The 57671-nt window shown below is 44.3% G+C and carries 33 protein-coding genes (1 of these 33 running past the window's edge); 12 read left to right on the top strand and 21 right to left on the bottom strand.

The genetic code is table 11. From position 1 onward, the window contains the following. The 11 genes from B4N43_RS11155 to B4N43_RS11105 form a co-directional block, all read right to left on the bottom strand. Nucleotides 1-209 carry the 5' portion of an MFS transporter gene (locus B4N43_RS11155; protein WP_248932070.1) on the bottom strand. The gene continues 1204 nt to the left of window position 1, outside the view, so only the first 209 of its 1413 coding nucleotides appear in the window; its start codon is at nt 207-209; its stop codon lies off the left edge, out of view. A 170-nt stretch (nt 210-379) separates the two neighbouring features. Further along, entirely contained in the window at nt 380-2479 is a 2100-nt protein-coding gene (locus tag B4N43_RS11150; protein ID WP_208734209.1) for a hypothetical protein, read from the bottom strand. Nucleotides 2480-2560: 81 nt separating this feature from the next. Further along, the gene (locus tag B4N43_RS11145; protein ID WP_286734680.1) at nt 2561-4465 is read right to left on the bottom strand and encodes a sialate O-acetylesterase; all 1905 of its coding nucleotides are present in this window, start codon (nt 4463-4465) and stop codon (nt 2561-2563) included. 11 nt (nt 4466-4476) lie between these two features. Further along, on the bottom strand, nt 4477-5853 hold the full coding sequence (locus tag B4N43_RS11140) for a glycoside hydrolase family 43 protein (protein ID WP_286734679.1): 1377 nt from the start codon (nt 5851-5853) through the stop codon (nt 4477-4479). 6 nt (nt 5854-5859) lie between these two features. Then, nucleotides 5860-7419 carry a glycoside hydrolase 43 family protein gene (locus B4N43_RS11135; protein ID WP_286734678.1) on the bottom strand — a complete coding sequence of 520 codons (1560 nt, stop codon included), beginning with the start codon at nt 7417-7419 and terminating at the stop codon, nt 5860-5862. 28 nt (nt 7420-7447) lie between these two features. Continuing rightward, entirely contained in the window at nt 7448-9904 is a 2457-nt protein-coding gene (locus tag B4N43_RS11130) for a glycoside hydrolase family 95 protein (protein ID WP_286734677.1), read from the bottom strand. A 120-nt stretch (nt 9905-10024) separates the two neighbouring features. Further along, nucleotides 10025-10858 (bottom strand): alpha/beta hydrolase, encoded by an 834-nt coding sequence (locus B4N43_RS11125; protein WP_286734676.1) that lies wholly within the window; start codon nt 10856-10858, stop codon nt 10025-10027. Between the two features lie 70 nt (nt 10859-10928). Then, nucleotides 10929-11891, bottom strand: coding sequence for a transketolase family protein (locus B4N43_RS11120; RefSeq protein ID WP_075993559.1), 963 nt, complete (start codon nt 11889-11891; stop codon nt 10929-10931). Nucleotides 11892-11919: 28 nt separating this feature from the next. Further along, nucleotides 11920-12777, bottom strand: coding sequence for a transketolase (locus tag B4N43_RS11115; RefSeq protein ID WP_198385951.1), 858 nt, complete (start codon nt 12775-12777; stop codon nt 11920-11922). Between the two features lie 7 nt (nt 12778-12784). Next, nucleotides 12785-13453: a fructose-6-phosphate aldolase gene (fsa, locus tag B4N43_RS11110; protein WP_075993561.1), complete on the bottom strand. Its 669-nt coding sequence runs from the start codon at nt 13451-13453 to the stop codon at nt 12785-12787. 180 nt (nt 13454-13633) lie between these two features. Beyond that, entirely contained in the window at nt 13634-17713 is a 4080-nt protein-coding gene (locus B4N43_RS11105; RefSeq protein ID WP_286734675.1) for a hybrid sensor histidine kinase/response regulator transcription factor, read from the bottom strand. A 440-nt stretch (nt 17714-18153) separates the two neighbouring features. Here B4N43_RS11105 and B4N43_RS11100 point away from each other — a divergent pair, with 440 nt between their 5' ends. From B4N43_RS11100 to B4N43_RS11065, 8 genes are all read left to right on the top strand, one after another. Further along, the gene (locus B4N43_RS11100) at nt 18154-21336 is read left to right on the top strand and encodes a SusC/RagA family TonB-linked outer membrane protein (protein ID WP_232475573.1); all 3183 of its coding nucleotides are present in this window, start codon (nt 18154-18156) and stop codon (nt 21334-21336) included. Nucleotides 21337-21346: 10 nt separating this feature from the next. Continuing rightward, nucleotides 21347-23242: a RagB/SusD family nutrient uptake outer membrane protein gene (locus B4N43_RS11095; protein ID WP_075993563.1), complete on the top strand. Its 1896-nt coding sequence runs from the start codon at nt 21347-21349 to the stop codon at nt 23240-23242. Between the two features lie 27 nt (nt 23243-23269). Next, nucleotides 23270-26149 (top strand): SusC/RagA family TonB-linked outer membrane protein, encoded by a 2880-nt coding sequence (locus B4N43_RS11090; protein ID WP_075993564.1) that lies wholly within the window; start codon nt 23270-23272, stop codon nt 26147-26149. 21 nt (nt 26150-26170) lie between these two features. Beyond that, nucleotides 26171-27934: a RagB/SusD family nutrient uptake outer membrane protein gene (locus B4N43_RS11085; protein ID WP_232475574.1), complete on the top strand. Its 1764-nt coding sequence runs from the start codon at nt 26171-26173 to the stop codon at nt 27932-27934. Between the two features lie 16 nt (nt 27935-27950). Continuing rightward, nucleotides 27951-28976 (top strand): DUF5627 domain-containing protein, encoded by a 1026-nt coding sequence (locus B4N43_RS11080; protein WP_145327914.1) that lies wholly within the window; start codon nt 27951-27953, stop codon nt 28974-28976. 23 nt (nt 28977-28999) lie between these two features. Beyond that, nucleotides 29000-30685, top strand: a complete 1686-nt coding sequence (locus tag B4N43_RS11075) for an endo-1,4-beta-xylanase (protein ID WP_075993566.1) — start codon at nt 29000-29002, stop codon at nt 30683-30685. A 30-nt stretch (nt 30686-30715) separates the two neighbouring features. Next, nucleotides 30716-32446 carry an RICIN domain-containing protein gene (locus B4N43_RS11070; protein ID WP_075993567.1) on the top strand — a complete coding sequence of 577 codons (1731 nt, stop codon included), beginning with the start codon at nt 30716-30718 and terminating at the stop codon, nt 32444-32446. Nucleotides 32447-32517: 71 nt separating this feature from the next. Then, complete coding sequence (locus tag B4N43_RS11065) at nt 32518-33363, top strand: sialate O-acetylesterase (protein WP_075993568.1); 846 nt, start codon at nt 32518-32520, stop codon at nt 33361-33363. 84 nt (nt 33364-33447) lie between these two features. Here B4N43_RS11065 and B4N43_RS11060 read toward each other — a convergent pair whose 3' ends face one another. From B4N43_RS11060 to B4N43_RS11050, 3 genes are all read right to left on the bottom strand, one after another. Further along, on the bottom strand, nt 33448-35082 hold the full coding sequence (locus tag B4N43_RS11060) for an alpha-L-fucosidase (RefSeq protein WP_286734671.1): 1635 nt from the start codon (nt 35080-35082) through the stop codon (nt 33448-33450). 252 nt (nt 35083-35334) lie between these two features. Next, a complete protein-coding gene (locus B4N43_RS11055) occupies nt 35335-36939 on the bottom strand; it encodes a RagB/SusD family nutrient uptake outer membrane protein (protein ID WP_075993570.1) in 1605 nt (534 codons plus the stop codon). 15 nt (nt 36940-36954) lie between these two features. Next, nucleotides 36955-40062, bottom strand: coding sequence for a SusC/RagA family TonB-linked outer membrane protein (locus B4N43_RS11050; protein ID WP_286734667.1), 3108 nt, complete (start codon nt 40060-40062; stop codon nt 36955-36957). 595 nt (nt 40063-40657) lie between these two features. Between B4N43_RS11050 and B4N43_RS11045 the strand changes: the two genes are divergently transcribed. Further along, entirely contained in the window at nt 40658-40870 is a 213-nt protein-coding gene (locus B4N43_RS11045; RefSeq protein ID WP_075993573.1) for a hypothetical protein, read from the top strand. 89 nt (nt 40871-40959) lie between these two features. Here B4N43_RS11045 and B4N43_RS11040 read toward each other — a convergent pair whose 3' ends face one another. Further along, nucleotides 40960-41883, bottom strand: coding sequence for a hypothetical protein (locus B4N43_RS11040; protein WP_248932091.1), 924 nt, complete (start codon nt 41881-41883; stop codon nt 40960-40962). Nucleotides 41884-42117: 234 nt separating this feature from the next. Between B4N43_RS11040 and B4N43_RS11035 the strand changes: the two genes are divergently transcribed. Beyond that, nucleotides 42118-42597 carry a hypothetical protein gene (locus B4N43_RS11035; protein ID WP_248932092.1) on the top strand — a complete coding sequence of 160 codons (480 nt, stop codon included), beginning with the start codon at nt 42118-42120 and terminating at the stop codon, nt 42595-42597. A gap of 75 nt (nt 42598-42672) precedes the next feature. Here the strand turns inward: B4N43_RS11035 and B4N43_RS11030 are convergent, their stop codons facing one another. Then, on the bottom strand, nt 42673-46074 hold the full coding sequence (locus B4N43_RS11030; RefSeq protein WP_075993576.1) for a family 43 glycosylhydrolase: 3402 nt from the start codon (nt 46072-46074) through the stop codon (nt 42673-42675). Nucleotides 46075-46328: 254 nt separating this feature from the next. Between B4N43_RS11030 and B4N43_RS11025 the strand changes: the two genes are divergently transcribed. Beyond that, the gene (locus tag B4N43_RS11025; protein ID WP_286734663.1) at nt 46329-49058 is read left to right on the top strand and encodes a DUF5695 domain-containing protein; all 2730 of its coding nucleotides are present in this window, start codon (nt 46329-46331) and stop codon (nt 49056-49058) included. Between the two features lie 152 nt (nt 49059-49210). On the opposite strand, the gene B4N43_RS11020 is transcribed toward B4N43_RS11025, so the two are convergent. The 5 genes from B4N43_RS11020 to B4N43_RS11000 form a co-directional block, all read right to left on the bottom strand. Then, complete coding sequence (locus B4N43_RS11020; RefSeq protein ID WP_248932096.1) at nt 49211-49867, bottom strand: response regulator transcription factor; 657 nt, start codon at nt 49865-49867, stop codon at nt 49211-49213. 84 nt (nt 49868-49951) lie between these two features. After that, the gene (locus tag B4N43_RS11015) at nt 49952-50740 is read right to left on the bottom strand and encodes a CheR family methyltransferase (protein WP_286734658.1); all 789 of its coding nucleotides are present in this window, start codon (nt 50738-50740) and stop codon (nt 49952-49954) included. Between the two features lie 35 nt (nt 50741-50775). Continuing rightward, complete coding sequence (locus B4N43_RS11010; RefSeq protein WP_286734656.1) at nt 50776-51150, bottom strand: response regulator; 375 nt, start codon at nt 51148-51150, stop codon at nt 50776-50778. A gap of 20 nt (nt 51151-51170) precedes the next feature. Continuing rightward, nucleotides 51171-54791, bottom strand: a complete 3621-nt coding sequence (locus tag B4N43_RS11005; RefSeq protein ID WP_286734654.1) for a response regulator — start codon at nt 54789-54791, stop codon at nt 51171-51173. Nucleotides 54792-54928: 137 nt separating this feature from the next. Continuing rightward, on the bottom strand, nt 54929-56644 hold the full coding sequence (locus B4N43_RS11000) for an FAD/NAD(P)-binding protein (protein WP_286734653.1): 1716 nt from the start codon (nt 56642-56644) through the stop codon (nt 54929-54931). Between the two features lie 207 nt (nt 56645-56851). Here B4N43_RS11000 and B4N43_RS10995 point away from each other — a divergent pair, with 207 nt between their 5' ends. After that, complete coding sequence (locus tag B4N43_RS10995; RefSeq protein ID WP_075994905.1) at nt 56852-57319, top strand: PA2169 family four-helix-bundle protein; 468 nt, start codon at nt 56852-56854, stop codon at nt 57317-57319. Nucleotides 57320-57671 lie beyond the last annotated feature (352 nt).

Genomic DNA, 57671 nt, shown 5'->3' with positions numbered 1-57671 from the left:
ACATCCACAATTCGAACAATGAGAAACATGACTCCTGCCGAAGCAGCAGAAATTCCATAAACATTGGTATAAAAAATCAGGAGGTACATCGAAACAGTCTGGTAAATAAGATTCTGTGCAAGATCACCAGCGCCAAACCCCACCCGTTGTTTCATTGAAAGTTTGTAAAAACCTTTAATAGGCTTTACCTCTGTTATACTTTGATCCATATAATTGGTTATTCGATTAGTTGAATTACAAGGGTAAAACTACAAGTAGCTTTCTACCGAGAACCAATACAAATGTTTTATATTCCAATAAAAATGTTTAAAAAAGGCTGTCCATTTCCATTGGACAGCCTTTTTCCACATGTTTGTAAAACCGCTTACCGGCTAACGGTTCAATTCTTTACATACTTTACAAGATAGCTTTTGGTTTGTCCTTTGTAAACACAATCGACCTGTGCGTAACCAGTCACCGAGCTGCCTTGTTTAACTTTGATTTCAACTTCAGGGTTATTTGCCATAGCCTTCACCACAGGAATCTTCTTGTCGTTGGTTTCCATTGGAAAAGTAACTTCATAATGGTTGTAACCAACGATGCCGTTCTCATCGGTAGATCGCACAGGAATCGAAGGCAACATTAGTTTTTTTCCATTCACTGTAATCGTAACCGAAGGCGGTACCGGACGTTCAATTTTTTTGTCTTTCGAACTAAATCCCAATCCTATAAAATCAAAAAGTGGCTTGCCCTCTTCACCCTCAGCGACCAGAAACAAGGCATGTTTGCCATCCAAGTGATCGACATAATTAGAAACATCGACCGTAAATTGCTTTACTGTTGTCGCGGTATTTGCAGGAACTGTTATTTGAGCAATACGCTTTCCTTTCCAGGTTTCGTTATCCCAAGGGCCATCCAGCCACACGTTAACTTTAAATGAAGCTTGTGTTTTTGGTGTAATAAACAGATTGAAGGTCGTACGATTTCCTTTTTTTGTTCCCTCAAACGCCTTTAATCCAAATTTATCCTGTTTTAGGCCTCCAAAACCAAAATATTTAAAACCTGCGATAGTTCCATTTTTCATATTTGTCACAGGCATATGGTTATCCCATACGTCCCATGAATCCTGTTGTAAACTGATATCTGAAAGATAACAGGCATATCCAGCCGAGTAATACCGATAGGGGTCTAATCCATAGAAATGGAATCCTTCCGATGTCACCTCTGCGCCTTTATATTCTTTTCCCTGCTTATCTTTGATGGTTAAATTTTCTTGAAATGGGTCAAAAGCACGGATAGAAACCATCCCACCATCTTTTACGCTTTTTTCATCCCACGAAACTTTGATAGGTTCCACTACCGCCTGCCGTGCAAAGCCAAATCCGCGTGGCGGTCTATGGTAAAATACGTACCATTGTCCATTGATCAGTTCGATACTGCCATGGGTATTATGCCCCGCATTGCTGGTTTCGATAGCCGATCCGTCTTTATTTAATACTGGAGCACGCGAATCGACCAAAACACCACCACTCTTCCAGGGCCCCAATGGTGAATCCGCCACCGCATACCGCAAGGTTGAATTTGAGCTTCCTACCCCATATTCAGGACCCGAATAGCCGCTGTATACCGAAACATACTTGTTGCCGACTTTACGAATTGATGAAGCTTCAAAAAAATTAAAAGTTCCTAAATCCTCCCCCTCAAAAATATTAGGATACGCGGTACCTTTTGGATCACGCAATTCACCATATCGTGCACTTGCTGGCAATAGATAATTAATAATTTCGGTACCTGGTCGTAGCGAATACATCGTTTTCTGATCTAACTGTGCCGCCATCGAGCGTTGAAACCCCCAAAAACCGTATGCCCGGAATCCAATTTCATAATCAGGATCTTTGGGATCCGTCACATATTCAATGTAAACAGCCGGGTCAAACCCTAAGATACTTCCGGGCAAAGTACGTTTGCCGTCTTCCGTGAGGTTTATAGGTTTAAAGGGGCCATTCGGTCGATCGCCTTTGACTACCATTGCTTCACGTTTATCTCCTCTGCTGTGCGGAAACAAGTAGTATTCTTTTTTTCCATCTTTACGTTTGACCTCTACAAGATCTGGGGCATACATCACATCCCATTTTCCATCAATCGGATAGCTAAAAATAGCACCCTCGTCTCGCCAGCTCGTTAAGTTTTCAATCGGCGCTGACCACATCCGAATGTCAGGTCCACAATAACTCGTAAAACGTAAATCATGGGAACCAATGATATATGCGCGATATTTCCCTGGCTGGTCAGGATCTTCAAAAACACGGGGTTCACCATCAGGGAGATGCTCCCAAAGTGGTAGGTATGGATTACCTATAGACTGGTGCACAAACCCCTTACTGAGATCCTTCACCATATTTTGCTGCTGCCCCAACGCCCGTGTTGTTGATAAAATTCCCGTAACGGATAATAACAATACCATTGTCCGTTTTTTTAAGACAATATTTAGTCCCTTCATAAATTGATTATATTAATTACTTAAATTGCTGAATTATATTTTATACTTTTCAATTGATTTTTTTGCTTCGAACTACTCATGCTACCAATTATCGGTACGAAATGGCACAGCTAGCATTCCTTCCTTATTGACTAGATTTGCATCTTCGGGATTATTGCTCCATGCATAGCGGACTGCCTGTGGATTGCTGATCTTTGGATGACTCAATACAACCTCATTCCCACGTATAATTGCATTCGCCCATACAAATTTTCGGTCTGAACCTGCAATCGCAAAATGTTGCAATTTTTTACCATGACGGATAGCCAGTCCCTTTCCAATTTCGTTGAATGAAACGACAACTTGATTTCCATCGGTCCGCATATGTTTAAACCGTGGGCCGGAGGCGACTACCTGTTCACCATACAACATCTTACGCGCGCATAGAAATAATCGCTTTGCCATATCCTTCTTATTTAGCGGATGTATATCATTCCACTCACCAAGATCATAAGTCACGGCGAGCGCTGTTAAAGGAACCTCTTTGCTAACCTCAAATTGAGCCTCCCTGATCCTTGCCCAGTTAGACTCCGCCGGTACCGTATCTTTGGCCATAAAATTGGGCAGCTGCACCATCAAAAAAGGAAGCTGAGGCTGACCAAATTGCGCGCGCCAATTACTGATCAAACGAGTAAGATAGCTTTGATAATAGGATGGATCAACCGCATTTGCTTCCCCTTGATACCAGAGAACACCTTTTATTCCATAGCCGCGCAATGGATAGATCATTCCGTTATACAGGCCCGAACCAACCTGCCCCAAATGCCGCAGGCGGCTTTTATACTTTTCAACTTCTTCCTGGTCGATCGCAATTTGCCAACGCCATTCGCCTGCAAGATCAATACATACATCGTCCAATCTAATCTTATAGGATTTATCGGGTGTAAATCCGCCATCCCCTCCATCCGATCGCAGGCGCACGGTTAAATTATTTCTTCCTGCATGAAGTATCCCTGCAGGAATATCGTAAATCCGTGGCGGGTAACGGTAGGCAGTAGAACCTACAAAATGACCATTGACATACACCGAATCGCTATCGATCAAAGTCCCCAAATACAACTTAGCATGCCGCCCTTCTTTAGCTTCCGGAACAGTGAAATTCTTACGGTAATAACGTACCCCTTTAGTAGTTCGCTGCGCTTTTTCCCAGTATCCAGGCACCAGCACCGTTGGCCAATCCGAATCGTTATATTCTTCTTCCGTCCAATAATCCGCTCCCAGATCTCTTTCGGCCAACCGAAGGCTATCGACAGCATGTTGGTCTAGCAACAATTCAGGAAACTTTTTCAGATATTTCTGATCAATCCAGCGCTCTATTCCTGATCCGCCGAGACTAGATACGATCATTCCGACAGGAATACCATTATGCCGATAGGACTCCATAGCATAAAAATAGGCCAATGCCGTCCAATTCATAACATCAGAGGCGATTCCCGAATGCCATCGTTCACCAGAAGGTATATCTTCCTGCCTATCCACTAGACTATTTTGTGTCGGCACCTTGAAATAACGGATCATATGATTATTCGACTCATTTATTTCAGGAAAACGTTCCACAAGCCGCTTAATCGGTGTCTCCATATTCGACTGCCCCGAACAGAGCCAGACATCGCCAATTAACACATCCCGAATAACAATGTCATTGATCTCCATGAGATAAGGACCACCGTAATGCTGTGGCGGGATATGCACAGACCACTTACCATCCCGCCCTGCTTCTGTATAATAGTATGCACCTCTAAAACGAAGAGTAATCTTTTCGCCTTTCGCTGCCCATCCCCAAATATTGAGATCGATATCCCGCTGTAGAACCATCTGGTCCCCCAGGACTGCTGGCAAGCGTACACTGGCAGCACATGGTAGTAGTCCGAGAAGCCAAACAGTAACCAGCGTTAGACGACTAAAAAAAGATGAAAACCAAAAGACATTTTCTATTCTAAAAAACATATTCTACCACATTACCTTCCAAATTTCCAACAATCGAAAAACAGAATATTCGACGGAGCCTTGCCTTTAAAAACAAAGTATAAATCGTGTATTCCTTTCACTTTATCGGCTAGTACGGTCTCCACTGTAGTCCACCGGTCATCGCCCCCTGTCATAGGAACTTGTATGGTAGCTAATAAAGCCCCGTCGATCGCTCCCGAACGAACCTCCATGCTGACTCCACCGTTATGTGTTGTTCCCACCCGTGCAAAAAAAGTGCGGGCACCTTTCTCACCAAAGTCAACATTTTTCACACAGGTATAAGCTCCATCTTTCCTTGCCTTTATAAAAACACCTACTTTTTCACGCTGATAGGATTTAACATGCTCGGACCAAGCCATCATTTCGGCCTGATGAAGTTCGTAAGGGTTTACGTTTGCTAGCCCCTGAGTAATTCCTGCAGTCATTTTCATCGGCGGGATACTGCCGTCTGGATTAAAGTTTAATTCCTGCACAGCAACAGAGCGCGTGAAACCTCCCCCACCGGGTAAAGCTCCATTGTGATAAAAGAAATAAGTCTTCCCTTTAAAATCGACAACACCAGGATGGTTTGTAAATGCTTTTCCTTCGGCTGACATAACTACACCACCATACTTCCAGGGTCCTTCGGCTTTTTTGCTGGTCGAATACCCAATAAATTCAGGTAAAGGGCCTCCCGGCCAAAAAAGATAATACAAGCTGTTTCTTTTGTACAACCAGGGACCTTCCTCGTAGGTTGTAGGTCGTTTCGGATCTCCCGCTCTTTTTCCAAATGATGCTGCTGTCATCGGAACCTCAACGATATCACCCGCATAAGAGATCATATCTTCATTCAGCCTAACATATTTCAGCTGAGGATTCCCCCAGTACATATGTGCCTCACCATCGTCATCAATAAACACAGTCGGATCGATATCGCCCCATTCACTCTGTAGTAATGGTTTTCCCAAGGGATCATGAAAAGGTCCCAACGGACTATCAGCAACTGCAACACCGATCGCACCACGATTGTTGAGTTTAGAAATAACAGGCACATATAGATAAAATTTACCATTCTTTTCAACACATTGCGCCGCCCAAGCATCCCCTTTTGCCCATTCAAAATCTGTATAAGAGAGAATCGCACCATGGTCGGTCCAGTTCACCATGTCATTGGTTGAATACACCCGCCAATTGTTCATATTAAACCAGGTGGATTCTTCTTCATCCTGCGTGGTATAAAGATAAAGACGGTTATTATACACTAATGGTGCCGGATCCGCCGTATAGGATGTCTGTACGATCGGATTTTGTGCTTTTAACGTATTTATTGAAGGCAAAAACAGGAATTGGAATCCAAACAGCAATAACGTAAAAAATTGTTTCCTCATATCATCTTAATTTATGGTTAAATGGAAGTAATCAAAATCTACGTAACCACCAGCCTCTTTACTCGCATAGTTAAAAAGTCCGAACCGATACCCCATAAAATGAGGGATGGTGTAACTCATTTTTAGCACGTTACCTATCATCTTCCAATGGTGTCCATCGGTACTATAAAAAAATTGGGCCGTATCTTTTTTGTTTGAAAAATCGCAGTTTGCTTTAAGAAATATACGCTGCTGTTTGAGATTGATCTTCGCCAGTTCTTGTGGCGCCCCCGTCATCGCATTAATCATTACCAACGATTTTGTATTTCCTTCCATCCGGACTCCTACTAAACCATAGTCTTTCTGCAATAGCGATAATCCTGCAAAATCACCATCTTTCATGTTAGAAACCTCTACAGCAATAGCGGCGCTGCAGCTCGGGCCGATGGTCCGTTGCGTCAATGTATTTTTAGCTGAAAGAAAGTCATCAGTAAGGTCGCCGGTTCGCAGTCTTAAAAAGCCACTGCGTTCGGTCACTGACCAAAGATCAACAACTGGGTTATGGTTCCATTGCCATGCCAGGGGAAGGGCGGCTTGTCCGGCTTTCCGGTCAAAATCATCCGAGTCAACAATTCCGGGGCTTAAGCTTTTATTTGCGGGAAGATCCAATGTGGCCGGGACTTTTCCGTCAATACCAAGCACTGGCCATCCATCTTCCCATTTGACAGGAACCAAAAACGGAATTCGGCCTACAGCACCATAATCCTGAAAAAGATAAGCATACCATTTTCCGTTGGGCATATCAATCAGACCTCCCTGTGCCACACCCTGATCCTGCAAAACCACTTTCCCCTCATACGGACCTTCCAATTGGCTCGCCCGATGTACAATCACCGTGCGCATTCCTCCCGCTGGCCATGAAATATTAAAAAGATAATACATACCATTGATCTTAAACATTTGGGATCCTTCAGCAGGTAAACCGGCTTTGCCTTCTTTAGGCTTGGAAGGTAAAGAGGCATCGTCTATCAATACGCGTTGTGTTCCGGCTTTAACACCTGAAAAATCAGGCAATAATTCAGCAATATAGATACGTCCCCCACCCCAGATCATATATATTTTCCCTCCGTCAAAGAATAAGCTATGATCGTGCATCATCGGCTGAAATTCTTTCGAAACCCAGGGGCCATGTTCAATATCTGCTGTGTGGTAGACATGCGTTTTTCCAGTATTGGCCGAAAATGTACTGACATAGTACCGCCCCTCATGAAAGCGCAAACTGCTTGCCCAGGAGCCGTGCCCATACGCATTTTTATGGTTTGACAGATTGAGTTCATCCTGATCGCCAAGACGATCGTACGCATAATTAATCAACGTCCAATTGACCAGGTCTTTGGACTTCATAATCGGGACACCGGGGTTCATGTGCATGGTCGTACTGCTCATATAATAGGTATCACCGACGCGTATCATGGACATATCGGGCACGTCAGCAAAGATGATTGGATTATGGGCTTGCTGCGCCAATGCTCCCAAAAACGGGATCATTAAGGAGAAGACAAAAGCGCCGATTTTCATTCTTAACATATTGACAGGATTTATTAGTCGCATTAATTTAGTAAGCCTTAAAAGTATAATGTTTTCCAGGCAAGGTTTGTACATCGTATTCATAATAGCTTGGTAATTCAATTCCTTTCAGCTGTGAATCTGCAGATTGAATACTTACTGGTGTTATTACAGGAGCTAAAAGGGTATTAGTCTGATCGCCTTTTGCGATTTGAAGTTCAGATCCTTTCAATGGCGAAGCTGTCCGTAGCCGCAAATTACCGCCTAAAGGTGAAAAGACCATTACCTCCTTTATCTTCCCTTTTTTCCATTGCATTTCAATTTCAAATCCACCGCGCGCCTTGATACCCTTTACCCAACCCTCTTTCCATTGATCGGGAATCGCTGGCAGCAGATGCACAGCGCCATCGTGGCTTTGGACCAGCATCTCCGCAATACCCGCTGTTAAGCCAAAATTACCGTCAATCTGAAATGGAGGATGTGCCGTAAAAAGATTTGGATAGGTACGTCCATCGGGATGGTTTTCATCGGAAATGCTCAGCATTTTCTTTATAATTTCGTAGGCATGGTTTCCATCCAATAAACGGGCCCATAAATTTATTTTCCATCCAATTGACCATCCCGTCGCAAAATCACCTCGATATATCAATGAATTACGCGCAGCCTCAAACAATTTAGGCGTACGGAACGGTGAAATTTGACTACCTGGAAACAATCCGTATAAATGGGATACATGCCGGTGTTGATTTTGAGGATCATCCACATCTTCCAGCCATTCTTGTAACTGATTAAATCGACCGATATGCATTGGTGGAATCCGCCGTGCCGTTGCCAGCAATGTATCCCTATACATTGTATCAATATCGAGCGCTTCCGCCGCCAAAGCGGTACGGGTAAGCATGTCGTAGCATAGCTGATTATCCATGGTCACGCCTGCCGCAAGTGGCCCTTGCTCGGGCGAAATTGAGGGACTCAGGACGAGCCATTTTTCAGCTGGATAACCACGATGCACGACAAGCGCAGACAAAAGAAAGTCGCAAGCTCCCTTCATAACCGGGTAAAGTTGCCTCAAAAACTCTTTATCTCCCGTAAAAAGATAATGCTCCCAAAGATGTTGGGACAACCACAGCCCCCCACTTGGCCACATTCCGGCAGCCGCAAAATCAATCGGACTCGTCACGCGCCAGATATCGGTATTGTGATGGGCCACCCAGCCACGGGCATGGTACAATGTCTTCGCGGTTTCTTCACCACGTTCACTGAGTTCTTTGATCATGGAAAATAACGGCTGAAGCGTACTGGAAAGGTTGGTGACCTCTGCAGGCCAATAGTTCATTTCGGTATTTATATTGATTGTATATTTACTGTCCCATGCTGGTTGCATGGATCGGTTCCAGATTCCTTGTAGATTAGCAGGCTGGCCACCCGCTTGTGATGAGCAGATGAGCAAATAGCGCCCAAATTGAGCCAACAAGGTCACTAAGGCCGGATCCTGTGTACGGGCAAAGTCTGCAATACGCGCGGACAGCGGCAACTGTTGTTCGCTATTGGCATCCCCCAAATGCAGCTGGAATCGATTAAACTGTCTGCTGTAAGCAAGGGTATGTTGGTGTGAAGCCTGCTGATAGTCTTTGTCCATTGCCTTTTGCAATCTTTCTGCAGCCAGCTTATAGGGATCAGCTCCCAGTTGTTTATAATTTTGAAAATTACTCGCAATTGAAATATAAAGACAAACGGAACTTGCATCTTTTATATCAATCGATTCCTCTTTCACAACAAGCTGTCCATCGGTATGCTTTACTCCCGTATGAATCTGATAAACAACCTGCCCTTTAATACCCTCGTGATCGGATCCTCGTCCTTCTAAAATAAGCTTATCACCGTTTTTGTAAATAGTATGCTTCGACTCATTCTCATAAGTTAATGTGAAATTGAGTTTCCCCTTCTTGCTCGACTTTATTTTCATAACAATGGCATCATCAGCAAACGAAGTGAAAACTTCTCTAGTAAATGTTACCCCATCTACTGTATAACGCGACAACGCAACTGCCCGTTCAATATCCAGTTCGCGATAATAGTGCCGGTACCGTTCATGCCCAGGGAATCGCAGCAGAATATTTCCTGCCGTTTGATAGGGCATGCCATGTGTCTTAGTGAAGAAGGTTTCATTTGCAAGCTTATCGGCTTCAGCTGGTTTCCCATCGAATATATAATTCTGAATAGTTTTTAATGCCGCGCCGCCTTTCTTATTATCGTTGCGATAAGGACCTCCCGCCCAAATTGTTTCCTCATTAAGCTGCATACGCTCACAAGATGGAATTCCATAAACCATCGCGCCCAACCGACCATTTCCAAGCGGTAAAGCTTGTTCCCATACCTTTTCGTCTGCAGGCCGATCATACCATAGGGTCAATGCCGATCGCTTTTGGGCAAACAACAATGTAGTATGCAGTGACAAGATCGCAATGAATAGGCTTATGTACTTCCAAATAAATTTTTCAATCATTTTTCTTGATAGTATTTTTTGCAGTTTCGGAATTAATCATCAGGACTAACAAACTCATTTTAAGAACGGCCAAGGCAAACCGTCGAATTGTTTATTGCTATTATCAAATTAGTAAGGCCCTTATTTCTTATCATTAAATAGCAATTGCGAAACATTATAGAGATCATTCCTCCATACATTGAAATCATGCCCGCCCGACTCCAGATAGTAAATATGAGGCACCCCATGTTCCGAAAGGTACTCATGTGTGCGCCTACTGATATTGAGCAAACCATCCTGGTCACCACAGGAGATCCACAGCAGTTTTAATTTATCTTTAGCTTCTTTCGGAACAGGCAGTAATTCCTGTGGCATCTTGGTATTGGGCGCGGAGGAAAAGCCCCCCACCCAGGCAAAAGTATCGATATGGCCAAGTCCAAAATTCAGGGCCTGTCCACCGCCCATAGACAATCCAAAAATCGCGCGGTGCTCGCGATCCTTGATAACGGGAAACTGCTTTTCAACAAATGGAATCAGGTCATCGAGCAGATCTTTTTCAAAAGTTGAAAACGCAGCTACCCGATCCGGTGCCATCACATTTCCACCAGCACGGTCATCTTCCATGGCGCGGCCATTGGGCATAATCACCAACATAGGTTCCATTTTTCCTTCTGCATACAGGTTATCGAAAATAACCTGAGGACTTCCATGTCTGAACCATTCCCGTTCATCACCGCCAATTCCGTGCAAGAGATATAATACGGGGTATTTTTTTGCTGCACTGTATCCCGGCGGGGTATATATCAGCGCTTTCCTCTTAACTCCTACAGTTTTTGAAGGATAAACAAGGGAATCTATTTTCCCAGTTGATGTCAATTTTCGTTCAACATCAAATCCCTGTGGGGCAGTCTGCTGCGCCTGGGCCACTAGGCTGGCGGAAAAAACGCACAACATGGTGCAGATCATCTTTTTCATATTATAATTGGTTTAATAGCAAATAGATAGCGAGGCTATCACCCATGACGGGACAACAGCCCAATTTCAACTAAATCACCACTTTCCTTTTGAGTACTCTTAATACCGCAGCTACAATAGCATCGGCGTTTAAGCCATATTTATCCATCAGCGCACTTGGCGGTCCCGATTCACCGAAGCTGTCGTTTACAGCCACATATTCCTGCGGAGTAGGCAATTGTTTTGCCAACAGTTGCGCTACACTATCTCCTAGTCCACCGATACGATTATGCTCTTCGGCTGTAACAACACAGCCCGTTTTAGCGACAGAAGTCAGTACGGCTTTCTCATCTAGAGGTTTGATGGTATGGATATTAATGATTTCGGCATCAATACCTAATGTTTCCAATTCTTCGCCGGCACATATGGCTTCCCAGACGAGATGTCCAGTTGCCAAAATAGTCACAGTTGTACCCGGATTGAGCATCACGGCTTCGCCGATCACAAATTCCTGATCTTCCGGGGTGAAAACCGGCACCACGGGTCGTCCAAACCGCAGGTAGACTGGCCCCTTGTGTTTGGCAGCAGCTAGCGTTGCAGCCTTCGTCTGATTATAATCGCAAGGATTGATAACCGTCATCCCTGGAAGCATTTTCATCAATCCAATATCTTCCAATATCTGATGGGTCGCCCCATCTTCACCCAACGTAAGGCCGGCATGCGAAGCCGCTATTTTCACATTTTTATCCGAATAGGCAATAGATTGACGAATCTGATCGTATACCCGTCCTGTGGAAAAATTAGCAAATGTACCTGTAAAAGGTATTTTTCCACCGATGGTAAGTCCAGCTGCAATACCCATCATATTTGCTTCGGCAATGCCGATCTGAAAAAAACGTTCCGGAAAGGCCTTGATGAAATCGTTCATTTTGAGCGAACCGATCAGGTCTGCACAGAGTGCAACCACATTTTCATCATCCTTTCCTGCTTCCAGCAAACCGGCACCAAATCCAGAACGTGTGTCTTTTGATTCTGTATATGTATATTTTTTCATGTTAATCTATTTCAAAATCGTCCTACGATTAGGCGATATAATCACCCAATGTTTCTGCATTCTGGTTTAAGGCCACAGCTAGTTGTTCATCACTGGGCGCTATGCCATGCCATTTATGTGAGCCCATCATAAAATCAACTCCATTTCCCATTTCGGTATGTAGCAACACCATTACAGGCATTTTAGTTCCGGTCGAAGCTTGCGCCTTTCGAAGTCCTGAAATCACAGAACCAATGTCATTACCGCGCATAACCTCTATAACCTTCCAGCCAAATGCCATCCATTTGCGGGGTAGGTCGCCCAGCGAAAGGACATCATTGGTAGCCCCATCAATCTGCGCACCATTGTAATCTACAATAGCAATCAAATTGTCCATTTCGTTGTGAGCTGCATACATGGCCGCTTCCCATACCTGCCCTTCCTGCAATTCGCCATCGCCCATAAGCACATAAACCATGCGGTTATCTTGATTTAATTTTTTGGCTTGAGCAGCACCAATAGCGACAGAAAGACCTTGCCCCAAGGATCCCGAAGCGACACGGATACCTGGCAGTCCTTCATGCGTAGTCGGATGTCCCTGCAGTCTTGAATTGAGTTTTCTGAAGGTGGCAAGTTCATCGATTGGAAAATAACCTGCTCGCGCCAACACACTATAAAATACCGGAGAGATATGACCATTGGAAAGGAAAAACAGGTCTTCCCCGAGGCCATTCAAATCAAACTGATCGTTTCGCTGCATCAATTCAAAGTATAAGCAGACCAACAATTCGGTGCAGCCCAACGATCCTCCCGGATGCCCCGACTGGCAACCATGCACCATACGGAGTATATCCCTTCGGACTTGCTTAACAATCGCTTCTAAATTATGGATACTATGTCTTGTCATGACCATCTCAATTGTTACTTTGTGCGGCAACGCGTTTATGATCAGCTAAAAATTGAGCAAGGCCACTGTCCGTCAACGGATGTTTTAAGAGGGAAAATATCGCCTGTAAAGGTCCAGTCATCACATCCGCACCGATCTTGGCGCAGCCAAGGATATGCGCACTATGACGTACCGAAGCCGCAAGAATCTGGGTAGGGAAAGCATAATTATCGTAGATCGTCCGAATTTCGCGGATCAAGGCCAGCCCATCGACAGAGATATCATCGAGCCTACCGACAAAGGGCGATACATAGGTTGCCCCGGCTTTGGCGGCCAAAAGTGCCTGCCCGGCAGAAAAGACCAGCGTGCAATTGGTTTTAATTTGTTTTGCACTAAAATATTTAATTGCTTTAATGCCGTCTTCAGTCATCGGAACTTTAACAACAATCTTATTGTCTAAGGCCGCCAAGAGCAAACCTTCCTCAATCATCGCGTTAAAATCAGTTGAAATCACTTCAGCACTTACATCGCCGTCTACAATAGCACAGATAGCTTTATAGTGCGCATGTACAGGAGCAGTTCCTGTAATCCCCTCTTTGGCCATCAGCGAAGGATTGGTCGTTACACCATCCAGCACACCTAAATTTTGAGCCATACGAATCTCACTGAGACTTGCCGTGTCGATAAAAAATTTCATTTTTTTTAGTTGATTAGTTTTGTATTCGCTAGAACTCCAGCGATTGGTTATAAGACAAAACTATAGCTTTCAACAAGATAGGATTGCAACAAATAAAAAAAAGAAGGGTAAAAATGTTTAAAACAGATTACCCTCCTAAAAAACTGACCTAAAACGACCTTTTAAATAACAATATTATGCTTAGTGCACGGATGTACTTTTATGCGATTGGATATATTCACTTGGCGTCATTTGATATTTTGCTTTAAAGACTTTTGTAAAATAGTTTGGATTGGCAAATCCCGTCTCATAAGCAATTTCAGAAATAGACTTATCGCTTTTTTCCAGCAAACCTGCCGCCTTTTCTAGTTTCACAGAGCGTATAAAATCTACGGGAGACATGCCCGTCAGTTCCAGCAGCTTATTATAAAGGGAGGCACGGCTCATGGAGGTGTGGGCACTTAGCGCTTCGACCGATAACTGCGGATTATCGATATTATCGTGTACATAATTGAGTACTTTTTGTAAAAATTTATCTTTTTCGGACCTGATCGTCATTTCAGGAGCTACAATAGACACTTGTTTACTATAGACTTCCTTGAATGCTTGGTTCAGCTGGAGCAAACTGTTAACCTTCGCGACCAATACATCCATATCAAAAGGTTTGGTCAGGTAACCCACCGCACCCGACTCAAGTCCGCAAACAAGACCATTATCGACCTGTGAAGCCGTCAGCAATACAACAGGAATATGTTTTGTCCGTTTATCCTGCGCCAGCTTCTGTGAAAATTCCATACCATTCATATACGGCATCTGAACATCGCTCACCACAAGGTCAGGGTGATGAAAAAGTGCTTTTTGCCAGCCATCCTTTCCGTTAGTAGCCTCGATAATCTGATAATACTCCTTTAAAGACTCGCTAAGGTAGTACCTAAAATCTTCATCATCTTCAATAATCAACACAAGCGGGCACTGTCTAAGCTCCACAGGTTGTGTCTCCGTGATTACTTCCGGTTCAGCCCCTTCCTCGTATACCGACTCAGCTTGATCCAGCCATAGATCAAATTTAAAGGTACTTCCGCTGTCGGGTTGACTGCTAACCGAAATCTCACCATGGTACATCTGAACAAATGACTGGGCAATTGACAGTCCAATACCCGAACCCTGACTTGCCACCTTGCCCTCAGTATCATGCTGAAAAAAACTCTCAAATATCGATTGTTGCAATTGCTCGGGAATTCCGATACCAGTATCGCGCACTTCAAAGGAAACTTGCAGTTTCTTGTCGACAAGGCTTATAGAGGATATACTTACAGCGATATCCCCACCCTTTTTGGTAAATTTAAAAGCGTTATAGATTAAATTAAATAGAATGCGCTCAACCTTATTTCGGTCAAAACGACAATACAATTTTTCCTGGCATGGAAAAAAAGAATAATCTATACCCTTTTGCAGCGCCATATCCTGAAATGAACGGTAAACTTCCTGTACAAAAGATACCAAGTCACCATCTTCATCCTGCACTTTCAATTCATGGTATTCCATTTTACGAAAATCCAGTAATTGGTTGACCAGATTTAGAAGCCGCCGCGCGTTACGGCTTACCAAATTTAGTTGATCGCCCAGTTTACTGTCTTTATTCTTGGCAATCAAAGCGTCTACGGGTCCCGTAATCAAAGAGATCGGGGTACGGAATTCATGACTTAAATTTGTTAAGAATCGGATTTTCATTGCATCTATTTGATGCTTTGTCTCGGCATCTCTCTTTTGTTGTTCAATGAGCTGCCTCGCCTGGATACGCTCTTGTTCTATCGCAAATTTTTGTTTTAACTTTTGAATCCCTCGGTGTCTGATCCACAGCAGACTGCCCAATACTGCCAACACATAAAATAGATAAGCATAAATGGTGCGCCAGAACGGTGGAGCAACATGTATGGCAATCGATTTGATTTCCTTGTTCCAAATACCGTCGTTGTTGCTTGCGCGCACCTCAAAGACATAATCTCCGGGATCCAAATTTGTATAATAAGCACTATTATCCTTTCCATTTCGAATCCAATTTTTGTCAAAACCAACGAGTCGGTACTCATATTGGTTATCCTCAGGAACAGTTAGATTTAGCGCGGCAAAAGAAATTGAAAAATTTTGCTTGTATTTCAGATTGATACGATCGGCAGTCAATAGAGACTGCTGAATTGGCCCTTTTTCCGTTGGCTGAACGATCACATTGTCAATTTTTAGATCCGTGAGTGCTACCTTGGCAGGATTACCATTTGTTTTTAAATGGGCCGGATAAAAATGGTTAAAACCTTTCTGACCACCAAAGTAAATTTCTCCATCGTCCGTTTTTAACGCGGCACCGAGCATAAAAGCACCTTCTTGCAATCCCACAGCATTAGAATAGTTTTTGAACTTATTTTGCACCGGAGAATAACAACTCAATCCTTTGTTTGTTGAAAACCAGATCCTCCCCTTATCGTCCTCGATAATACTCTGAATAGCACCATTCACTAATCCATCTTTCTCAGAAAGTGTCTCAAATAGTGTTTTCCCTTTTCGCAGCAAACCTACTCCATTGCCATTTGTTCCAACCCATAAATTTCCATTTTTATCCGTATGTACAGCTAATATATAATTGCTCGGGAGCTTATTTTTTGCTTTGTCATACAGTGTAGTCTGTTGTTTGAAAGGATCATACATCACCAGGCCCGAGCCGTAAGTTCCTATCCACATGTTGTGTTGCTGATCTTCCGACAGGGCACGTATAAAATTCGCCGGTAATTCGATACCATCGTTTGAGGGCCCTTCGCGCTTGTATTTTTTGACGATACCGCTCCCGTTTTGAATGATGTTCACTCCGCCGCCATTCGTCCCAACCCAAGTATTCCCCCGAAAATCTACTTTTAAACAAAAAATATCGTTATTATTCAAATTATCTTCCCTGTTACCAACAGTATATCTTTTTAGATTTCCATTAAGCAGATCATAGCAGATAACCCCTTGCTGATAGGTACCGATCCAAAGCTGATCGAATTTTCTTTCCAAAGTCAACACCGTAAGATCTTTAGGTAAGTTGGCCGAAAGTTCAACAGACGACAGTCTATCTGTGGTTCGATCATATTTCCAGATACCACCACCATCAACGCCCAAAAAAATCTTATTCTGATAAGCCGCGAAAGAAGTTACTATAGCTGGGTCACCGGTCATACCCTCCAAAAAATCTAAACTTTTTAATCTAAATTGGCTTAAATTGGTATCGAATTTATTTAGCCCTCCCTGAAAGGTACCTATCCAGTAAATTCCGCTATTATCGACAAAAATAGATCGTATCGATTTATGAGAAAGACTATGAACATTACTTGGATCCGGCTTAAAGGTCCGAATTGTTAAATCCTTGGTATTAAGCACATCAAGACCCTTGTCCGTTCCGATCCATAAGTCTTGCTTTTGATTGTAACATAAGGTGTAAATGCGGGGGCTGCTTAAAGCTCCTTTCCCTTCTCCTGCGCTGAATTTATTGAACTGCGAATCGCCCGGATTCAAATATTTAAGGCCGAGCATAGATCCGACCCAGATACGGCCCTGATCATCTTCAACAATGGAACTAATTTCAATTCCATTTCCATATCCTTCCTTTTCCGAAAGAACTTCAAAACGTTTTATGGTCTTTAGGTCTGCTGATATGCGGAATATGCCATTCTCTGATGACACCCACATGTTGTTCTTACGGTCACGAAAAACACTGCCCGTTACTTTACCGGCAAAAGCTTCTACAATACGTCGATAAGTTGGATCCATTCTCTTTTGTAGATCATTGACGTCCAAAATATACAAAGCACCATAGGAAGCGATCCAGATATTTCCACTTGCATCCTTATCGATCGCATTAATAGCGGTACTGAGCCATTTACCATCAGGGGTAAGATTGTACGACCTGATCCGGTCAGCTTCCCGATCATAATAACTTAATCCCCCTCCATTTGTACCGATCCATATTCTTCCCTTCATGTCTTCACATAAAGCCGAAATATGGTTTGCCATTAAACTATTCTCTTTGTTGGCATCATAGCGGTAGACATTGTAATGACGTCCGTCGAAGCGATTAAGCCCATCTTCTGTTCCTAGCCAAAGAAAACCATAACTATCGCGGTAGATACTATAGATTGTATTGGAAGAAAGTCCATCCTTTGAAGAATAGCGTTGAAAAGTTACAGGCTGGCTTTGTCCATAAGAAAAAAACGTCAGCATCATCCAGGTGAATACCACTAAAGTTCGTATCATATATTTAGGTATGTAATCTTCAATACAAAAAAATCTGTATTGAACTGTCAACTAAATTATCAAATTAATCCCTACTAAACTAGTCTCTACAATCATTTGACCCATGTAAGCGGTATTTTTTGACATTCTTATCCTTCATTTAAACATTCTTGCTATCCACCAAATTTTCCAATGGCTAGCTTTGGTATACAATTATAAACTGCTTTGAAAGGCATTTCCAATATAGGGAAAACTATATGCAAACAATGCAACCGGTTGCTATATAGTTATAAAAAATTTAACCAATTATTATACAGCATATGACAGTACCTGATGATCCATGACTGTCCCTTAGATTTTTTATCAAAATGAACTAAGGGAACACCGATACAAACGTATCTAGCCAATTAGAGAAAATTTAACCAAGAATTCTTAAACCTATTTATCAATCCACAAATGCGATGATGATTACATGTACAATCACACGAGTAAGGCATTGGAAAAAGCTATGGGGTATAGCTAAGCCATTCACTTTACTGCTGTTCCTGCTTTATGTTGGACAGACAACACTCTATGCTCAGGCCAAAAGGCAGATAAGGGGCATTGTCGTCGATAGTAACCATAAAAAAGTGAGCGGTGCGTCCATCAGGGTAAAAGGCACCTCGCTAGCCACGGCTACCGATGACAATGGAGCTTTCACGATCCAAGTCCCTGCAGATAATAATTTGTTGACTATCTCCAAGCTAGGATATAGCCAAATCGAAGTGGATATCCACAATAAGAACACGGTAGAAGTACAACTAAGCGATAAGTCTATCGAAATCGAGGAAACCATTGTCGTCGGTTATGGTCGTCAGAAAAAAGAAACTGTCGTTGGCGCCATTGCGCAAACTTCGGGTAAAATCCTTGAGCGCGCAGGTGGTGTTTCTAGTGTAGGCGCCGCATTGACCGGTAACGTCCCCGGAGTGATTACTACTGCAAGTACAGGTATGCCCGGCGAGGAAGATCCCCGTATTGTGATTCGGGGGCGTAGCACCTGGAACAATACCGATCCTTTAGTCATGGTGGACGGCGTAGAGAGGCCACTATCTGCCGTTGATATCAGTTCCATCGAAACTGTTTCCGTCCTCAAAGATGCCTCGGCAACTGCTGTCTATGGTGTTAGAGGGGCCAATGGCGTTATTTTAATCACCACCAAGCGGGGTAAAGAAGGGCAAATGCTGATACGCGGTACCGTCAACAACATTGTAAAAACGGTTTCCCAACTTCCGGGAAAAATGGATTCGTACGATGCTTTGATGCTACGCAACAAGGTTATCGAATATGAGTTAGGGATTTCTCCTTCCAGTTGGGCCAACTATCTTCCACAAGACGTCATCAATAAATACCGTTTTCCCGCTGACCAGACGGAACGCGAACGTTACGTGAATACCGACTGGGCAAAGGAATTATTTAAAAGCCACGCTTTTTCACAAAATAGCAGCGTCAATATTGCTGGTGGCACACCCTTTGTCAAATATTTTGCCAATGCGGACTTTCTTTACGAAGGCGATATGTTCCGCCAGTTCGAAAATGCTCGCGGTTATAAAGCTGGCTACGGTTTTAACCGTCTAAATGTACGGTCCAATTTAGACTTCCAGCTTACTCCCACAACTAAATTTTCAACCAACCTGGCAGGGTCTCGCGGTGTCAAAAAAAGTCCATGGGGCGGCGGCAACGATTATTCCTATTGGATCGCTGCCTATACGGTAGCTCCAGATGTTATTTATCCACGCTATTCAGACGGTACCTGGGGTTACTATGCCTTAAACACACAAGCCGGGATAAACTCTGCCCGTGTGCTGGCACTCAGCGGAACCGAATACATCACCACCAGTCGTATTACAACAGATTTTACGCTCGAACAAGATCTTAAGTTTTTAACGAAGGGGCTTAACGTTCGTGGGACAATCTCACTGGACAACACGTTTGTCGAGGGCGGCCGCGGTATCAATGATGCCAACAACAGTACACAAAGTAAATGGATCGATCCCAATACGGGATTGCCAACCTATCAGATCGCTTTCGATGGTACAAATAGATTTGACTTCGTCGAGGGCATAAACTGGACAACCGGTGCCGGACAGGTTAGAGACTGGTCTACCTATCGAAGATTATTTTATCAATTGCAGTTAAACTACGCAACGACCATCGCTAAGAATCACAACATCACTGCCATGGGGTTATTCAACCGCAATCAGACCGGAACAGGGAGTATGATTCCCTCCTATCGCGAAGACTGGGTATTCCGCACCACCTACAACTACAAAAATAAATATATGCTCGAGTACAATGGAGCCTATACGGGATCAGAAAAATTCGGTCCTGACAATAGATTTGCCTTTTTCAATTCCGGTGGGATAGGCTGGCTAGTTACTGAAGAAGAGTTTATGAGGCCTATCTCGTTTCTCAATATGCTCAAGTTACGTGCGTCCTATGGTGACATCGGCGACGATAGTGGCGGCCGTCAATTTCTGTACCTAACCCAATGGGCATATGGGGGCACCGCTGGCATGGGGGTTGAAGGCCGCTACTCCTACTCCGACGGCAATACCAGTCCTTATATCTGGTATAAGGAAAGTGCGCTTGGCAATCCAAATATCCGCTGGGAAAAAGTTAACAAATTCAATATCGGCCTCGACTTCGGTCTGTTCAATAGCCAGATAACCGGTAAAGTCGACTTTTTTAGAGACCGGCGGACAGATGTTCTGATTAGCGGCGCCAACCGAGCCATTCCTTCCTACTTTGGGATGGAGGCACCTACAGCCAACCTAGGTAAGGTACAGAATAAAGGGTTTGAAGTAGAACTGAAATTTAACAGACAGCTCAATACCGACTGGAGAATATGGGCTGATATCAATTTTACCCATGCCAAGGATAAAGTCATCAATGCCGATGCCCCCGAGTTGCTGCCCGAATATCAGAAACCGGATAACAAACAAGTTAGTCAAACCTATTCTTATGTTAGCTCCGGATATTACAATACTTGGGACGAACTTTATTCGAGTACCGCGCACGAAAGCAATGACCTAGCGAAACTACCCGGCAATTATCATATACTGGATTATAACGGGGATGGTATTATCGATGCTAAGGATAATATTCCCTACGCCTTTCCTTCGGTACCACAGAACACTTATAATTACACCATTGGATTTGATTGGAAGAATTTCAGTGTCATGACCCAGTGGTATGCCGTAAATAATGTCACCCGGCAAGTTGTTTTCAACAGCTTCTCGGGCCAACTTAACCTCGCTTATGACGAAGGTTCCTATTGGTCAAAGGACAATGTCAATGCAGACGTACCACTACCACGCTGGTTATCACAGTCGAGTACTTATACACCCGGTAGCCGGTATATGTTTGATGGTTCCTACATTCGATTGAAAACAGCCGAAATTGCCTACAATTTTAATCGGGAATCCAGCGTAATCAAACGACTTGGGCTTCAAAACCTTCGCATTTTTCTAAATGGCAACAACTTAGTTTTCTGGTCCAAAATGCCAGACGACCGTGAATCCAATTATGCCGGTACGGGCTGGGCATCACAGGGCGCCTACCCTACGGTAAAGCGGTTTAATCTAGGTGCAAACATTACATTTTAATCCTACCACTATGAAAAAGTATTTCAAGGTAATCTTTATATCTACTGTGATCTGGTCTTCAACATCCCTACTCTCGTGTAAAAAATACCTGGATAAAGAAGAACAGTCCAATGTGTCCTCCAAAGAAGCATTTAAAAACTTTATTAACTTTCAAGGTTATACAGAAGAGTTATACAGCTGTGTTGTCAACTTCAGCAACAACTACTGGACCAACTCGTGGAACTGGGGTGAAGATGAAATGACCTCAACGGCTGGCAATTATCATTTTGTTCACAAAATCGACAATGGTAATTTTTGGGGTTGGCAAAGAGAATCCGACGGCTGGGGCTCCGGCTGGATGGATCAGGGTGATTTTACCACCATCAATGGGGATGTATTTGCCAACCGTGCCTTCCGCGATTTATGGAGCGCGGCCTGGTTTGGCCTGCGAAAAGTCAGTCTCGGACTAGAGAATATCGACAAATTAACCGAAGCCACCTCCGAAGAAAAGAACCTGATCAAGGGGCAATTGTTATTTTTCCGAGGTTGGTTTCACCACCGATTGATGGAATATTTTGGCGGGATGCCGTACATCAATTATGTACTTCCAAGTGACGAAAAGCTGCGGTTGCCAAGATTGAGCTACCATGCCTGTGCGGATCTTGCTGCGGCCGATTTTAGAGAAGCGGCCAATCTATTGCCGATCGACTGGGACAATACCACTGCCGGAAAACGTACCCTGGGTAAAAATCAATTGCGCATCAACAAAATCATGGCCCTTGCTTATCTTGGCAAAAATTATCTTTGGGCGGGAAGCCCTTTGATGAATTTTCAGTCTACCGGGAATAAAACCTATCATACTGACTATTGTAAAAAAGCAGCTCAGGCCTTTGGTGAACTACTTTCACTTGTCGAAAGCGGACAGACAAATTACGCCCTTGTTCCTATGGCCAATATTCACTTGAATTTTTACACAACAGGCCAAAATTGGGCCATGCCCGGCAGTACAGAAGCTATATTTAGAGGGCCCTACATTGACGCATGGGTATCGAATTATGGTACCAGTAAACAGTACATTCCGCTGGTCGTCTCCGACGGAGATGCATTGAAGTTTATTCCAACAGCCAATTATGTCGACTACTATGGCATGAAAAACGGTTTACCGATCAAAGACATTACCCAGTCTGACGCAGAATCAGGTTACAATGCCGAATACCCTTGGAAAGATCGCGACCCACGCTTTTATAAGGACATCATTTTCGATGGAACAAAAGTCGTCCAGGGAAATACACAGGACGAAAAAAATCGATACGCTAACCTTTACAGTAATGGAAGCTATCGAGATATCCAGTCTGGCAGCCAGACAGGCTACGTGTTACGTAAATTTGTCCCTATAACAGCCAACAAATATGATCAAGCCTATAATTATGGATCCAATCTTCATATTTACGTGCCCTATATGCGTTTATCTGATGTCTATCTGATGTACGCCGAATCCGCCATGATGGCTTCCAACTCAGCTACAGGCAAAGCCGACAATTACGGTAAAACAGCAGTTGATGCGATCAATATCGTTCGAGATCGGGCTGGCGTGGGTCATGTAGATGCCAAATTTCTAGGTTCGGCGAACGCATTGTTGCCTGAATTACGGCGGGAACGAGCTGTGGAGCTCGCTTTTGAAGGTCATCGTTTTAATGATCTGCGACGCTGGTTGCTGTTGACCGAATCACCTTACACCTTAAAAAAATCGGTTGTTTTTGATCGGGCAGGAACCTTCAACACCGTAGATCCATCCCAAAACCGCGTCGTAAACATGAAAGAAAATGTGCTTTTGGAACGGAAGTTTACAAGCAAGCATTACTGGTTGCCCCTAAAGGTCAGAGATGTCAACATGTATCCCGAGTTCTATCAGAACCCAGGCTGGTAACAAGTTTTTCATTTAATCATTCAAAAAATGAAGTACAAAAAATTAAGAATAGCACTATGTCTTGGATTAAGTTGGATAGCTACCGCTGAAGGAATGGCGAAAGAATCACTTAATCCAACCATTAGACAACATAAAAATATTTTTCCGGAGCGCTCGACATTTGTTGGTCCGGACAGTATTGGCACCGATAGTACGACACTTGTACAGGTCGCTTTCCGAAAAGTTCAGAAGAAGGACCTCATGGGCAATGTACAATCCATCAATGTTCCACAATTGCTCGACAAGAGTTACAACACCTACAGTCTGGAAAATCTAGATGCCTTTATTCCGGGATACAACGGTAATATTTGGGGTATGGGTGGTTATTTGGTATTAGTGGACGGATTTCCGCGTGATGCCAATAACGTTATGCCAACAGAAATCGATCAGGTCAGTGTATTGAAAGGCGCCAATGCCATCGCTCTTTATGGTAGCCGAGCAGCCAAAGGCGTTATTAGCATCACGACAAAACGCGGAAAATCCGGAGGTCAACAGATAAAAATTAGAGCCAATAGCGGTATCAATGCGGCTATGAGCTATCCACAATATCTTGGCTCCGCAGAATATATGACATTGTATAACGAAGCTCGACAAAATGATGGATTATCACCACTCTATAGTACCGAAACAATCTACCAACATGCAGCCGGAACAAATCCTTATCGTTATCCCAACGTGGATTACTATTCATCGGACTATATCAAAGATCACTATAATCGCTACGATGCCACCGCCGAAATCTCAGGCGGAAATCAACGTGCACAATATTATACCAACTTTGGATTTTGGTCTGAAGGGTCCCTCCTCAATTTTGGACAGGCGAAAAAAAATGGTGGCGCCAATAGATTCAATATGCGCGGTAACATCGATGTGAAAGTCAATGATCTGATCTCCCTGAACGTCGATGCGGCAGCCAGTTTTTATATTTCCAAAGGGGTAAATGCGGACTACTGGGGTGCAGCGGCAACCGTGCGGCCACATCGCTTCTCTCCACTCATTCCTATTGATATGATCGAAGAAGGTGACGTCAACTCGATGGTGTATGTCAACAACAGCAATTTTCTCATCGATGGCAAATATCTCCTTGGGGGAAGTCAGCTGGATCAAACCAATGCCTTTGCAAACGTTTATGCCGGCGGCACAAACCGCTATCTAAATCGGCAGTTTCAATTTAATACGGGTTTGAATTTTGACTTGAAAAATATCCTGGAAGGATTGGTTTTCAAAACCAACCTGGCTGTGGATTATCAGTCAAATTATAACCAATCCTATAACAACAATTATGCTGTTTATCAGGCATCGTGGAACAACTATGATGGAAAAGACCTTATCAGTAGCCTCACAAAATATGGTGACGACCGTATTTCAGGCATCCAAAATATCAGTGGCAGTACCTATCGGCAGACCATCGGTCTCAATGGGTCCCTAAACTTTAACCGTACCTACGGTAATGACCACCATGTATCGGCAATCCTATTGGCCAATGCGTTCCAGATCGCTGCCTCTGGCAGCTACCACAAAACCAGCAATGCCAACCTAGGGCTGCAGTTGGGCTACAATTATTCAAGCAAATATTATGTTGACTTTAGCAGTGCTTACAGTCATTCCGCCAAATTACCACAAGGGAATAGAAGAGCCCTATCTCCTACTTTAGCGCTCGCCTGGCGTCTATCTAAAGAAAATTTTTTGGTCGACAGCAAAGTCGTCAATGAGTTAAGATTATCCGCGTCGGCCGGTATATTAAACACGGATCTGGATATTAGCGACTATTACCTCTATCAGGGCTATTATACCTATAACGACGCAGCATGGTATAGCTGGCGCGACGGTGACCTCGTCCATACCTTTGACAGACGCAGGGGTGACAACCCCAACATGAAATTCCCGAAACGCAAGGAATTTAATATCAACCTCGAAGGTGGGCTCTACAACAACCTGATCACCTTTAATACGTCCTACTTTGTTAATCGGATGAGCGGCGGGTTGGTACAGGCGGCAACACAGTACCCAATGTATTTTATGACTTACTGGCCGGTTTATTCAGACCTTCCCTATGTCAATTTTAACGACGACGAACGCCGGGGTGTCGACTTTGGCATCAACCTGAACAAACAGATCAACAAAACCTTCGTATCACTGGGTTTCAACGGGATGTACTATACGACCAAGGCGGTAAAAAGGGACGAACTCTATGAATTTGCTTACCAAAACAGAGCCGGAAAACCACTAGACGCCATCTGGGGCTTACAGCATGATGGTTTTTATAACAGTCAAAGTGAAATTGACCAAGCTGCCTTTTCAACATTTGGAGAAGTCAAGCCTGGGGATATCAAGTATAAAGATCAGAATGGTGATGGTACCATCGATACCCGCGACGAAGTATACTTAGGCAAAGGCGGATGGGCCGGTGCCCCACTGACATTAGGTTGCAACCTGACAGTCAAATGGAATAATTTCACATTATTTGCCGCGGCAACGGGACAGTTCGGAGCCAAAGCGATGAAAAACAGTTCTTACTTTTGGGTAGATGCGGAAGATAAATATTCAGTGGTCGTACGTGACCGCTGGACAGAGTCGACCAAGGAGACCGCAACTTATCCGCGCCTTACCACCTTTAACAGTGACAACAACTTTCGAAGCTCAGACTTTTGGCTTTACAAGACCGATCGCATCAACCTATCCAAAGTGCAGCTGTCTTACGATTTCCCAAAGCGTCTATTCAATGCTAAGTTTATACACGAACTGGGGATTTATGCCACGGGATCCAACCTACTGACCATTGCCAAAGAAAAGGAAACGATGCAATTGAATATTGGACAAGCACCACAAATGCGTTTTTTCAACATCGGACTGAAGGCACTATTTTAATCTTTACTATCTAAGACGAGAATGATGAAAAGAATACTAACCATAGCCATCCTAAGCAGCTTACTATTTTCTTCCTGTGAAGATATGTTTGAGCCGGCTCTTGAAAATAATCTTGAAATTGAAACAGCCAATAGTCGCCCCCTTTACGCACAAGGGCTACTTTTAAATGGATACAACCGGGTTCCGGCTAATAGCTATAGCTTTGATGATGTCGCCACAGACAATGCTGTGAGCAACGATAAAAGCAATACTTACCTTAAAACAGCAACCGGACAATGGACAAGCATCAACAATCCTTTCGACCAATGGCGCAATAGCTATGCAGCCATACAGTACCTCAACAATTTTTTATCCCTAAGTGATAAAGTAGAATGGGCCTTGGATCCCAAGGTCAGTACGATGTTTAACGATCGCATGAAAGGTGAAGCTTATGGTCTCCGGGCACTATTTATGTTTCACCTGTTGCAATCCCATGCCGGAAAGTCGAGTACCGGTGAGATACTTGGTGTGCCTATCCTGCTGACTCCCGAAGATGTCAATTCGGATTTTAACCACAGTCGTGCACCGTTCGAAGCCTGCATGCAGCAACTTTACGATGACATCAAAAATGCAGAAGACCTGTTGCCTATGGATTATGAAGACATCAGTGCAGACAGTCAAGTTCCGGTCAAATACGCAGGCACAATCAATAAAGACGACTACAACCGTGTATTTGGAGCCTATTTCAAACTCCGCATGACCAAGCGCATCGCGCAGGCAATTCGTGCCCGAGCAGCGTTAATGGCGGCAAGTCCGGCATACAGCGAGGGCAGCAAAACAACCTGGGAGCAAGCCGCCACCTATGCGGGGCAGGTCATCCAGGCCAAAGGCGGACCAAGTGGTATCGATCCGAAAGGATTCACCTGGTACAATAAAGATGTGGTCGATGGCTTAACCTCCGGATCCAATCCGGCCGAAATACTTTGGCGCACCGACAAAGGAAATAGCAACAGCATGGAACAGGACCATTTTCCGCCAACATTGTTTGGCAGAGGACGTCTCAATCCTACACAGAATCTGGTCGATGCCTTTCCCATGGAAAATGGCTATCCCATTGACGATGCCAATTCGGCTTACAATAAAACCAATCCGTACGACAAGCGGGATCCCCGATTGAAGACTTACATTATTGTCAATGGTGCCACGGCAGGCGTAAGCAACACGGCTATCAATACCGCTGCCAATAGTCCAACAAACGATGGGTTAAATAAGGTCGAGACATCTACTCGGACGGGCTATTACCTGAAAAAGCTGCTGCGCCAAGATGTAAACCTCAACCCTTCATCTTCTACACAACAAATGCATTTCAATACACGTATACGGATGACAGAAATGTATCTGGCCTATGCCGAAGCCGCAAATGAGGCCTGGGGGCCTACTGGCATGGGTACTTTTACCTTCTCGGCCTACGACATCATCAAGGCTATTCGCAGACGGGCGGGTGTAGGAGCCAACAATGGCGATCCTTACCTAGAACAGGTAAAAAACAACAAAGAGCAAATGCGGCAGCTGATCCGCAATGAGCGGAGACTAGAACTTTGTTTTGAAGGGTTTCGGTTTTGGGACCTGCGTCGCTGGAAGTTGGATATCAACGTTGCTGCAAAAGGAATCAGTATAAGCAACAACAGCTATACCGAGATTCCGGTAGAGAATAGACTTTATGAAAACTTTATGTACTACGGTCCGATCCCGTACAGTGAAGTACTCAAATACAGCAATCTTGTACAGAATACGGGATGGAATTAACATTAATACACGCATAATGAAAAAGATCAATCTTCTTTACGCCATGGCTTTGGTAAGCCTGGCGTCTTGCAAAAATAACGACTGGGAGTTCCCAGATTTCGAATTTCAATCGGTATACTTCGCCTATCAGACACCAGTCAGAACGGTAACCCTAGGCGAAGACATTTTTGACAACAGTCTCGACAACCAGCATAAGGTGAAAGTCATGGCAACCACTGGAGGAGTATACAACAATGGAAAAGACATCCGTATCGATTTTGTTGTCGACAACAGCCTTACGAATGGCCTTAGCTATCCAAACGGGCAGACAGTTACCGCATTACCCAACAATTACTATCAGCTTGCTAGCAATCAGATCAATATCCCAAGTGGTAGTCTCACAGGTGGTGTTGAAGTACAGCTGACTGACGCATTTTTTGCCGACCCAAAATCCTTGGAAACCTATTACGTACTTCCTCTAAGGATGACAAAAGTGGTTAACGCCGATTCCATCCTCTCCGGTAAAACTTCGCTACAGGCTGCCAATAGGGCTATTGTATCCGATTGGGATGTCGCACCAAAAGATTTTACCTTTTATGCACTCAAATATATCAATCCCTGGCACGGCAATTACCTGCGTCGGGGTACCGACCAAATTGTCGGCAAAGGTGCCAATAACAGCTTGACAAAAAATATCGTCAGACATCAGGCTTATGTAGAAAAAGACGAAGTCAAAAGCGTCACGACAGCAGCGCTAAAGAAATCGATCTTGCCTCTTTCTTTTAAAGGAGCTGATGATGTCAATATCAATGTCAATCTGAACTTAACTTTTGACGACGACAACAATTGTAGCATTAGCTCGGCAAGTGCTGGCATCTCCGCTACAGGAACCGGTAAGTTTGTCAAACGGGGCGAAAAAAACAGCTGGGGCAATGCAGACAGAGATGCACTTTATCTTTCCTACACGATCGATATGACACAAATGAGTGTCACCAGCAAGGATACCCTCGTGATGCGGGACAGATCTGTAAAAATGGAAACATTTACACCCATCAAAAAGTAGTATCAATTCTATAACGAACAACGATGAAAAAAATCAATAAAACTATCGTCATCCTACTTTCGCTCGGCACCGCCTGGAGTTCCTGTTCCAAATATCAGCCACTGGATTACGCCGTCGATAAACCGGAGAAAGTACTGACGCAGGAAGATATCAATGCTTACAATCCATTAAAAAGTTATCTGGATAAGCAAGGCAACCCCGGACTTAAGCTGGGTGTTGCGCTCAATATGAACGATTATTTTAACAAAGGAGTACTCTACCGCTTGGCTAACCGCAATTTCGAAGAAATGGTGATGGGCTATGAAATGAAGCATGGTTCCATTGTGCAAGCCGACGGAAGCCTGAATCTATCTCGTGTAGAACAGCTGATCACAGCTGCGCAGGAAAACAACATGGCACTGTATGGCCACACGCTGTGCTGGCATTCGGGACAGAATGCCGCCTACCTGAATAAGTTAATCGCTCCTGTGGTAATACCAGGTTCTGGAGGACCAGCTCTAGCGGGACATGCATTAAAAATGAGCAATCCCACTGTTGTCAATGCCTGGGAAGCACAGACAGCCACAGACATTAACCCCACGGAAATAGGGAAAGAATATGTATTGAAGATTGTAGCCCGGGGCAGCAAAGCGGGCAACATTGGTATCGATCTGCAGAGCACCTCCAATTATACGGGCGACAATATGGGTTCATTGGCATTAACAACAAGCTACAAAGAATACGAACTCAAAGTGACCGCAACTGCCGCGCGTAACCGTTTTATCATCAATTTTGGTCAATACGATGGTACCATCTTCATCGACAAGGTTGTGCTGACAAAAACAGGCAGTTCGGCAAGCCTCATTGCCAACAGTGATTTTGAAAGCAATATTGATGGCTGGTTTGGCTGGGGAAACAATTCCTCCCGAGCGCAGTCCGCCAATGGCGAAGGTTATGGGAGCCCTGGGGGCAGCACGATCGAGAAAACCCCTGCCGAGAAAGAAGCCATTCTCGCGAAAGCACTGGAGACATTTATTGCCGGCATGCTTGAGAAAACCAAAGGCTACATCAAGGCTTGGGACGTAGTCAACGAACCGATGTCCGACTGGCCCGACCAATATGCCCTAAAGACGGGAGTGGGCAAAACCGATCTGGCGGATGATGAATTCTACTGGCAGGATTACTTGGGTAAAGATTATGCCGTAAAAGCCTTCCAGTTTGCCCGCAAATATGGTAATGCCAATGATCTCCTATTCATCAATGACTATGGCTTGGAAGGCAGTGACAACAAATGTAAAGGGCTGATCGCCTATGTCAGCTACGTCGAAAGCAAAGGGGCCAAAGTGGATGGAATCGGTACCCAGATGCACATCGACATCAACACAAGCAAAGACAATATCGTCAGTATGTTTAACCTATTGGCCGCCACCGGCAAGCTGATCAAAGTGTCTGAGCTCGATATTGGTTTGGGAAATGGCATAAAGACTAGCAATGCAACGACTGAAATGTATCAGCAGCAGGCCGACATGTACAAATTTGTCGTTCAAAAATATCTTGAGATCATTCCCAAGGATAAGCAATATGGTATTACCATATGGAGCCCACTGGACAGTCCGGACCAAGAGAATTCATTCTGGAGACGTGGGGAACCCATCGGTTTATGGACCGAAGGATTCGTTCGAAAGCCAGCCTATCAGGCGGTTGCTGAGGCATTGTTAGCTAAAAAATAAGATCATTAATCACCCTTTTATATTTAAATTATGAGAACAAACAAAATGTGGTTACTTCTGGTCATTTTCTTAGTTTTTCTTTCCAGCTGCTCGCGGCTGGAAGAAAAAACCTTGACCAGCGAATCCGAAAGAAGTCTTAAATCCAATGTTTCCGCCCAAGCCGTTACAGGTTGGCCACGAACGACACCAACCTTACATGTAGGCGGGAAGTACCTCAAAGATCCCTGTGACAACAATATTGTCCTGCATGGAGTGGCCATTACACCCAGCCCTTGGTTCAATGGCTGCCAGTATGGTGCCAACTCCGGTTACTGCACCTGGGATAATTACAATGTTCAGGGTGCGCTCAATTACAATAAAGCAGTCATTGACAAACTCAGCAGCGCGGCCGACGGTTGGTATCTCAATTATATCCGTCTGCACATCGATCCGTATTGGACCAATGATCCGGGCGCTCCTATTCCTGAAGACGACATCTCAAGATTTAACTATAATCGCTTGGTTACCTATACTGATCAGGTCATTATTCCTTTAATCAACCATGCCCGTAACCGGGGCATGTATGTGATCTTGCGTCCTCCTGGCGTATGTCCACACCGTATCGCAGTCAATGATGCCTATCATACTTATCTTAAGACCGTATGGACTTTCCTATCGCAGCACCCATCACTAAAGAATGCTGACAATGTGATGTTTGAATTGGCTAACGAACCCGTTGAGATTCTGGGAACAAATGGCAACTGGGGGACGACCGGCAACGAGCATTTTGCTGCGTTGAAAAATTTCTTTCAGCCCTTGGTCAATATCATCCGTAATAACGGTGCCAACAATGTATGCTGGATACCAGGAACTGGCTGGCAGTCCCATTATCAAGGCTATGTCAATAATCCTATTACGGGTGGCAACATTGGCTATGCAGTACATATCTACCCTGGGTATTGGGGTGGTGTCAATACCTATCAAGCTTTTCAAAATGCCTGGAATACCAATGTTAAACCTATTGCAGACATTGCACCCATTGCCATTACAGAGACAGACTGGGCTCCACAGGGATATGGCACATTTGGTACGGGATCAACCGGTACCGCTGGCGGAAACGGTTTTGGTGCAAATTTAAAATATATTGTGGATCAGTCCGGCAATGTAAGCTGGAACCTTCTCGCCCCCGACGATCTGCTCCACAAAGGGGATCCCAACGCCGGGACAGCTTTTAACAATGATTGGGAAGCCTGTGCTGCTCCCGCTAAACAGTGGTTTCAGCAGTATGCTGCCTCCAATTACCCCATGTCTAACTGTACAGTTACTAGTCTGGTCAATAATGGCATTTACGAAATCGAATTCCAGACCGATGCCAACAAGGTACTTGATTTAAAATCAGGTGAAGATGCCAACGGTGCAGTGCTCAGACCGTGGACCAGAAATGGCGCAAATGCACAGCGCTGGGTCGCTATAGATGCCGGTAACGGATACTGGCGCTTTGTTTCAAAAGCAAGTGCAAGCAATCGCTGCATTGATCTGACGAGTAATAGCAATGCGCTTGGAACTGCCATCCGGCTTTGGCAGAACTATAGCAATGATGCTCAGGCCTGGAAGGTAACTGCTGTAGCCAATGGCTATTACAAAATTACCTCAAAGGTAGATGCTACACGCGGTTGGGATGTACCCAACTGTACCATGGACGGCAATTCCAATCTTCAGCTTTGGGATTACTATGGTACCTCCTGTCAATTATTTAAGTTCAAATTTATTGCCATGAACTAAACACTATCTATTCGCGGTAAGCCATACTTACCGCGAAATAGGTTAATTTTAAAAACATAAAAAGCTTCACGATGCGACAAACACAATTTAAAATGCTGCTACTGATCTTCTTGGTATGTTGTTTTACCGGAACAACAGCTTTTGCCCAAGACAAGAACTTCCATATCTACCTTTGTTTAGGACAATCCAATATGGAGGGACATGGACAATTCGAACCTCAGGACACCATCACCAACAGCCGGTTTCATGTGCTAGCGGCAGTAGATTGCCCCGAATTGGGACGGCAGTACGGTAAGTGGTATCCTGCCCGGGCACCACTCACGCGTTGCCACACAGGCCTTACACCTGCAGATTATTTTGGCAGAACGCTTGTAGAAAAGCTTCCCAAAAATATCGAGATCGGAGTCATCAACGTTTCGGTAGGTGGTTGCCATATTCAATTATTTGATCAAGATAGCACGGCAAGCTATGTCGCAAAGGCACCCGAATGGATGAAATCCATGCTTGCAGCTTATGACAATAATCCTTATGAAAGGCTCGTCGTCCTGGCCAAGATGGCACAGCAGAAAGGTATTATCAAAGGTATTTTACTTCATCAGGGGGAATCCAATACCGGCGATCGCGAATGGCCCAATAAAGTAAAAAAAGTCTATGAAAGCCTCTTGCACGATTTGCACCTGAACGCCGAAGATGTACCCCTACTTGCTGGTGAACTCCTATCGGCCGAAGCAGGGGGTAAATGCGCAAGTATGAACAGTATCATCCAAACATTGCCCGCTACTATCCCAACTGCCCATATCATTTCTTCTGCGGGTTGCCAGGGTATCGGCGATGGACTACACTTCAGTCCTGCCGGATACCGGCAGCTGGGTAAAAATTATGCGGCAAGCATGCTTAAAATTCTTCAAAAAAAATAAACTTCCATTGCTTTAAAATTGCCATTTGCAGGTGACTTAAATCCATAGTTTTTCCAACAATGACACTACGGCGAAGGAACGAGTCTAAGCGATTTCCAAAACCGTAGCAATGTTATTCTGGATAAAATCATCCGGTAAAGTCACCTGCAGCGCGGCATCAAGCTGCGTATAAACGATGTTATCGGCATATCCAAGTATCCGGACTGACTTGACCTTTCTCGAATTGGGTGATAAACTACCCAATGACTTTAATTGGAGCTGCTTTTTGGTCAACGTTCCCATTATAAAAGCGTACATGACATTTCCCTTTGTCGTAAAACGGACATCATCGCCGGTAAAAGCTTTACCTTTTCCTTCATTGAAGCCCTGCACATGCAATGTAGGAGCTTCCTCTTGTGCAGGTCCCTCACCAAAAATGCGCCAAGGACGCGTTCCAACAATGGCTTCTTTGTGTATGGCCATCCAGCTTCCTATGCCTTGTACCACTTCCTTCGCCCTATCGTCGATAGAACCATCACCGCGCAATGGTACACTTAACAATAAGTTACCGTTTTTACTGACGACATCAATCAGCATATGAATTACGGTTTTAGCCGATTTATAGTGATTATTCTCATAAATCCGGCGATCATAATGCCAAGACCCGATACAGGTACAGGTCTGCCAGGGCTGCGGTTCAATGGTATTGCTCTGTCCACGTTCAATATCCCATACCAGGCATTTTCGTTGTTGTTCATTCAGTATTTTCCCATTGATTACCACATTAACCTTGCCTTTATTTGCCTGCACGCTTTTATTATAAAAATCGGCTACGATCTCCAAGCCAACATTGCTTATTGGATAAAGTGGCAGCACCGTATCGTCAAAATAAACGATATCGGGTTTGTAATTGTTGATCAATTCCAGGGTCCGGGCCTTAAAGTTTTCGCAATAGGCCTTTGTTGGCACACTTACCCCTGAATTCACATCCCAATGCCATTGCCGATGAACGGTGTTATCATCCTTACTATCCAAACTAAGCGCATGATCCTGTGCATAAAGCTCCTGCGGATCGTATGCTGCCCACCATTTTCCTGCGCCATCTTTTTTCGTTAGTTTCCCATCATAGGGTATACCGGCAAACTTGCCTTCTTTATCACTCCGCTGTGCCGTTTCATACCAGGTCCAGGCATGTGCCGCGTGTACGCTGACACCAAATTTCAGCCCTCTTTTTTTTGCAGCGCTTTCCCAACCCTTTATAATATCTTTCCTGGGGCCAACATTTACACTATTCCATTGATGGTGGCTGCTGCGATAAAGGTCTAGATTATCATGATGATTGGCCAAAGCCATAAAATACTGGGCTCCGGCATTTTGATACAGTTCCATTAACTCTTCCGGATTCCAATTTTCGGCTTTCCACTGATGGATAACATCTTTAAAACCAAACACCGAAGGATGTCCATATTTTTCAACGTGATAATTATACTGATCGGATCCCTCCTGATACATGCCCCGCGCATACCAATCGCCGCGCTCGGGCTGACACTGCGGGCCCCAGTGCGCCCAGATACCAAATTTGGCATCCCTGAACCACTCAGGCACCTGATAATTTTCTAATGAACGCCAGTCGGGATTAAAAGGAGCTTTCCCCAGATGAGCTTGGGAAAGGCTAAATTTACTCAGGAAAAGCGTCGGAATAGTTGCACCGAGAAACTTAATTGCTGTTCTTCTGTCCATTATACAATGATCTTCGATCAGAATGCCTCGACACAAATTGCACGACAAAGGCATTCGGTTTATAATTTGTTATCTACTTGAATACCAAAAATACCTGTATTGGATCAGGAAAGAAACTACATAATCGATCAATACTAGTACAATATCGACACAGGATTCTTTTTGATCAGTTGAACCAAAAAAAGGTGCCCTAAAAAGGACACCTCCACCTAACACTAACTATGAATAAATAAAAACATCTATTTTCCCAGATCAATTGTTCATATCATTGCCTTTCAAATTTTTATTGTTGTCCAATTCCGACTGTGGAAAAGGATAGAACATTGCTTTGGTAGACCAGCCGCCTTTTTTTAAAGGTTCCAGCCAGCTTGGATTGGCCATCCCCCACCGTAACAGGTCAAAATACCGCTGATATTCTCCCAAAAATTCAACAAATCGCTCATGCACGATAATATTTTTGATCGTATTTAAAGGAACGCCGTTTTTTACTAATCCCTGAGCGATCAATCCATCTACATCAGGAATTGTTCCATTGGATTTTTGATACCATAGGTGTGGCTGCTCATCCGGAACGATATTATTGGCGCGCTTACGCACCAGGTTGATGTATTGTTTCGCTCCGGCGATATCGCCACGTTCATTGAGACATTCCGCATAAAGCAGCAGCACATCGCTATAGCGAAAAATACGATCATTGTTACCATTATCAAAGTCAGCGATCTGAACATCCGGACAATATTTCCGGGTACCAAAGAAATCTTTATTGGTCGCCAGGTTTTTCATCCAGTCCGTATAGGTCGTGACCTTACCGTCCAGCTGCGTAAACTTTGCACCATTCTCGCACCAAAGCGTCATATATTTCCGGGGATCTCCTTCTTCAAATTCATCATGTGCCATTTTATTGGGCGCCAGATTCCACCAGGCACCACCCGTTCCGTCAAACATTCCGATTTCCTGCCACCGCCATGAACTCGATATATCGTCCCCCAGCCAGCCCGGTCCATTGTAGAGTTGCACCTCAAAAACAGACTCCTGATTATTCTCTTTTGTTTCCAGAAAATTATCCCTGTAAGAGGACATCAACTGATACTCCTTGCTATCAATCACGCTTTTCAACTGGATCTCAGCATTGGCAAAATCCGCTGCCTGTCCTTTTGCGAGGATGGGTTTATACAAATAAGTTTTGGCCAGGTAAGCCTGTGCTGCACCTTTGGTTGCCCGACCGATCATTTTACTGTCGGCATAGAGTGCTGCCCGCGTTGGCAACAATTCCGATGCTTTCTTAAAATCATCCACGATCAGCGCATACACGGCACCCGCCGCTGCGTTGCCCGGATAATAATCTTCGTTGGTCTCGACAGGTTTATTGATCAGCGGAATGGTTTCGCCAAACAACATGCTCAGGTGCAAATAGTTCAGTGCTCTCAAAAAATACGCTTCCCCCAAGAGTCTATTCTTTCTATTTTGATCTATTTCGCCTTCAAACTTCTGAATCCGATCGATGGCTAAATTAGCCGCAAACACCCCGTTCCAAAAATCTCTCCAGGTCTGGGCGGCCATCCCATCGCTCGCAGGGGTATTGTAGGTATCCTGATACATGGGTTCCCATTTGAAGGTATGATTGTAATCATCCCCAGGAGCCAAAAGCTCGAAATACAAACTGCGCGCATATCCACCCTGTGTGCGGCCGATTAACGCTTGGTAGGCCGGTATGACCGAATTTTCCAATTGATCTGCTGTTTTATAATAGGTGTCCGTCGACAATTCCTGCGGGTTGGAGAGATCCAGATTCGGTTTGCAGCTTGAAAACTGTATCAGCAATGCAGCAGCTGCGAGTTTTATATATTTTCTATTCATGATGTCAATAAGGGATTAGAATGTAAATTGAATACCCATAAAATACTCTCTTGAATTTGGAAAGCTCAACCCCCAAGGCGTTTGCCCATCGATACCACGGCTTAGATTGGAGCGTGTATCGCCCGACCCCACTTCAGGATCATAACCTGAATACTTGGTAAAGGTCAGTAGGTTTTTTGCGCCTACGTAAAACCCCAGTCGGTCGATCTTCCAACGTTCAAGTCTAGGACTTGAAAAACTGTAACCAATGTTGAGTACTTTAAGCCGGAGGTAAGAGCCATCCTCCACAAACCTGTTGGATGCCCTTAAATTTTGATTGGGATCGCCGAGTACAGCGCGTGGAATAGTAGTATCTGTATTTTTTGGATAGACCGTAGTTTCACCAGATACCGGATTTTTGAAGACAAGCTCCTCCGCACGATAACGATCCAGAGTCGATGCAAAATTATTGTAGTAATGGTACATTCCCTCGCCCCAATAGCGGCTATTGTTGTAGATGTCGTTTCCTTTACTTCCCTGCCACATCATCGACAGATCAAATGTGCCAATCGAACTGTTGTAGTTTACATCAGCATTGAAGCCGTAACTAAAATCAGGTATTGGGCTTCCCAAAAAATCCTTATCCTGATCATTTAAGACCTTGTCGCCATTTCGGTCATTGAAGCGTACATCGCCCAATGCTGCGTGGGGTGCAAAAGCTTTATCGGCATCCAATTGTGCCTGACTGGTATATAAACCGTTGGTGGTGTAGCCCCAAAATTCCCCTACCGAACGACCAACTGCTGTTCTTGTGACGTTTTCACCCCCAGGAGAGATACTTCCCCATAAAATTTCATTATTGTTGCCCAGACTCAGCACGCGGTTTTTCACAAAAGAAATATTGGCGCCGATACGATAGCCAAAATTACCGACCTGATCTTTGTAGGAAGCCAGGATATCCCAGCCCCGATTCCGTATGCTACCGGCATTCAGCACGGGAAAGTTGTTACCATAGCCTGCGGTAAACGAAATGGGTACATTGATCAGCATGTCCTCGGTCTTTTTATTATAGTAATCAACTGTCAAAGCCAATTTATGATCAAAAAGCTCCAGATCGAGACCAAGATCAGTTGAATACTGACTTTCCCATTTTACATTCGGATTCGAGGGAGTCTGTGGCAGGGCCCCCGTGACCATCACATTGTTCAGGTAATACCAGACATGGTCGAAACTAACTGTCCGTTGATACTGATATTGTGCAATATCCGAATTACCCAAAAGCCCGTAACTAGCTCGGAGCTTCAATTCGCTGATCGCAGGAAATGCTTTCATGAAAGATTCCTGACTGATCCGCCATCCCGCTGATACCGAAGGAAAGTTTCCATAGCGGTATTGATTGCTAAAGTTGGCCGATCCATCCCGTCGCATATTAAATGTCAACAAGTAGCGGTTATCATAATTATAGTTGACACGTCCCAGCATGGAATACATGGCAGACTGTCCCACACCTGACCCCACAAGACGGGAACTCGCCAGGGATGCCGAATTAAGGATCAAAACATCCGGACTCGGCAAACCACGGGCCCCAGCATTGACAGCATTATACCGGGATTCTTCTGAAGTGATTCCCGCCAAAGCCGAAATCGCATGCTTACCAAAGTTATTTTCATAAGTCAGCGTGTTTTCAAATAACCAGCGGTTATTCTGACTGCTGGAAATATTGAGTTCATCCGGATTATGGTTCTGATATTGTCCGACAGAGTAGTTACCTATATACCCCTCATTCCGCACCCGGCTAAGGTCGATCCCCATATTAAATTTGTAAACCAGGCCTTTTATAATCTCATAAGTAGCCCAGGCATTGCCGTTTACCGAAAAGTTGTCATTGACGTTTTTATTGAGGTATGCATTTGCCAATGCACTCTGAACATCCGTTCCATTGCCAGCTCCGGCAAAACCAGTGCTGCTGTTGGCATCGTAGAGCGGTAATGTCGAGGACCACTTTTGCGCATCGATGATATTTTTGTCGCTCCAGTTGCGGCGGGTGTAACCTAAGGAAAGGGTTTCGCCTATCTTGAGTTTTCCTTTGGTAAAATCAGAGATAAATTGGGCGCCATAATACTTATTTTTATCTTGAATAATAATGGATTTGTCTGTCGCATAGATACCGCTAAGCCGAAAATTGGCGTTTTGAGATCCGCCGGAAACCGAGAGATTATGCCGTTGATAATTGCCCGTCTGCAGCAATTCGTCCATCATATTATACCCGTGCCCGATGTCGGAGGGTTTAGACAGCGCGGCCAGATAATCTTTGCGCGAAGGATCCTTATTGTACATTTCCTCATTAATCAATTCGGCCAGTTGCTGTCCGTTCAGCAGAGGTATATTATGGGAAATATTTTTGATGCCGGCGAAGGCATTATAATCGAGCTTCACCTCTCCGGCTTTACCCCGTTTTGTGGTGACCAAAATAACGCCATTGGCCCCACGGGAACCATAGATGGCACTTGATGCGGCATCTTTCAAAACCTGAATGCTGGCAATATTATTTTCATCCGGCATAGCTCCGCCGATCATCCCATCCACGACATAGAGCGGATCGGTTCCGTTAATGGATCCAACGCCACGGATACGGATAGCGCCATTGGTTACCTGCACTCCAGGCACGGCGCTCTGAAGCGTAGCAATTGTACCACCAGGTACTTTCACCAGATCTTTGGTGTCCACAACAGCGATGGAAGAGGTCAGATCGACCTTCTTCTGTTTACCATAGCCTACCACCACAACTTCATCCACGGCAATTTCTGCGGCAACAAGTGGAATACTGATTTCCGAAGAATTACCGATTACATATTCTGCCTGATTATAACCCACATTGGATACAATAAGGACTTCTCCCGGATTGAGTTTGAGTACAAATTCGCCTTTCTCGTTTGTTGAAGTACTGAGGGTTTTATCCTTCACTTTGATCGATGCCCCAATAATTGGTTTTCCTTGATCACTGATGATCTTTCCATGAATCACTTTTTCCTGAGCAGACAGTCGTCCAATGCCCATTAAAATGGAAGCCATTAACAACCATTTCACTTTCCTATTCCTTTCTTTGGGAAAACAAAAGAAAGAAGACACATAATTTCTGTTCATAATCTTTATTTGAGATAAATGTCTTTTTGCCCCTTGAGGCGAGTACTTGGTTATTTATTTATACAAATTGGTTATTTATTACTTATATGCTAACTGTATCTGCTCACCGCTATGTGCTATCTGGTCACATAATAAGCTCGCTTTAACAGGTGGCATCCCTTAAAAATTCACTATTGCATTTACTGGATCATTTATTTAAAATGAACTGGCTTTTCGCCAATTGGTTACAAAGCAAAGCTATTGCTTTCAACAAAATCGCTTTGCAACGAATATTTAAAAGAAGGGTAAAAATGTTTAAAAGCTGTTATCGAAGACCATTGCCATTACTTTTGGATATCGATCCAGAACCTATCTTGAGATCAAAACAGGAAACCTACTGGAGATATCATTTTGAGAGATCTATAGAAATGCGGTGATTAAGTAGCCAAGCGAAAACAGTTTAACAAAAAAAAGCAACATTAATTTATAATCTTTTGAAGAAATATTAAAAATATTTCACATCTTTGAATTGACTTATGCAATCGATTGAATTGGCCATTTAACGCATATTTTGGATAGTTTATCCGACCTATTTTTTAAAGAAAAACCAAACTTAATGGAATATTTTTCGCTATTGAAACACCATTCCGATGAAATCATCAAATTCATCGCTAATTGCGGTATATTTTCCTTACTCCTCAAAAATGGTAAGGTGATCCATTTTATACCGGACGACCCGGATCATTTTACCGAATGGCTCCATAGGAAAGGCATCAAAAATATTAAAAAATCACAATCTGTCACTATTGAGGAAGAGATTCCCGTATAAACGAATAACGGAATAATCGTATTCCTAGATAAAAAGAATTTGCTTAACGGCCGAAAATAGTACAATATTAACCAATTGAACCCTTACCCTCATTCCAGTGTATGAATGGCCAGTATTAAACTTCGCATATCCTGCTGAATAGAACGTATGGTCGCCTGCAATTCATTGTGCATATTGGCTAGATCATGTAGTTCCTCGGCTGCAAAAGTTCCACCATTCTTAAAATAAAGCTGCTGCAGGGGACTATCCGGTTCATCGTCCAAACCATATTGCAGCCAGCGCTGCCGCATTGTTTCTATCAGTGACGAGTTTTCAGCGTTGCTAAATTTTTTCTCGGATAAAATTCCCCAAACTGAGCTTGGGTAGATCTGCGCCTTATTATTTTGATACCAAATACTTTCAAGCATATTACGTTGCAGCTGCATCTTGACCTTTTTGCCTTTTGGGTTCAGTGTCATAAATCCCAATACGGCGGTACCGACCCCGCCAGCGATGCTCAACCCATTGTTGAGGCCATCATTTTTGACCGTTGTTGCAGTAACCGCTGTCACCGCTCCCAGAAGTATAGAAGCCACCGTCAAACGGGTCTGCGTTTTCGCATTCAGTTCGTCTATATATCCTGCGAGCTTATCGATACGCTCACCGTTACAGTCCAACTCCGCTGCAATGGCATTCAGTTCTGTCTCAAACAGCATGTACCTTTCAGTCATCTTTTGCCTTGCCGCCAATTTCAGTGTAGCACTATTCGCAGTCCCCAAATACTGGATAATGGGTTCTGCAAGATTGAGGTATTTGATCAGCACAAAATCATGGTAAGAAAAAATTTTCCTTATCTGGATACTATCCGAGGCAGCGATTTCCTGTATTGGAATTGATGTATAGGCCACATTTGGCGCACAGTAGTTTGTTGTCAACGTATGTACCTGAACATTGTTGATCAAGGTCGAACAGGCTGTCAACAGCAATATGGACAAAAAGAGAAAAGATCTGATCGTTAGAAGAAGTATTTTCATTACCTGAGGTTATGCCTTAATTTTTACAACAATAACCTTTTCAGAATGTTTTTGCCCCACCTATTTACTTTTTTGGAAAACAAAAAGAAGGCCCTATATTTTTTTGAAAATCCGCACAACAGGTCGATCACTCCATATTTTTTTAATATATTTAAAATGAAAACAGGAACCCATTGTATACAGATACAATGCGGGTGCAAAATATACGAGCCTAGCAACATCAAAAGACCATTTATGAACAAAACCCTTTTTCGGAACCTATTTATTGTATTATCATTCGTTGTGATACTCTTGCCCATTTACCCATCTATGCGGTCGTATTTCAGCAAAACATGTATTACCGAAAAATATGGAGTCAATTACAACGAGCAACGCAAAAAGCTGGGGCTGCATCCCATTCCAGCTAGCTGGGGCAGAAGGAACCTTGATTCCTGCATCATCTGGTATAATCCGAGCGGCAATATAGGGCATCGCTGGAAAAACATCTATTTTAAAGGCTGCAGTATCAAAAAAGAACTCGATCTTTTTTCTTTCGGATATGATGCCGAAAAAAGACAATATACCAAGGTATTGGAAGTGACGACAGATTATGATTTACAGGAGAAAGTGTTGGATATCCGCTATAAAGTGCTGACCGCATCATACAGTAAACAGATCGAAAAAAAAGAAGCTGACTCATTGATCAGCTCTTTAGCGCTAAATGACTCCAAGTGATCCTTCTTCAGTAAACTTTCGATAAAAAACGGTATTGAACAATGTTCAATACCGTTTTTTATGGACATATCATTTTTACTTCCAGATACGAAGTCTTTCAAATTCACCATAACCTAACTGGTTGTTACCGGCAATCTGATAAAGTCCGACGCGCAGTCTTTTGCCGTTCAGATCGGGGCGTAGAAACGGTGTTCCGGGAAGATCCTTCCAGTCCATGCCATCTCCCGAGCAACGCAAAAAGAAATAATTACCGATCTTCTGAACCTGAAGGTAGGGCGAAAAATTTAGGCCGGTTCCTGTATTCTCTTCCTGAAAAATCTGTGGGCCGATGCTCCGCGAAAGATTGCCCAGGTTCCATCCCGTCAAAATACAATTGGTGATGTAGGCATCCTTACTATCCACGCGTTGAATCATGATACCGGCTTCACTTGATGTACGTGCTTTGCGGGCCAAGCCTGCCACATCGCTTATCTTAACCTCTAGCGTGAAATCTCCCTCCAGCTCTTTATAAACAAAGGGGGCCAGAAGGTCTGCATCACCCCATTTTGTATTTTTGGACTGGATTTTCCAGGTTCCATTCAAGTAGGAAAGCGCTGTCTGTGTACTGTCGGTTCTTTCACTGTATTGATAACCATCCCAGAAAGGAATTTTCTGATCCTTGGCGGAATAGCTTTCATCGTGTGCTGGCTGTACCAATTGCGGCCTTTTCGCCGAAACCCCTTCCACTACCGGCTTACTGACATGGCCAAAGGCATCCTTTGCCAGAACTTCGATGGATTTTCCAGGTTCGAATGATTTAAAGAGATGGTAAGACTGTTGCTTCCAGCCTGAACTTTCGCCCTCAGAACGGAAGAGATACCACATTCCCGCTTGCTTTTCGACCTGTACAAATACCTGATCCGCATTGATCAGGTGCGGCGGAGAAAGCACCTGCGGAACATACCCGTCCAGCCCATTGGCCAAGCCTGCTTTCCACTGACTGAACTTTGCGTTTATCTCATCCGATGTTAAGGTGCCAGAATAGGCGCGAAAGAAATGAAATGGATAAGCCAGTTCAATGCTAGTCTTATTTACCCCCAGCAGTTTTTCAGAAAACACCCGCTTTTCAGCCTTCCCATTGCGATAAAAGCGCTTTTTTCCTTTATCATGCACAAACAAAGCATGCTGCCAGGCAGCGCCGTCGTACCAGTCAAAATCCAGCGTATACTGCTGCTGACGAAGAATGTCCGTTAGCGCCGCACTTTCAAAAGCCTTACCTTTCAATGCCAATCTATTTCCCGCTACCACCACCTCCGCATCGTCAAGCGCCACTAAGGTATCCTTTGCTGTTCCCTGGTTCCGCAAAGTACTGAGCTTTCCGAGATTTAAATCGTCAGTTTGCAGCCCAAAGAAATCCGATTTCGGGACTTCATTGGCCAAACTGGCCACTTCCTCCTCATCCAAGCTCGTATTATATACCTGCAAACTGGATACATAGCCCGAAAAATACTGATCTAGCACATCCGAAGCTCCCAGGACAAAAACATCTCCGGGCCTGACAAACAGCATCCTATTTTCCCTGCGTTGCAGCTTTCCGTCCACATAAATAGATTCCTGATAGCCGTCAAAAGAAAATACAATATGATGCCATATATTTGCGCCTGGAACCGATGCATATCCCAAATCAGGCCAGGAGCCATGCGTGATGGCCCCACGTCCGGGATCAGTACCATAACCAAAAATTGCTTTGCTGAGATCCTGCTGCCCCGACGACCAGGCAACCAACTGTTCAAACCTGGCGATGTCCGGATTATTAACCCATAGCGCAATACTATAAGAACTATTTGTAGCCAACGACTGTGGCACAGTGAAAGTCGAGCGCAATGCGGTAGCTCCATCAAAGAAGAATGCCTTTTTACCCTGATAATTTTTAACGGCCAAGGCATGTTCTGTACTGAACATCCCCCCGAGTAGCCCTTTATTCTGAATACCTTTTACCTGTTGCCCCTCCTGGTAATTGGCCGCATCGATATGGATTAAATTACCCAATGTTATTTCCTTGACGGGCATCGTTTGTGCTGCAGACCACAGCGTCTGTTGTGGAAGCTTTTGTGCATACACTTTCATGTTCCAAACGCCACGAGGAAGTCCATTCACTTGCGTGTTCAATACATGTAATCTAACATATCTTGCCATAGCTTTGCCGTGTTCAACAATAGGACTTGCCCAACGGTCATTATTCGAGCGATCTACAAAGCTTTTCCAGGCAAGACCATCCACAGAGGTTTCGAGTCGGTATTGATAGGCATAAGTTGGGTATTCAAACTGAATGGATATGGTCTGTATATCCAGCTTCTTACCCAGGTCAATAGCTACCCAGGCCGGTCCTTGATTATTTTTGGCACGCCATAGTGTTCCATTGTTGTTGTCGACTAAGAATGCAGGCCTAAAATCTGTATTGTAGTAAGAGGAGGCCTTCACCGTTTTCCCAAAAGCCAAATCGACCGGCCCTGTAACTGTTGGAAGCAAATCTGTCACACCAGCATGTGTGGGCCGCACCGGCTCAATATCGCCGTCAGGCCTAAAGAATAGCTCGTCCATGGCAACCTGACGGTGGAAGCCGCCCCCAGCATGTGGGTTATTATGCCTGTGATAGACGATGAAATAACGATTATCCTGTTCAAGAATACTATGATGTCCCGGACCATGAATACTACCATCCTCGTTTGTAATCAATATCGGATTGGCCGATGGATATTCAAAAGGTCCCATGGGACCGATTTTACTTTTAACATATTGCACACGATAAGTACCATCTTCACAATGCCCCGAGGAGTACATCAGGTAATAGATGCCCTTACGCTTAAACATATAGGGCGCCTCAAAAAAGTCCTTTGCCACAGTATTAGGAATCAATGCTGTTTTTTCGAACGTTTTCATATCCCTGTTGAGTATCCCCACCCCACATCCATGATCGGGGTAGATTCCCCAGGTTCCCCAAAATAGATAGATGCGACCATCATCATCCCGAAAGGTTTGCCCGTCCAGAGTAATTACACCTGGAACCATATAGTTCGGGATCATCGATTTGCCACCGGCTACCAAAGGTTCCCAGGGGCCTGTGGGGCTGTCGGCCACTGCCCCAAAAATTTCTACAGGCTGACTATAATAGAGGTAATATCTTCCGTCGTATCCCTGCGTCATATCAGGAGCCCAGTACCAGTGTGTATTGGGCCAGTTCATGGGTTGAATGGTCCAGTTCTTAAAATCCCTGGATGTCCATACCTGTGATGGCCCTGCTCCCCAACCATTACCATCGGTGGTCGCATAGATATAATACGTATCTGCAATTTTCTTGATGCTCGGGTCCGCAAAATACCCAGGCAACAGTGGATTCAATACATTAGGCTGTTGGTAGGGTTTCAACGGCTGTGCCACCAGCCCTGTAAGCGACATAACCAGTGCAACCAAAATAGCGAAAGAAAAATGATGTTTCATGATAACACAAAGTTTACTGGTACATAAAAAACGATATCGCCATTCAACTAACTTTACAACAAATAAAATCTACGATAAATGTCTATTTAACATTAAATTTATAACTTCGATCATCGCATTACAAATTTTGAGGGCTAATAGGTTAAAAATGGGCTATTGAAGGTTAAAATCTACCCATAAATCGAGGGTACAATCCTTCATCTTTGTAAGAACAATGATCTTCGGCGTATTAAATGAGCAATAACATGTCAAAAATGAATCTTAAAAAAAGCTATTGGATCCTATTTGCGCTCGTATGCACACAGTTGCCAAGCAGCGTATATAGCCAACAGGACGAACACCCCGTATGGAAAGCAGTCAAAGCACAGCAAGCCACTTTAGGTGTAGAAGAGGGTGCCAAAAACTTTACCCTCAAAAACCTCCATGTAGCTATCCTCAATGCATCGCAGACGCTATCTTCTTTTCGCCCCAACGGCGGCGAAAAAGATTTTGACTATACACCTGTTGAGCTCCTGAGCAAAAGAGACCGCAATAAGTTTTTTCATATCGGTGATATCAATATCAGTTTGCGCCGTCAGGGTGATACCCCCTGGACTTCCTACTCATCGGCGGCAGACCGTAAACATGTCATCCCAATAAATCCGGCAAAAAACGATCTTGCAAGCGCAGATATCAGCCCTACGCTCAACAATATTCCGTTGAAGGTTGTACGCAGCTGGCGAGATGACGGAGGCGATCTGATCCTGAGTTTTGAAGTTTCAAATCCCAACGATTATCCCATCGAAATCGGCGCGCTGGGTATCCCACTTCCTTTCAACAACAACATGGATTGGAAAAATCTCGATCAGGCACATGCACAGAATGTCTTTTTCGATCCCTATATCGGCCAAGATGCGGGTTATCTACAGGTCAACCGCCTACATGGCAATGGGCCGAGTCTGTTGGTATTGCCCTATAAAAATGCAGGCTTTGAAGCCTACAATCCGCTCAATACAGACCCTACCCCCCGAAGTATTACCTTTGAGGGATTTCATGAATGGATGATCCACAGTAAGGCCTATGCCGAGACTGATTGGAAAGGCGTAGAACAATGGAATACACCGACTTATACCCTCTTGAAGCCACATGAATCAAAGACCTTTGCCTTAAAATTTGTCCTCGCGCCAAGTATCCGGCAAATTGAATCGGAGTTATTGAAAAACAATAGGCCTGTCGCTGTTGGACTTCCCGGATATGTTGTCCCCATGGACAATCCCGCCAAACTCTTTGTTAAGCACAACAAAGCGGTCAAAAGTGTCAGTGTCTACCCCGAAGGTGCATTGACCCTGACAAAAAAAGGAAGCACCGCACAGCAATGGACCGAATACGAAGTGAAGGGCAACCGTTGGGGACGCGCGCGGCTTACCATCAACTACAGGGATGGCATTACGCAGACGATCCACTATAAAGTAATCAAATCCGAAAAAGAAGTTGTACAGGATCTGGGCCATTTCCTCACCACCAAGCAGTGGTATGAAAATGACAAGGATCTCTTTGGCCGTTCACCATCTGTCATATCCTATGACTATGAAGAACAGCAGCCCATCACCCAAAATAGGAGCGCCTGGTTTGCAGGCCTCAGCGATGAAGCCGGAGCAGCAAGCTGGCTTGCTGCCCTGATGAAACAGGTACTGCAGCCCGATCAACAGGAAATAGCCAAGTTGAAACGTTTTGTCAATGAGACCCTTTATGGTCATATCCAGCATAAAGAAGGCGACAAGAAATATGGGGTTGTCAAAAGCCTTTTTTATTATGAACCAGACTCAATGCCGGCCGGTACCTACCGCTCGGATATCAACTGGAAAACCTGGTCTGCCTGGCCCAAAAAGGAAGCCGATGACATTGGACGATCCTACAATTATCCACATGTTGCAGCAGCACACTGGGTAATGTACAGGCTCGCCCGCAACTACAACAATCTGGTCAATGAAGAAACTTGGGACAAATACCTCGAACGGGCTTACCAGACCAGTATCGCCATGGTCGAAAAAGCGCCTTATTACGCACAGTTCGGTCAAATGGAAGGCAGTATCTTCCTTATCGTACTCAATGATCTCCGTAAGGAAGGATTAACAACGATGGCCGACAAGCTTGAAGCCGCCATGCGCAAGCGGGCAGAGCATTGGAAAACCCTCAATTATCCATTCGGGAGCGAGATGCCATGGGATTCTACAGGTCAGGAAGAGGTATACCTCTGGTCGCGCTTTTTCGGTTTCGACGAAAAAGCTCAAGTGACGCTCAATGCCATCATTGCTTACATGCCTACCGTACCGCACTGGGGTTACAATGGCAGTGCACGCCGCTATTGGGATTTTGTCTACGGCGGCAAGCTCTCCCGTATCGAGCGGCAGCTGCATCATTATGGTTCGGCCCTCAATGCCATTCCCGTCCTTACAGCCTACCGCGACCATCCAGACGACTTCTACCTGCTCCGTATCGGACATGCAGGTATGATGGGTGCATTGGCCAATGTCACAGCCGATGGCTTTGGCCCCGGAGCATTCCACTCCTATCCATCCACACTGGCCAATGACGGCATCTCGGGCGATTATGGAACCGGCTTTTATGGTTATGCCGTCAATTCGGCGACCTACATTGTCGAACATCCCGAATTTGGCTGGCTGGCTTTCAGCGGAAATCTAAAAACCGAAAAACAACAGGTCAAGGTTGCCCTGACTACAGCTTCCAAGGGACGTGTCTTCCTGGCAAAAGAAAATCTTTGGTTGACCACAGATGCCGGAGAAATTGCCGAATTGCACTACGATCAAAAAGACCATAGTGTCACCCTGATCTTCAATAATGAAGCAAAACAAAACAGCACAAATATTCTGCTCAATGTAAATCCCGAAAGCCATTATGAGGTAGAAGGAATAAACAAAGATCCGTTGAATCGCTATGTAATACCCCTATCAACAAAAACAGTAAAATTGAAAAAGCTGAAGTAGAAAAGAATCCGAACAACAGCCTACTAAAACATGGGCTATCTCTTCGCCAGACTCCATGCTAGAAACACAAGCGATCATAAGACTTCAAAAAAACGGGCTTTCATTTAGATGGAAGCCCGATTCAAAACAAAGGCTATTTTTTACGGTTCTATTTAGCTCAGCAGCTTTTGCTGAAATGCAAAACGGATCAGATCGGCCGTATTTTTGCTTTTGGTTTTGTCCATCAGGTTCTGACGGTGCCCTTCGACAGTCCGTTTGCTCAAAAAGATTTTATCCGCAATTTCCACAGCGGTGAAACCCTGCGCAATGAGTTCCAGTACGGCAAATTCCCTTTCTGTGATTTCATACTGCGACAGCCGTGAAGTAACATCAACATTCGCGCTATTCTCAACATCAAAATTTTCCATAAACCGTAGACCGAAATTGGTCATCAGATATTTATGCCCCTGAGATAAACGTAACAATCCAAATAAGATTTCATCATAATCCCCCCCTTTAGATAGATACCCGTCTGCACCACTCCGAAAAGCTTCGGCTACATCAACCGGATCTTCAATCATGGAAAGCACAGCGAACCTAAGATCAGGATATATTTTTTTGGCCATTCGGATGAAACTCACACCATCCATGCCCTGCATATTCAGGTCCGTTAAAACCAGATCCGGCAATGCATTTTGTTCAAGATAGATTAATGCATCCTCTGCACTGTCTACTTCTCCTACCACCGAAAGCTTGTCGTGGGTATCAATAATCAAGCGTATCCCATTTCTTACAAGTCGATGGTCATCAACTAAAAGAATTTTAGTCATTTTTCCTCCAATCCTACCAAGATAATCTATTTTTTTAATTAAGTTATTTTTTAAAATTAGTTCACGTAAAAATCCCCTCCAGTTCTACTTGACCTTTCGCCATATCTTTTCATTACCCACCTGATTATAGTGGGGTGCCAGCGCAGAAAAGCGTAGTGTCTCCTGACTGCCTAAGGCAAGGTAGCCGAATGTTTCGAGGCTTTCATCAAAAAGGGACAATACCCTGGCCTGCAGCTCTGTGTCAAAATAGATCAGCACATTGCGACATAGAATCAGCTGAAAAGCATTAAAAGAAGCATCACTCACCAAGTTGTGAGAAGCAAAAACAATACGTTCCCGCAAAGTGGAATTGAGTTTTACCCAATTATAATTCGCGCTGTAGTACGCTGAAAAATCAGCTTTACCGCCCGAAAGCTGATAATTTTCGACATAGGATTTTAGATTTGCCATCGGGATGACGGCCTTCTTTGCCTGCTCGAGCACCGAGGGGTTGATATCGGTGCCATAGATCAGTGATTTGTGCAAAAGATTCTCTTCTTGCAATAGAATTGCCAGTGAGTACGCTTCCTCACCTGTTGCGCAGCCCGCTATCCAGATGCGGATAAACGGCGAAGTGCGCAATTTGGGAAGAATTTCATGACGCAGATTTGCGAAAAAGCTTGGATCACGAAACATTTCGGTCACATTCACGGTCATCTTTTCAACAAATCGCTGCACATATTCCCGATCGTGAACAACGCGATAACGCAGTTCGGCGAAACTCGTAAAATTATCCAGCAGGCAAAGCTGGTTGATCCGCCGCGACAAGGATGCTTTCGTATAGTGGGTAAAGTCGTAACCATAGAGACGCTCCACATCCTCCATCAGGATCATGACCTGCTCTTGGCTGACAATTTTTTTCCCTGTGGTCATCCCGCTATTTCTCTTATCATCTGCACAAGCAGTTCAATGTCGATCGGTTTCGAGATATAGCCATTTGCTCCTGCAGACAGGCATTTTTCACGATCACCGGTCATAGCTTGTGCCGTTACGGCGATGATAGGCAATTCACTTGCATTCCATGATTGACGGATCAACTTGGTGGCTTCATAGCCGTCTATCTCGGGCATCATCATATCCATGAGGACAAGACTTATGCCTATATGATCTCTTAGCTGGACAAGTCCATCTTCTGCAGACAGACAGCCGATTGCTTGAAAACCTCTTGACTTCAGGGCCAATTTCAACGCAAATATATTGTTCTGATCATCGTCGATGATCAATATGGTTTTGTTCTTATCCATGCTCCTTATTTATTGCGTTATTATTCATACAACCATACACGCAAGAGAGACAATAGCTGATCGATATCCACCGGTTTGGATATATAATCAGACGCTCCCGCGGCAATACATTTTTCCCTATCCCCCATCATTGATTTGGCTGTAACCGCAATAATGGGCATATTTTCGTATCGCTGATCTTTTCGGATCGAAGCAATCGTTTCGTAACCATCCATTTCGGGCATCATCATGTCCATCAGGATCACCGCCACATCCGGATTATCTTCCAGCTGTTTCAGCGCATCTTTTCCGTCCGTTGCCGGCACCACGGTCATCTGATATTTTTCGAGCGCCTTGGTGAGCGAGAAGATATTTCGGATGTCGTCATCCGCTACAAGTACCTTTTTTCCCTGCAGAACATCCTGCAAAAAGCCAAGTCTACCCGGCGATTTGATAGAAGGACCGTTATTTTCTTCTACAAGATGTAGAAATAGACCAACTTCGTCCAATATACGCTGATAGGAATTAGCCGTTTTTACAATGATAGAATCCGCATACCGTTTTAATTTCATTTCCTCTACCTGCGAAAGGTTCTTACCGGTAAATACAATAATCGGCAAATTTTCAAGGCCTTGGTTTCGTTTTACGGCTTCCAATGTCTCGTAGCCAACACGGTCTGGAACCCCCATATCAAGGATCACACAGTCGGCAGTGTCTGAACTCAGCGCCACAATGCTATCTTCTACATTGCTCTTGATCTCCGAGGCAATGTCAAAACTCTCGAGGAAGAGCGACAGCGCCGCAGCATGTTTGGGATTTTCTTCAACGATCAATACTTTTTTGGGATGCCGCGTGAGGGCATCTTCTATTTTACGGAACATATCGCCCATCTGCTCCAATGCCATCGGTTTATTGATAAAGTCTATGGCGCCCTGAAGCAGGCTTTCTCTTTTAACCTGTAAAGAAGACATAATATGCACAGGTATATGTCGAGTCTTGGGGTTTTCCTTGATCTCAGCCATTACCTGCCAGCCATCTTTAAGTGGAAGCTGAATATCCAATAAGACCGCCAACGGCATATAACGTGCCACCATCTCCGTAGCGATATCACCACGGACGACCACGATACCTTTGTAGTTTTGCTGACGCGTATATTTGAGCAGGATCTTTGCGAACTCAATATCATCTTCAACAATCAAGATAAAACGGTCGCCTGCGACGATGCTATCGCGATCATCCGGAATATCGGCTGGAATAGGAATCTCAGGCATCCTTTCCACGGCCGGCACTGCCACTTGTGAATCTTGCCCCACTACGGCGTGCCCCACCGTTTCAACGTCTGTTTCTCCGATCATTGGTCGCTGCAATTCCGTAGCAAATATGGATGGCATGTTGCCCGAAATCTGCTCCGGAAGGATGAGGCGGAATACACTGCCTTTGTTTTCTTCGCTATCCAGCAAGATTTCGCCACCGAGTAGGCGCGCCAGTTCCCGACTGATCGAGAGCCCTAGTCCAGTGCCCCCAAATTTGCGGCGTGTAGAACCGTCTGCTTGTTGAAAAGCCTCAAAAATCAGATGCTGTTTGTCTTTTGGTATTCCTATTCCAGTATCGCGTACTTCAAATACGATACGGTTTCTCTGCGACTGTTCGCGGTCAATATGCAAGGTAACCTTACCCGAAGCTGTAAATTTGATGGCATTCGACAATAGATTACGTAAAATCTGATCCAGGCGCTGCTTGTCTGTTTCGAGCTGCATCGGCAAACCCTCCGCGGCGCTCATTTCTAATTCGAGCTGCTTATCCGCGGCGATTGGTCCGAACATAGCCGTCAGTCCATTCAGTATATCGGCAAAATTTACAGGCTGTACATCCAGATCCATTTTTCCGGATTCTATTTTGGAAAGATCCAGAATCTCATCTATCAAGGTCAGCAGGCTCTTTCCTGAACTTTGGATCACAGCTGCCGATTCCATCTGCTCTTCATTCAGGTTACCATCCGAATTTTCGGCCATCAAACGGGAAAGTAACAGAATTGAATTGAGCGGTGTACGTAGTTCATGCGACATATTGGCCAAAAACTCAGACTTATAGCGTGTACTTTGCTCAAGCTCTGCCGCCTTTTTCTGAATTTCCTGATTGCGTTCGGCAATTTCAACATTTTTATCTTCCAACAGTTTGGAGCGTTCCTCCAATTCACGGTTAGACTGCATCAGTTCTTCCTGCTGCACACGGAGTTCCTCCTCCGATGCCTGCAATTTATGCGTATGCATTTCGAGGCTCGAATTAAGGGATTCCAATTCGGTATGCTGTGCCTGCAGTTCTTCGGTCTGTGCCTGGGTTTCTTCCAATAGATTCTGCACCACCAGTCTGGCCTGCGCCGCCGCAAGTGTAGTACCTACCTTTTGCACTGCATCTCTAAAAAATGTCAACTGTATGGAAGAAAAAGGCTGTAATGCCCCCAGCTCCATCACACCGATACATTGGTTATCCTCAAAAATAGGCAAGATAAAAAGGTTGTTCACCTGCACCTTTCCGTTGGCAAAACTGATAACATAGCTGCTATTTTCGAGGTTTTCAAATAACTTTTCTTTCTCGTCTTTAAAGACCTGACCGACCATGCCTTCTCCTGGAGCGAAGCGATTATGGTCGGGATTTTCGAGTCCATAGGACCCCCTTAAGACAAGTTCATCCTGTTCCATCAGGTAAATGGCACCATTGACACAGTTGCCATATTTTGTCAGATGGCCGAGCGTAACGGCTGTGAGCTCTTCCTGCTGTTTATTACCCATCAAGAGGTTGCTCAGCTGGGTTAGTCCGGCCTGATGCCAATTGTTATCACTGAGTTCATCAAAAGATGTTTTGAGCGACCTAGCCATTTCGTTGAGGGATCCTGTCAAGCTGCCCAGATCGTCCTGTTCGGCATCCTGAATCTGCATTTCATAATTGCCGGCAGCAATCTCGCGTGCTATACGCTGAGTAATACTCAGTCGGCGCTGGATCTCCTCATCTTTTCGTTTCAGGTCATTCTGCAACTCCTCACGCTTAAAGAAATCTGCCCTGAGGCGGAAGTAAAAAAACAGCGTAATCAGCAACGAAACTGCCGCAGCCAATAAAACAAATATGGAGGTGTATCCCGAAGAGCGTGTAAGTTCATCTGAACGTCGATTGAGCAGCGATTCTTCTTTATCTATGATTTTGCTGATCAACAAACGGCAACTGTCCATATAGGTTTTGCCTTCTTCAAGCTGGGCAACAGAGATCATACCACCTCGTTTTTTGATGTTCACCAAATTCTCTAATCGATTTAGTCGAGACTGAACAAGTGTTGACAGGGTATCAATCACCTGCTGCTGCGCTGGGTTATCAGCCGTAAGATCGTGCGCGCGGCTCAGCGATTGAGGCAAAGACTGAAGACCATTTTTGTAGGGATCGAGAAACTTATCCATCCCCGTCAGCAGGAAGCCGCGCTGGCCCGTTTCTGCATTCTGTAAATCCTGCAAAATTTTATTGACACGGCTCATGACACGGCGACTGTGATCGACCATCGCACTATTATGGATCTGCTTACGGATACTCACATAAGAAGCCGTTGAACTCGCTAACAGGATCAACAGTGAAATTCCAAAACCTACCTGCAGGTTTCTTAAAATAGTTTTAGGCATGCTTTTCAACAATTGAGTTAAGACAATGCCAACTGATGATTTAGATGGCCGCCAAATATAGCAATAGGGAGCTTAAATTAAATCCCGTGTCGCCCGGCCCCAACCATCTTACCGTATTTTAACAAAAACTTACGTATTTATCCCCCTTCAGCAATCTTGCTGGCAATAATAGCCGAGGTAGCGGCGCAAAAATCTAGGCCCGAATAATCCGGATTATAGCCGCCCATGTAAGGTACAGCCATCATGAAAAGACGTTGACTGGCGTTGCCGCTGTGATCTACCAGCCGGAAGCTGTCGTCTATCTTTACCCCGGGTACCTGCAAAAAAATGGCGCCATCCGGAGCTACAAACATATGGTCGTTGCCTGCCAGCATTTGTTCTTTGGCCTGTTCCACCGAACGGAATCGCAGGTAAGCTGGACTGACATTGCCATTGTCGACTAAACTCTTGAAAGGAAATTCTTCAAAGTTCAACGGTCGCTGTCCTACACAATCCACAAATGTCTTATAATGGGTTTTTACTTCTATCCCAGATTCATCGGTATAAAAATAGTTAGCGCCGCGGTCGCTCGCAGGTTCAACCCGACTGTCCGTACCAACATTGACCACTTCCAGCCGACCAGCATCGTGTAGTGCGAGGAGCTCACGACTGGAACTCTGCGGCACAAAAGCGATGACAATGGAAATCAACGGCATCAGTACTTTTTTTAAACGCAGCATATCTTCGGCAGACATATATTTGGCCGGGTAATTCAGGGTAAAGCTCAAGGCAGAAAGCACTTCTTTCCAATAGATAGACTGACGCCTTCTGATAGATTTCAGCGCTTGTTCGTGCTCTTGGCGAAATCCCTCGAAGGCATCTTTCTGTTCCCTTAAACTGAGTACTGCTTCTACAAAGTCTTCCAGGCTGAGCTTTTCCACGATCGCATAAAAGTCGGGATCCTTTTCTTTAAACTGCGCTTTAAAATTACGATCGAACAGAAAATCCAACGACACGAAACCTTCATTTTCAAGTCTGTTAAGCATGAGTTCCTCTTCGGAGATCAAGAGCTTGTTGGCTAGGAAAGGTTCTTCCTGATGGAATCGGATCGCAGGCAGAAGACCACTGCGGGTATGCATCAATAACTTAAAATTTTCACTTCCCGGGTCGATCTGATATCTTAACTCACCTGTCTCCAGCGCCTCAAAAGACCCATTGTGGCGTGCCAGTGTACGGATAGCATCGATTGCCGTGAGCGAAGCGCCACGTAAGCCTACTGCATGGTCTGTTTTTAAGGCGAGCTTTGACGGCGGATAGGGTGATTCAAAATAATGTTCTACATTGCCCTCATACCTGGTTGGCCATTTATGTCCGGTACAGATGATAACCTTGTCTACGATATAGGTATCGGTGCTGCCCACCATGATTTTAACCTGCATCTGGCTATCGAGATCAATGATATCACTGACCTGGCTGCCGAGATGAATCTGTGTTTCTATCCCCTTTCCATCCGCCATCCGTTTCAATAGCATAAACTGCTCCGACAGATAGCGGCCAAGGAGCAGCCGTGGTACCACTTTGTAGCGATTAAAATCGTCAACATCGATGCCATAGCTTCGGAGCGTGGTCTCCGATAAGGATTGAACATAATCCTCAATCGTCGAAACCAGTGCGGGAATTTCATGATCCGAGACATTAGTTAGATGCTCCGATGTAGCACCTTCGTAGCTATAAGGCATCCCTGCCCCCAATTGCTTGCGGGACTCGAAAATAGATACTTTGAGACCGGCTATATTCTTTTCGACCAGTCTCTTGTACATAAACAGGCCACTGGGTCCACCCCCGATAATGGCTACATGAATATTTTGTTGCATAGTTTTCGTTGCGCTGCCTAAAGGACAGTATTCGGTTCTAAGAACAAGGGTAAATTGCAGAAAGTTTTAGGGGCCATTTATTCCCGGACAATAAAAAACGGGATAAATACGGGCCACGATTTAAATACCTGAATCTCGGATTCTGCAAACGATCATCAGGTACCTGCTGTTTTTCGAATAAACAAAATGATAACAAATAAAAATATTATGGAAAACAACATCAACAATCCAGAGATCATCAATGACATTATTAAGATCAACAACGACCGCATCGAGGGTTATAAAAAAGCTATTGATCTAGCGACAAGTCATGGCTTAGATAAACTTATACCAACATTTCAAAAATTCATCGGACAATCGGAAGAATTTATTGCCGAGTTGACACCTTATGTTGAGCTTGAAGGCAAAGAGGCGACGGATAGCACCATGCTGAGCGGCAAGCTTTTCCGCGCCTGGATGGGGATAAAAGTGAATATTACGGGAGATGACGAAAGAAGCCTGCTCGAAACCTGTGAGCAGGGAGAAGATGCCTTCAAATCAACTTATCAAACAGCTTTGGCTGAAGGATCGGAAGAACTTTCGCAAAATGTTCATAGCTTAATCAATACACAGCTCAGCAAACAGCTTGAAGCGCATAATATCATTAAAATGCTGCGCGATAGCAAAACCCTCTAAGATTGAAATAGTAATTTTTCTTTTTCACGAAAAATACCGAAGTGTATATTGCTTCGGTATTTTTTTTATGTCTCGACTTCATCATCGACTCATCTTAGCCAAGAATGTAGCGCCGCTTTTGCTGATTGCTTCCATTTCTCCCGAACAGAGATTGTTGTCGTAACCATAAGCGGAAAAAGGGAATCTGAAAAATCATATATTATAGCAGCATTGACATAAACGGTTAAAAAAAGTAATATTTTACATCACTTGCGTCCTAAACGTTTAAAAAGTGGCGGTGTTTGGATATAGCAAAGTTGCTATATTTAAATTGCAAAATTATAACCCACCGCCATGATAAATTTAAATGTTT

Source organism: Sphingobacterium sp. UBA1897, assembly GCF_002337775.1.
Classification (GTDB): Bacteria; Bacteroidota; Bacteroidia; order Sphingobacteriales; family Sphingobacteriaceae; genus Sphingobacterium; species Sphingobacterium siyangense.
Note: the sequence above shows the minus strand (reverse complement) of the source record. Positions and strands in the feature narration are given on the sequence as shown.

Excerpts from the sequence above, each read along its gene's own strand:
- B4N43_RS11130 (WP_286734677.1), bottom strand. The coding sequence starts at position 9,904 with ATGATTGAAAAATTTATTTGGAAGTACATAAGCCTATTCATTGCGATC.
- B4N43_RS11060 (WP_286734671.1), bottom strand. The coding sequence starts at position 35,082 with ATGGACAGAAGAACAGCAATTAAGTTTCTCGGTGCAACTATTCCGACG.
- B4N43_RS11100 (WP_232475573.1), top strand. The coding sequence starts at position 18,154 with ATGATGATTACATGTACAATCACACGAGTAAGGCATTGGAAAAAGCTA.
- fsa (WP_075993561.1), bottom strand. The coding sequence starts at position 13,453 with ATGAAATTTTTTATCGACACGGCAAGTCTCAGTGAGATTCGTATGGCT.
- B4N43_RS11140 (WP_286734679.1), bottom strand. The coding sequence starts at position 5,853 with ATGAGGAAACAATTTTTTACGTTATTGCTGTTTGGATTCCAATTCCTG.
- B4N43_RS11010 (WP_286734656.1), bottom strand. The coding sequence starts at position 51,150 with ATGGATAAGAACAAAACCATATTGATCATCGACGATGATCAGAACAAT.
- B4N43_RS11005 (WP_286734654.1), bottom strand. The coding sequence starts at position 54,791 with ATGCCTAAAACTATTTTAAGAAACCTGCAGGTAGGTTTTGGAATTTCA.
- B4N43_RS11030 (WP_075993576.1), bottom strand. The coding sequence starts at position 46,074 with ATGAAACATCATTTTTCTTTCGCTATTTTGGTTGCACTGGTTATGTCG.
- B4N43_RS11040 (WP_248932091.1), bottom strand. The coding sequence starts at position 41,883 with ATGAAAATACTTCTTCTAACGATCAGATCTTTTCTCTTTTTGTCCATA.
- B4N43_RS11080 (WP_145327914.1), top strand. The coding sequence starts at position 27,951 with ATGAAAAAGATCAATCTTCTTTACGCCATGGCTTTGGTAAGCCTGGCG.
- B4N43_RS11065 (WP_075993568.1), top strand. The coding sequence starts at position 32,518 with ATGCGACAAACACAATTTAAAATGCTGCTACTGATCTTCTTGGTATGT.
- B4N43_RS11145 (WP_286734680.1), bottom strand. The coding sequence starts at position 4,465 with ATGTTTTTTAGAATAGAAAATGTCTTTTGGTTTTCATCTTTTTTTAGT.
- B4N43_RS11035 (WP_248932092.1), top strand. The coding sequence starts at position 42,118 with ATGAACAAAACCCTTTTTCGGAACCTATTTATTGTATTATCATTCGTT.
- B4N43_RS11000 (WP_286734653.1), bottom strand. The coding sequence starts at position 56,644 with ATGCAACAAAATATTCATGTAGCCATTATCGGGGGTGGACCCAGTGGC.
- B4N43_RS11095 (WP_075993563.1), top strand. The coding sequence starts at position 21,347 with ATGAAAAAGTATTTCAAGGTAATCTTTATATCTACTGTGATCTGGTCT.
- B4N43_RS11050 (WP_286734667.1), bottom strand. The coding sequence starts at position 40,062 with ATGAACAGAAATTATGTGTCTTCTTTCTTTTGTTTTCCCAAAGAAAGG.
- B4N43_RS11120 (WP_075993559.1), bottom strand. The coding sequence starts at position 11,891 with ATGAAAAAATATACATATACAGAATCAAAAGACACACGTTCTGGATTT.
- B4N43_RS11020 (WP_248932096.1), bottom strand. The coding sequence starts at position 49,867 with ATGACTAAAATTCTTTTAGTTGATGACCATCGACTTGTAAGAAATGGG.
- B4N43_RS11070 (WP_075993567.1), top strand. The coding sequence starts at position 30,716 with ATGAGAACAAACAAAATGTGGTTACTTCTGGTCATTTTCTTAGTTTTT.
- B4N43_RS11085 (WP_232475574.1), top strand. The coding sequence starts at position 26,171 with ATGATGAAAAGAATACTAACCATAGCCATCCTAAGCAGCTTACTATTT.
- B4N43_RS11105 (WP_286734675.1), bottom strand. The coding sequence starts at position 17,713 with ATGATACGAACTTTAGTGGTATTCACCTGGATGATGCTGACGTTTTTT.
- B4N43_RS11115 (WP_198385951.1), bottom strand. The coding sequence starts at position 12,777 with ATGACAAGACATAGTATCCATAATTTAGAAGCGATTGTTAAGCAAGTC.
- B4N43_RS11025 (WP_286734663.1), top strand. The coding sequence starts at position 46,329 with ATGAATCTTAAAAAAAGCTATTGGATCCTATTTGCGCTCGTATGCACA.
- B4N43_RS11090 (WP_075993564.1), top strand. The coding sequence starts at position 23,270 with ATGAAGTACAAAAAATTAAGAATAGCACTATGTCTTGGATTAAGTTGG.
- B4N43_RS10995 (WP_075994905.1), top strand. The coding sequence starts at position 56,852 with ATGGAAAACAACATCAACAATCCAGAGATCATCAATGACATTATTAAG.
- B4N43_RS11150 (WP_208734209.1), bottom strand. The coding sequence starts at position 2,479 with ATGAAGGGACTAAATATTGTCTTAAAAAAACGGACAATGGTATTGTTA.
- B4N43_RS11045 (WP_075993573.1), top strand. The coding sequence starts at position 40,658 with ATGGAATATTTTTCGCTATTGAAACACCATTCCGATGAAATCATCAAA.
- B4N43_RS11055 (WP_075993570.1), bottom strand. The coding sequence starts at position 36,939 with ATGAATAGAAAATATATAAAACTCGCAGCTGCTGCATTGCTGATACAG.
- B4N43_RS11135 (WP_286734678.1), bottom strand. The coding sequence starts at position 7,419 with ATGTTAAGAATGAAAATCGGCGCTTTTGTCTTCTCCTTAATGATCCCG.
- B4N43_RS11125 (WP_286734676.1), bottom strand. The coding sequence starts at position 10,858 with ATGAAAAAGATGATCTGCACCATGTTGTGCGTTTTTTCCGCCAGCCTA.
- B4N43_RS11015 (WP_286734658.1), bottom strand. The coding sequence starts at position 50,740 with ATGATCCTGATGGAGGATGTGGAGCGTCTCTATGGTTACGACTTTACC.
- B4N43_RS11075 (WP_075993566.1), top strand. The coding sequence starts at position 29,000 with ATGAAAAAAATCAATAAAACTATCGTCATCCTACTTTCGCTCGGCACC.